The organism is Stenotrophomonas sp. FR012, assembly GCF_047520565.2.
Classification (GTDB): Bacteria; Pseudomonadota; Gammaproteobacteria; order Xanthomonadales; family Xanthomonadaceae; genus Stenotrophomonas; species Stenotrophomonas sepilia.
Genome location: NZ_JAXBQL020000019.1, coordinates 1 through 41,817 on the forward strand (window position 1 = coordinate 1; position 41,817 = coordinate 41,817).

Below are 41,817 nucleotides of genomic sequence, written 5' to 3' on the forward strand. Positions count from 1 at the left end.
GGGGGGGGGGGGGGCGGCCCCCCCCCCCCCCCCCCCCCCCCCCCCCCCCCCCCCCCCCCCCCGCCATTCCACGGAATGCCCGCTTTTGACGTTGCCGTTGCTTGCAGCCTCGGCAGGTGCAGGGCGCAGCCCTGCCGATACCCTTAACCGGCCGGTGGGCAGTACGCCTTGATGGCGGCCTGCGCCAGCCCCTTCTGCGCGGTGTGCTGCTCCGGGGTCAACGGGGTATCGGCCTTGCCATCACCATCGGTGTCCTGCATCACCTGGCCACCGCCGTCCAGCAGGGCCAGGTTGGCCCGGGCCGTGCTGCACTGCTCGGGAACCGGCGCGGCCGGGGTCTCGGTGCTGGCCGCGGCCTGCGGGGTGCGGGCCTGCTCGCGGGTCTCGTACTTCTTGCCCGCCGGTGGGGTCTCCGAGTACTGGGTCACGCCATGGGCGTCCTTCCATTTGTAGACGGGACCGGCCACGGCGTTGGCACTGGCCAACAGCAGCAGGCATCCAAGGCAGGACAGGGCACGCATGGCAAACTCCACGGAATGGGCGTAGAACGCCGATTGCAGCATTGGCGCCGAGCACTGGCAAGTCGATTAAACTGGATTCCATGGACCCGATCACACCGCCGCCGCGCTCGCGCACGATTTACCTGCTGCCCAACCTGTTCACCACCGCCGGCCTGTTCGCCGGTTTCTACGCGATCATCGCCGCGGCCAACGGGGATTTCGTCAATGCCAGCATCGCCGTGTTCGTGGCGGCGGTGATGGATGGCCTGGACGGGCGCGTGGCGCGCCTGACCGGTACCAGCAGCGAATTCGGCGTGCAGTACGACTCGCTGGCCGACCTGGTCAGCTTCGGCATGGCCCCGGCGCTGGTGATGTACCACTGGTCGCTGTCGTGGCTGAAGTTCGATGATCCGCTGCTCGGCCGCGTCGGCTGGGCCGTGGCCTTCCTGTATGCGGCCTGCGCGGCACTGCGCCTGGCCCGCTTCAACACGCAGGTGGCGGTGGTCGACAAGCGCTGGTTCGTTGGCCTGGCCAGCCCGGCCGCAGCGGGCCTGATGATGTCCTTCGTCTGGGCGTTCGCCGACGGCAACCTGGGCTGGGATGGCAACCAGCTGCGCTACGTGGCGCTGGCAGTGACGATCATCGCTGCGCTGCTGATGGTCAGCCGTATCCGTTTCTGGAGCTTCAAGGGCGGCGCGGCCAAGGGCACCCGTTCGGATCGCGTGCCGTTCCTGGTGCTGGCGCTGGTGCCGGTCGCCATTGCCATCGCGGTGATCGACCTGCCGCGCGTGCTGTTCGCGGTCGGGATCCTGTACGCCCTGTCCGGCCCGGTGATGTGGGCCGTGCAGCGCCTGCGCAAGAAGCCCGAGGCCGCGTGAGCCAGGACCTGCCCGTGCTGTGGTCGCCGGCCCAGCAGGCCTGGCTGCAGGCCATGGGCTATACCGTCTATCACGACGGCCAGCTGGCCGCCGAGCTGGATGCCGCATTGCAGTTGAGCGTGGCCGAAGCCGAGGCCAGTGTTGCCCCGCCGGAACCGGAGCCGGTGCGGGCCGCTGTGCCGCCGCGCGACGCCCGCGCCGCGACGGCGACCGCAGTACGCGCGGAACGCCCGGCTCCGCCGCGCCGCGAAACGCCGGTCAGTGCCCCGGATACCGTGCCGGCGGCTGAGCGCCCGCTGCCCAGCGGCAACGCACGACAGCCGGTGGTACGCCTGCCCGATCGCCTGCAGATCGCGCTGCTGCGCGCGTCCGGCTGCAACCCGAACGACCCGGCGACGCAGGTGCTGATGGACAGCTGGCCGCTGGACCAGCTGCGCCGTGACCCGGCCGCCAAGCGTGCGCTGTGGCCGCAGCTGCGTGCCCTGCGCAAGCGGGGTGCGCGGTGAGCGCGGTGACCCGGCCCGGCCCGGTCAGCCTGCGTGCGCTGCGCGAGAGCGACCTCAATGCCGTGATGGCGATCGAGCTGCGGGGCTATCCTTTTCCCTGGACCCGCGGCATTTTCATCGACTGCCTGCGCGCCGGCTATCCCGGCCTGGCGATGGAGCGCGATGGCCTGCTGGTCGGCTATGGCGTGCTCAGCATCGCCGCGGATGAAGCGCACGTGCTCAACATCTGCATCGACCCGCTGGCACAGTCGCGCGGGCTGGGCCGCCAGCTGCTGCGCGCGATGGTGCAACTGGCCGCCGACCGTGGTGCCCAGCGCGTCTTCCTGGAGGTGCGTCCGTCCAACACGCCGGCGCTGGCGCTGTACCACAGCGAAGGCTTCAACGAGATCGGTCGCCGCCCGCGTTACTATCCGGCCGCACAGGGCCGCGAGGACGCGGTGGTGATGGCGATCGAGCTGGTCGACGGCGACCTGCAGGTGATGCCGCCGCTTTAACGCAGACGGGTTGCCGGCCAGCGGCCGGCACTACCGGTTGCCGCCAACCTTGGTTGGCAGCAATGCGCCGACCAAGGTCGGCTACTACCAAGGCGTGCAATGGCATATCCGGTAGGTGCCAACCTTGGTTGGCACGCTCTGCTCACGCCAGGCGCAACGCCAGCACGCCACCGACGATGAGCGACGCTGCCAGCCAGCGCGCGCGTGGTATCCGTTCGCGCAGCAGGAACACCGAGATCAGCAGCGCGAACAGGATCGAGGATTCGCGCAGCGCCGAGATCATCGCCACCGGCGCCTGGGTCATGGCCCACAACGCCATCGCATAGGAGGCGGTGGTGCCGACGCCACCGGCCAGTCCCAGCGGCCAATGCTGCCGCGCATAGTCCAGTACCGCGCCGCCGCGCGTGTACAACGCCCACAGCGGCAGCGGAATGCCCGACAGCAGGAACAACCACAGCGTGTAGCTGAGCGCGCTGCCGGACTGCCGTGCACCCTGCGCATCGACCAGCGTGTAGGTGGCGATCATCGCTGCGGTCAGCAGCGGCAGGCGCAGTTGGCCGCCACGCGCACCCACTGCCATGCACAGGATGCCGGTGCTCACCAGCACCACACCCAGCCACGCTGCAGCGGGCAATGGTTCACCGAGCAGGGTGCCCGCCAGTGCGACCAGGATCGGCGCGCTGCCACGCATCAGCGGGTAGGCCAGGCTCATGTCGACCTGCTGGTAACAGCGTGCGACCAGCCCGTAATAGGTCACCTGCAACAGCACCGATGCGCCCAGCCAGGGCCAGCTGTGCGCGGCGGGAAAAGGCAGGAAGGGCAGGGCGGCGGCCGACAGCAGCGCGGCGCTGCCGGTGACCAGCACGGTGCCGAGGAACTTGTCCGGCCCGCGCTTGACGATCGCATTCCAGCTGGCATGCAGTGCCGCAGCGGCGAGAACCAGCAGGAAGATCGAAAGAGGCATCCGGCGATGATGCCATGCGGCGGAAATGGAAACGCCGGGCATCGCCCGGCGTTTCCGATTCCGCTTGGGTGGGTGCCAACCTCTCCCGGCGTGGTAGGCGCCAACCTTGGTTGGCACGCACCAGAGCGCGGCGTTACAGCTTCGCGCGCTGTTCGCGCAGGCCGGCCAGCTGGGTGTTCCAGTCGGCCAGGCGCACGCGTTCCTGCTCGACCACGGCCGGCGGCACCTTGTCGGTGAACTTGGCCAGCTTGGTCTCGCTCTTCTCCTTTTCGGCTTCGACGCGAGCGATTTCCTTGTCCAGGCGCACGCGCTCGGCATCGAGATCGACCAGGCCTTCCAGCGGCACCAGCAGCTTCAGCTCGCCCACGATCGCGGCGGCCGCCGGCGGTGCGCTTTCGCCTTCGGCCAGCCACTGGATGCTGTCCAGCTTCAGCAGGAACGACAGCGAGGTGCTGAAGCGTTCGATGCGCACGCGGTCCTGCGCCAGGCCGGCCTGCAGGCGCAGCGGCACCTGCTTGGACGGTGCGACGTTCAGTTCGCTGCGCACGCGACGCACCGCGCTGATCACCGCCTTCAGCCATTCCACGTCGGCCTCGGCCTGGGCGAAATCACCGGCGAATTCGGCGGCGGTCGGGTACGGGCGCAGCGACAGCGTGGTTTCGGCCAGGCCCAGGCGCGGGGCCAGCTGCTGCCACAGCTGTTCGGTGATGAACGGCGTGAGCGGGTGCAGCAGGCGCAGCAGCGCTTCCAGCACGTACAGCAGGGTGTGGCGGGTGCTTTCGGCATCAGCCGCGTCGGCACCGTTCAAGGCCGGCTTGCTCAGCTCCAGGAACCAGTCGCAGAACGCGTTCCAGGCGAACTCGTACAGGCACTGCGCCAGCAGGTCGAAGCGATACGCGGCGAAATGGCCCTGAGCTTCGGCGGTGGTGGCGGCCAGGCGCGCGAGGATCCAGCGCTCGGCATCGGTGCGCGGCTTGGGCACGCCGGTGAACGCAGCGCCTTCGGTGTTCATCAGGGCGAAGCGGCTGGCGTTCCACAGCTTGTTGCAGAAGTTCTTGTAGCCCTCGGCGCGGTTCATGTCGAACTTGATGTCGCGGCCATGGGTGGCCAGCGCGGCGATGGTGAAGCGCAACGCATCGGCACCGTGGGCGGCGATGCCGTCCGGGAATTCCTTGCGGGTGGCCTTCTCGATCTTCTCGACCATCTTCGGCTGCATCAGGCCGCCGGTGCGCTTGGCGACCAGGTCGTCGATGGTGATGCCGTCAATGATGTCCAGCGGGTCGAGCACGTTGCCCTTGCTCTTGGACATCTTCTGGCCCTGGCCGTCGCGGATCAGGCCGGTGAAGTAGACGTCCTTGAACGGGATCTTCCCGACCAGGTTGTCGGTGGCCATGATCATGCGCGCCACCCAGAAGAAGATGATGTCGAAGCCGGTGATCAGCACCGACGATGGCAGGTAGCGGTCGAAGCCGCGCTCGGCCATGGCCTGCTCATTCGGCCAGCCCAGGGTGGAGAACGGCCACAGCTGCGAGGAGAACCAGGTCTCCAGCACGTCGCTTTCCTGGTTCAGCACCACGTCGCTGCCCAGGTTGTGCTTCGCGCGCACGTCCTCTTCGCTGCGACCGACGTAGCAGTTGCCGGTGGCGGCATCGAACCACGCCGGGATACGGTGGCCCCACCACAGCTGGCGGCTGATGCACCAGTCCTGGATGTTGTTCATCCAGTGGCGGTAGGTGTTGATCCAGTTCGGCGGCACGAAGGAAATGCTTCCGTCCTCGACCAGTTCCAGGCCACGCTTGGCCAGGTCGTCCATCTTCACGAACCACTGGTCGGTCAGGTACGGCTCGATCACCTGGCCGGTACGGTCGCCGCGCGGCACCTGCAGCTTGTGCGCCTTGGTCTCGACCAGGATGCCCAGGTCTTCCAGTTCGGCCAGCACGGCCTTGCGCGCTTCATAGCGGTCCAGGCCCTGGAAGCGTTCCGGCGCGTTTTCGTTCAGCGCCGCCACCGGGGTGAACAGGTTGATCATCGGCAGGCTGTGGCGCACGCCCACTTCGTAGTCGTTGAAATCATGCGCCGGGGTGACCTTGACCACGCCGGTGCCGAACGCGCGGTCCACGTAGTCGTCGGCGATCACCGGCACGCGGCGGCCAGTCAGCGGCAGCACCACGCTCTTGCCGATCAGGTGCGCATAGCGCTCGTCCTCCGGATGCACCATCACCGCGGTATCGCCCAGCAGCGTTTCCGGGCGGGTGGTGGCGACGACCAGGTAGTCGCGGGTTTCGCGCAGCGTTTCCACGCCGTCGGCATCGCGCTCGACGTGCTCGTAGCTCAGGCCTTCGTCCAGCGTGTAGGCGATCGACCACAGGAAGCCGTCTTCCTCGGCGCTCTCCACTTCCAGGTCGGAAATGGCGGTCTTCAGCACCGGGTCCCAGTTCACCAGGCGCTGGCCGCGGTAGATCAGGCCCTGCTCGTACCAGCGCACGAAGGCTTCATTGACTGCCGCCGACGGCTGCGGGTCCATGGTGAAGGTGCTGCGCGACCAGTCGGCGGAGGTGCCAAGGCGACGCATCTGGCGTTCGATGGTGTCGCCGGACTGCTGCTTCCACTCCCAGACCTTGCCGATGAAGCCCTCGCGGCCCAGCGAATCGCGGGTCTCGCCCTTGCCTTCCAGCGCCAGGTTGCGGCTGACCACCATTTCGGTGGCGATGCCGGCGTGGTCGGTACCGACCTGCCACAGCGTGTCGTAGCCGCGCATGCGGTGGTAGCGCACCAGCGCGTCCATCAGGGTCTGCTGGAAGGCGTGGCCCATGTGCAGGGTGCCGGTCACGTTCGGCGGCGGCAGCAGGATGGTGTACGGCTCGCCCGTGCCGGACGGCTTGAAGTGGCCGGCCTTCTCCCAGGCCTCGTAGAGGTCGGTCTCGAAGGACTTCGGGTCGTAGCTGGAGGCGAGTTGGGTCATGCGGGGGAACCAGGAGGTAATCGTTGAAGGATCAGGGCGCGGCGGCGGCCCATCAAGGGGGCCGGGGCGCGCTCACATGTCATGCTTGTTCAGGTCGTAACCGGCGGCCTTGTACTGGCGCCAGCGCTCGCGCAGCGGTTCGCGCGCTTCCGGATCGGCCGGCACCACTTCCAGCACGCGCTCGCACTGGCCCAGCCAGGGCTCGTCGCGCAGGTTGATCACCAGCGGACGCGCCGGTGCCTCGGTGCCGGGTACCGCGATCAGTACCAGGGCCTCTTCCTCGTCCATGTCTTCGCCGGCGATCTGGTGCGGGATGTAGGCGTCGTTGTCGAAGGCCCACAGCAGCTCGTCCAGCTCCTCGGCCTGGGCCTGGTCACGGGCCAGCACCAGGGTGAACAACCCGGCGTCGTTGGCCTTGCGCGCCAGCTCACAGACCAGGCGCAGCGGCTCGGTCAGGAAGCGGGGCTTGGCGATCAGGTAGAAGTCGGCGCGGGGCATGGCAGGGTCCGGGTCAGGCAGGGGCCCGGCAGTGCCGGGCGAGGCCCCGGCCGGCGTCTGCCGGCCAGGGGCGGGTACGGCATCAGGCGCGGGCGGCCTGGTCCAGCAGCCACTGGCTCAGCAGGCCGACCGGGCGGCCGGTGGCCATGCCACGCTTGCCTTCATCGCTGGCCACGCCGGCGATGTCCAGATGGGCCCAGCGCTGGCCTTCGGTGAAGCGCGACAGGAAGCAGCCCGCGGTGATCGCGCCGGCCCAGCGGCCGCCGATGTTGTAGACGTCGGCGAAGGTCGAATCCAGCATCGGCTGGTACTCGTCCCACAGCGGCAGGCGCCAGGCGCGGTCGAACACATGCTCGCCGGCGGCCAGCAGTTCATTGGCCAGGTCGTCGTGCTTGCTCATCAGGCCGGCGGTCTGGTGGCCGAGGGCGACCATGCAGGCACCGGTCAGGGTGGCGACGTCGACCAGCGCGGCCGGCTCGAAGCGCTGTGCGTAGGTCAGCGCGTCGCACAGGATCAGGCGGCCTTCGGCGTCGGTGTTGCCGACTTCGATGGTCTTGCCCGACATCGAGGTGATCACGTCGGACGGACGGTAGGCATTGCCATCGATGGCGTTCTCCACCGCCGGGACCACCACGACGAGGTTCAGCGGCAGCTTGGCCTTGACCGCAGCGACGAAGGTGCCGATGACGTTGGCGCCACCGCACATGTCGTACTTCATTTCCTCGATGCCGCCCTGGGTCTTCAGGTTGACGCCACCGGTATCGAAGGTGATGCCCTTGCCGACCAGCACATAGGGCTTGGCGTCGCCTGCACCGGTCCACTTCAGCACGACCAGGCGCGGGCGGTTGGCCGAGCCACGGGCCACGGCCAGCAGTGAGCCCATGCCCAGCGCTTCCATCTGGTGCTCGTCGAGGATCTCGGCTTCGGCACCCTCGTGCTCGCCGGCGAACTTCACGCCCACGTCGGCCAGATAGGCCGGGGTGCAGTAGTTCGGCGGCAGGTTGCCCAGCTCACGGGCGAACTCGACGCCGGCGGCAATGGCCTGGCCCTGAGCCAGCGCCTGCGCGTCGTCACCGGCGATGGCCAGCTGGGTCAGACCGGCGTCGTCGGCCTTCTTCTTGCCCAGGGTGGCGGTATAGCGGTAGGCGGCGTGATCGGCGGCGATCACCGCCTGACGGATCGCCCAGGCCGCGTCGCGGTCCTTCACCGCCACTTCGGACAGGGTGAACAGTGCGCTGCGGGCAGCACCGGCCTTCAGCGCGCGCACGGCGTCGCCCACGGCCTTCAGGTACTGCGGCACGCCGAAACGGGCGGCTTCACCGAGGCCGACCACCAGCACGCGCGGGGCGGTCACGCCCGGCAGGTCGTGCAGCAGGGTGGTTGCGCCGGTCTTGCCGGACAGGTCGCCACGCTCGGCCAGCGCCGCCAGGCGGCCACCGCTGGCGGCATCCAGGGCCTGCGCGGCCGGGGTCAGGGTATGGTCGGCATACGCGCCGACCACCAGGCAATCAACGGTGGCAGCGGCCGGAGCAACGTGGTTCAGGGTGAATTCGAGGGCCATTGAGCAGATTCCATTGGCGAGTCCGTACAATCGCAGGCCGTTTACGCCCAGACAGTAGACTGGGCGGCACCGCGAACGAACCCCAGAGTTTAAACCACCGCCCCATGCTGAAGCTCGACCGATACCTGCTGGGCGATTTCGTCCAGAGTTTCCTGGCTACCCTGATCGTCCTGCTGGTGGTCAGCGTGGGCGGCGTGCTGGTGGACATCCTCGGCAACATCGCCGACGGACGCCTGCCGGCCAAGCTGCTGTTCTCCCAGCTGGGCCTGCAGTTCATCGCCTACCTGCCGCTGATCCTGCCGCTGGCATTGATGCTGGGCCTGCTGCTGGCCGTGGCGCGGCTGTACCGCGACTCGGAAATGGCGGTCATCACCGCCATTGGTGTTGGCCCCAAGCGACTGCTGCGACCGCTGCTGATGCTGGTGGTGCCGGTGGTGCTGCTGGTCGGCGCCTGCTCGCTGTGGCTGGGCCCGTGGGCAGGCCGGGTGGCCGAGCAGATGATCATCGAGGCCAACCGCAGCGTGCTGATGGCCGGCCTGGAGCCGGGCCGGTTCACGCCGCTGCCCAATGGCGGCGTGGTCTACCTGTCCTCGATCTCGCCTGACGGCACCGAGCTGGGCAAGGTGTTCCTGCAGCGGCAGAAGGACGATCGCCTGGAAGTGGTGTCGGCCAACAGTGGCCGCATGTACTTCGAGGGCACCCGCCAGCGTTTCCTGGAGCTGGATGATGGCCACCAGGTGGAAGGCCCGGTGGCCGCTGGGCTGGATTACCGGCTGGCGACCTTCGCCCGCAACGACGTGGCCCTGCCCGATGGCGCACAGACCCGCACCGAGGACGACCCGGAACTGATGCCGACCCTGCAGTTGGTCGGTGATGCACGGCCGCAGGCGCAGGCGCAGCTGCATCGCCGGCTGGCACCGCCGCTGATCGCGCTGGCGTTCGCCCTGCTGACCGTGCCGCTGGGCCGCAGCTCGCCGCGCCAGCAGCGCTATGGACGCATGATGCTGGCCCTGCTGGCCTACATGGTGGGCACCAACCTGATGTTCATCGGCAGCGGCTGGATTGCCAACGGCAAGATTCCGCCCGCGCTCGGCCTGTGGTGGTTGACCCTGCCGCTGCTGGCGCTGGCGATCTGGATGTATGTACGTGATGGCCGCCTGGCCCGCCCGAAGGGAGCCCGCGCATGAGGCTGCGCCCGATGCGTTTCGACCTGTACCTGGGCCGGTCGGTGTTCACCACCGTGCTGCTGACCTGGGCGGTGCTGGTGGGCCTGGACGTGGTGATGGCCTTCTCCGGCGAGTTCAAGGACATCGGCAAGAACGGCTACACCCTGGGCCATGCCGCCGCGTGGGTGCTGTACACCGTGCCGCGCCGCGCCTACACGATGTTCCCGACGGCCGCGGTGATCGGCGCACTGATGGGCCTGGGCCAGCTGGCCGCGACCTCGGAGCTGACCGCACTGCGTGCACTGGGCCTGTCGCGCAAGCGCCTGAGCGTGTCGGTGGCGATTGCGCTGTCGCTGCTGACCGCGGTGATGGTGCTCAGCGCCGAGACGCTGGGCCCCTGGGGCCAGGACCGTGCCGATGCGCTGAAATCCAGCGCCAAATGGGGGCGGGATATTGCCACTACCCGTTACTCGGGGCTGTGGGCACGCGAAGGCGACACCTTCCTCAATGCGCAGAGCGGCGAGGAGCAGCTGGTGGGCGACAAGGGCACGCGGCTGATCCTGCGTGATGTGCGCCTGTACCGGGTCGCCGAAGACGGCAAGATCGCCTCGTTGACCCATGCCGCCACCGCCGAGCACGACAAGGACGGCTGGGTGTTGACCGGCGTGCGCCGCGACACCTTTGGCGAGCGCTCGGCAACCCGTCAGGAAGTGGCACGTGAGCCCTGGAACTCGAAGTTGGACCCGGCCGCGCTGGCGACCGGTATCGCCAAGCCGCGCAACCTCAGCGTGTCCGAGCTGAGCACCAGCATTGCCTACCGCGAACGCAACGGGCTGGACGCGCGCGATTTCGAGGATGTGTACTGGAGCCGCTGGTTCTATCCGGTGAACGTGCTGGCCCTGTGCCTGGCGGCGGTGCCGTTCGCGTTCGGATCGCTGCGCAGCGGCGGCATGGGCAAGCGCTTGTTCCTGGGCATCCTGTTCGCATTGGGCTTCTGGCTGCTGCAGCTGTTCTTCGGCCGCATGGCCGGCGCGCTGAAGTTCGATTACCGCATTGCCTACGCGTTGCCGCCGATCGTGATGCTGGCGGTATCCGGACTTCTGTTCCGGCGCAAGTCGGGCTGATTCTGATTGTTGTAGAGCCGAGCCTGTGCTCGGCTGTCACGTACAGTGCGGAAAGCAGCCGAGCACGGGCTCGGCGCTACAGACAGCGCCTTACCGTTTCGGCATCCGCACCAGGCGGGTACCGCTGGCGCGGTCGTGCCAGGTCAGGCGTTGGCGGTCGACCCACGCCCACCAGAATCCCAGTCCGCCCAGCAGCAGGGACAGCGTGCCCACCGCAAAGCGCAGCCACAACTGGCCGCGCCGCAACGGCGTGCCATCGATTGATCGCACTGTCAGCCGCCACGGGCGCATGCCCAGGGTCTGTCCACCGCGGCGCCAGCTGGCCGTCGCGTACCAGCCCGTGATCGCCCAGCACACCGCCCAAAGCAGCCACTGCCAGGCACTGAACGGCGCGATGTTCTCGCGTTGCGCGTGGCCGCTGAAGGTGTAGGCGAGGGTGAACAGCGTGCCGGCCAGCATCCACAGCGCCAGCACCGGCAGTGCGTCGTAGACCATCGCCAGCACGCGCCAGGCCAACAAGGCACGTGGGCGGGGCATTTCGGTAGCGGCCGCAGGGGCCGTGTCGGTGGCAGGGCGGGACATGCGCCGAGCATACGCAAAGCTGGCCGTGCCCGCAGTGGCCCTCGTATCCTGCACGCATGGCCCTTGTCTCCACCCCCGCAGAACGCCGCCAGCTGGTCCAGCAACTGCCCGAGCTTCGCGCCGACGACGGCGTGCGCATCCAGCGCTTCCTCGATGCGATCTGGGCCGAGAACGGCCTGGCCCGTGCCACCCTCGACAGTTACCGGCGTGACCTGGAAGGGCTGGCGCGCTGGATGGATGGGCGCGACGGTGGCCTGGCCGGCATCGAGCGTCCTGGGCTGTTCGATTATCTGGCCTGGCGCACCCGGCATGGCTGGTCACCGCGCAGCAACGCGCGCCTGCTGTCGGCGTTGCGGGCGTTCTTCGCCGATGGCGTGCGCCGCGGCGAACGCAGCGAGGATCCCAGCGCGCTGCTGGACCCGCCGAAGTTGCCACGGCTGCTGCCCAAGGCGCTGGCCGAGAGCCAGATCGATGCGCTGCTGGCGGCCCCGGACGTCGACAGCCCATTGGGCCTGCGCGATCGCGCCATGCTGGAACTGATGTATGCCGCGGGCCTGCGCGTGAGTGAACTGGTGCTGCTGCCCGCGACGGCGGTCAACCTGCGCCAGGGCGTGCTGCGGGTCACCGGCAAGGGCAGCAAGGAACGGCTGGTGCCGCTGGGAGAGGAATCCCAGCACTGGCTGGAGCGCTACCTGCAGCAGTCGCGCCCGCAGCTGGTCGGCAAGGGCAAGGTGCATGCCCTGGCGGATGGGCAGGCCCCGTTGTTCATTGAACCGACGCTGCATGCGCTGACCCGGCAGGCGTTCTGGCATCTGGTCAAGCGCCACGCACAGGTGGCCGGCATCGACCCGGCGCGGATCAGCCCGCATGGGCTGCGGCACAGCTTCGCCACCCATCTGCTCAACCGCGGTGCCGACCTGCGCGCGCTGCAGATGCTGCTCGGCCACAGTTCATTGTCGACCACCCAGATCTACACCCTGGTAGCGCGCGAGCACCTGCAGAAGCTGCACGCCCGCCACCATCCGCGTGGCTGAGTGCCGGGCTGAATCGCTGCCCGGGGCGCTGCCGGGCGTCGCTGCCCGGTACCGGCGGCTGTGTCAGAATCCGGGGTCTTCTTCTGTCGCGGACCGCTCCATGCTCCGATTTGCCATCGCCGCCGTGTTCGGTGCGCTCAGCCTGACCGCCTGCGCCCAGCCGGCTCCGCCGGCCGCCAAGGCACCCGCCGCCGCTGCGGCCAAGGCCAATCCGGCCGCGAATGCGCCGGCCGACCAGGCGGTACGCGCCGCATTGACCGCGTTGAACCCCGGTTTCCAGGTGGACTACATTGGCGCCGCGCCGTTCCCCGGCTTCCGCGAGGTCGTCGTTTCAGGCCAGCTTCTGTATGTGTCCGATGACGGCCGCTACCTGTTCCAGTCTCAGCCCTACGACACCCGCGCCAAGGGCCCGGCCAACAGCGAAGGCCTGCTCGGCTATCGCCGCGGCCTGCTGGCCAAGGCCAATCACGGCGATCGCATCGTGTTCGCCGCGCCGAACGCCAAGTACACCATCAGCGTGTTCACCGACATCGAGTGTGGTTACTGCCGCAAGCTGCACCAGGACATCGCCGAGCTCAACCGCAACGGCATCACCGTCGAGTACCTGGCGTTCCCGCGCATGGGCCTGGGCAGCAAGGACTACACCGACATGATTTCGGTCTGGTGTGCAGCGGATCGTCGCCAGGCGCTGACCAACGCCAAGCGCGGCGGCAACGTTCCCGCCAGGAACTGCACCAATCCGGTGGCGATGCAGTACGCGCTGGGCCAGCAGCTGGGCGTGAATGGTACGCCGGCGATCTTCGCGCCGGACGGCACCCAGCTGGGGGGCTACCTGCCGCCGGCACAGCTGCGTGCGGCGTTGGAGAAGCTGTCGGCCAAGCGCTGACGCAGAATTGTGGAGTCGAGCCATGCTCGACTGCGGAAACATCAGCCGAGCATGGGCTCGGCTCCACAGATCAGAGGCCGGGGGCGCAAAATGCGCCCCCGGCTTTTCCCTTATTTCAGGCCATCACTGACTGCCTTGGTCAGCGTGCCCTGCGCATCGTCACCGCTGAACTCCCAGACGAACGCGCCGCCCAGGCCCTGGGTCTTCACGTAACCCATCTTGCGGGTGATGTTGGCCGGGGTGTCGAAGCTCCACAGCGTGCTGCCGTTGTAGATCCAGGTGGCACCGGCGGTGTTGTCGGTGTAGCCCGGCCACGCCAGGTTCTTCAGCACCTTCCAGTCCTCGATGCCGGCTTCATACGTGCCCGGGGCGGCACCGCTGGCGGTCTGGTACAGGCCGTTGTTGGCATTGGCCACGCCGGTCCAGCCACGCCCGTAGTAGCCGATGCCCAGGTTGAGCTTGGCGGCGGGCACGCCACGGCTGATGAAGGCCTCGATGGCGTCGTTGCTGTTGTACAGCTTCTGGTCGCCGGTGGACGGATCATTCGGCGAATCGAACAGCGCCGACTGGTGATTGGTCTTCGCATCCCACGCGCCGTGGAAGTCGTAGGTCATCACGTTGATGTAGTCCAGGTACGGGTGGTACGCCGCCGGATCTGTGACGCGGATCTTGTCGATGCCGGCACCCACCGCCACCGTCAGCAACAGGCCCGGACGCACCGCATCGAGCTGGCGGCGGAACTCGGCCATCAGCGCGGTGAAGTTGGCGTTGTCTTCCGGCTTGCCGCATTCGATGCCGCAGGCCACCGGGTATTCCCAGTCGATGTCGATGCCGTCGAACACGCCCAGCGCCGCACCGGCGCCGCCGGCACCGTCGGTCACCGGCAGGTTGCCCTTGATGTAGGCGTCGATGCACGAGGCAACGAAGGCCTGGCGGTTTTCCGGGCGCGCCGCGCTGGAGAAGCCGCGCGACCAGGTCCAGCCACCCAGCGAGATCAGTACCTTCAGGTTCGGGTACTTGGCCTTGAGCTGCTTGAGCTGGTTCCAGTTGCCGCGCAGCGGCTGGTCCCAGGTATCGGCGCTGCCGCTGACACTCTCGGCGGCACTGAAGGCCTTGGTGTAGTCGGCGAAGGCATCGCCACCGGCACCGCTGTTCGGATCCGACGGCTGGGTGATGCCGACTTCGCAGCGGTTGTTGCGCACGTTGCCGAACGCGTAGTTGATGTGGGTCAGGCGCGCCGCCGAACCGCTGCTGTCGATGTTCTTGACCCGGTAGTTGCGGCCGTAGATGCCCCACTGCGTGAAGTAACCGATGACCCGCTTGCCGGTGGTGCCACCGTCACCGGCCAGCGTGGTGGCGCTGATCTCGGTGCCCTGCGCCGACGCGTTGCCGGCGTTGTCGCGCGCCCGCACGCGGTAACGGTAGGTGGTCGATGCGGTCAGCCCCCCATCCACATAGCTGGCACTGGACGGCGAACCGACCAGGCTTCCGTTACGGTACACGTCATAGCCGGCCAGGCCACTGCCACCGGTGTTGTCGGTGGATGGGCTCCAGCTGAGCGCGATGCTGTTGGCAGTGCGCGTTCCGGCCGCCAGCCCGCCGGGCACGCTCGGCGCGGTGGTGTCGCCGCTGGCGGCGTTGACGGTGATGGTGACCGTCGCCGTGCTGGCGGTGGCATTGTTGTTGTCAGTGGCCACCGCGCGCAGGGTATGGCTGCCGGCGCTGGCATTGGTCCAGCTGGCTGCATACGGCGCACTGGTGGCCACGCCGAGCGTGCTGCCGTCGCGGAAGAATTCGACCTTGGCGACGCTGCCGTCCGGATCGCTGGCGGTGGCGGTCACGTTGACCGTGCTGCCGGCGCTGAAGGTGGCGCCGTTGGCCGGCGAGGTCAGGCTGACCACCGGCGGCTGGTTGGTGCCGCTGCCATCGCAGGCACCGAGGTTGGTGTAGTAGGGCGCACCGGCCGGATGGTCCGGTGGCGCGTTCCAGATGTCCTGGTTCGCCCGATAGAGGACGCCTCCTTTCTGCAGGGTATCGCCGGCCCGGTAGATCTTGGCCTGGTCCCACTGGGCCACGCCGGCACAGCTGGCAGCCTGCGCCAGGCCGGGCAGGGCGGCGCTGCCGGCGGCCAGGGCAAGCAGCCAGGCCAGATGGCGGGGACGACAGCTTCGGGTCGAACGTTCGGCACTGCGCACAATCGGGTCGTACATGGGTGAGTCTCCGATCAAAGGGCGCGCGGGCCCCGATGGCGCCGCGCGTGACGCAGGTCCGGGCATCGCCCGGGAAGGCGACGGAGGGGCCGGACGGAGGCACCTGGGAGGCCGGGGAGAGAGTCCGGCACCAGGTGGGGACAACGTTGTCATCAATCGCGTGGTCAATCCGTGAGCAAGCGCATGGTTCGGCGATTTGGGCGGAAAGCGGCGCTGGCGCGCAGTCGGCGGCCATCGGCGGAGCCCCTCGTGGCTGGGGCTTGCCGCGAACAGCGGATTTCTGGGGGTTGGCCGGGCGGGTGGGCTGCGTAGGGGGCGCTGCAAGTACGTCCATGTAAGCTCGGTCGCCGCATCCATGCGGCTCACGCCCCTGCGCAGCCCACCCGCCCGGCCACGGACAGGTTCCTGCGCGGCCAGCCACGAAAGACAGAAGAAAAAAACAAAGGCAAAAGCCGGTCGCTGCGCTCTTCAATGCCTGATTTCTGACATTTCCTGGTTGCCGGCCAGCGGCCGGCACTACCGGGAAGCGTCCACGCATGGCCGCAGATCGCGGGAAACTGTCGGGGCGGGGTGGTGGGAGCCAGCAGGACCGTTGGCGCCATGGAGGGCGCCATCGAGCCCCCATGGATGGGTTTACGGCGTGTCCTGCTGGCTCCCACCGCCCCGCCAGCTCACAGAAGCCAGCTCTTGCTGTTGCTTTGGCCGTTGCTGTTGCTTTGGCCGTTGCTGTTGCTTTGGCCGTTGCCGTTGCTTCGGCCGTGGCCTCGGCGGGTGCCGGGCGCCGCCCGGCCAAAGCCCACCCCCCGCTTCCGGTACAATGTCGGGCCCGTTTCCCAACTACGGTTCCCCGGACATGATGGTCCTCGAGGGCGCGCCCGCCCTGTCGCCGTTCCGCCGCGAACGTCTTGAATCCCGCCTGCAGTCCATCGCTCCCTCCCTGCGCATCAGCGGCGCCTGGCACGTCTACTTCGTGCAGCCCGAAGGCAGCGCCGCCCCCGACCTGACCACGCTGTGCCGCATCCTCGAAGCGGCGCCGCAGGCCGAAGCCGTGGCCGAAGGCGCAGTCAGCCGCATCGTGGTGCCGCGCCTGGGCACGCTGTCGCCGTGGTCGAGCAAGGCCACCGAACTGGTCCGCGGTGCCGGCCAGCCGGTCAGCCGGGTCGAACGTGGCCTGCGCATCGACGTGCAGGGCTGGCCGGCCGATGCCGACGCTCAGCAGGCGCTGGTCAAGGCGCTGCACGACCCGATGACGCAGTCGGTGCTGGAGACCGTGGAGCAGGGCCAGGCGCTGTTCTCGGCGCCAGCGCGTGGCGAGCTGGAACGCGTGCCGGTGGACCAGCTGGAGGCCGCCAACCAGCGCCTCGGCCTGGCCATGGCCCAGGACGAGATCGACTACCTGCGTGAACGCTTCACCGCGCTGGGCCGCTCGCCGTCGGACGTGGAACTGATGATGTTCGCGCAGGCCAATTCCGAGCACTGCCGCCACAAGATCTTCAACGCCAGCTGGACCATCGACGGCCAGGAGCAGGACCGCTCGCTGTTCCGGATGATCAAGAACACCCACCAGCAGACCCCGCAGCACACGCTCAGCGCGTACAGCGACAACGCCGCGGTGATCGAAGGCCATCCGGCCTCGCGCTATCGCCCCGATCCGGCCAGTGGCGAATACCGCCGCGAAGCGCAGGTGCCCAGTGCCTTCCAGATCAAGGTGGAAACCCACAACCACCCAACCGCGATCGCACCGTTCCCGGGCGCCTCGACCGGCGCGGGTGGCGAGATCCGCGACGAAGGCGCGACCGGCCGCGGTGGCAAGCCGAAGGCGGGCCTGACCGGCTTCTCGGTCTCGCACCTGCGCATTCCGGAATTGCCGCAGCCGTGGGAGGCGCCGCGCGCGCTGAACCCGCGCATGGCACCGGCGCTGGAAATCATGACCGACGGCCCGCTCGGCGGCGCCGCGTTCAACAACGAGTTCGGCCGCCCGAACCTGCTCGGCTACTTCCGCAGCTTCGAGCTGCCGGAAGGCGCCGATCTGGTGCGCGCCTACGACAAGCCGATCATGCTGGCCGGTGGCCTCGGCGCGATCGACCGCGTGCAGGTCGACAAGATCCCGCTGCAGGCCGGTGATGCGGTGATCGTGCTGGGTGGCCCGGCGATGCTGATCGGCCTGGGCGGCGGTGCGGCCAGTTCGGTGGCCTCCGGTGAAAGCGCCGAGGACCTGGACTTCGCCAGCGTGCAGCGCGACAACCCGGAAATGGAGCGCCGCTGCCAGGAGGTCATCGACCGCTGCGTGGCGATGGGCGCCAACAACCCGATCAAGTTCTTCCACGACGTCGGCGCCGGTGGCCTGTCCAACGCCATCCCCGAACTGCTGCACGACTCGAACGTCGGTGGTGTCATCGACCTGGGCAAGGTGCCCACCGATGATCCGTCGCTGTCGCCGATGCAGCTGTGGTGCAACGAGTCGCAGGAACGCTACGTGCTGGGCGTGGCCCAGGAACGCCTGGCCGAGTTCGCCGCGCTGTGCGCCCGCGAGCGCTGCCCGTTCGCTGCGGTCGGTGTGGCCACCGCCGAGGAACATCTGGTGGTGGCCTACGGTGCCGTGCCGGGCCACACCCCGGCCGATGCACCGATCGACCTGCCGATGGACGTGCTGTTCGGCAAGCCGCCGAAGATGCACCGCGATACCGCGCACCCGCCGGCACCGCGCTGGCCGGCGCTGAAGACCGGTGGCCTGGACCTGCAGGAAGCCGGCCTGCGCGTGCTCGCGCACCCGACCGTGGCCTCGAAGAACTTCCTGGTCACCATCGGTGATCGCAGCGTCGGCGGCCTGACCGCGCGCGAGCAGATGGTCGGCCCGTGGCAGCTGCCGGTGGCCGACGTGGCAATCACCCTGGCCGACTTCGACGGCGTAGCCGGTGAGGCGATGTCGATCGGCGAGCGCACCCCGCTGGCCCTGCTCGATGCCGCTGCTTCGGCACGCATGGCGGTGGGCGAAGCGCTGACCAACCTGTGCGCGGCCCCGGTCGATGCGCTGGATGAGATCAAGCTGTCGGCGAACTGGATGGCCGCGGCCGGTCACCCAGGCGAAGACGCGCTGCTGTACGACGCGGTGAAGGCGGTGGGCATGGAACTCTGCCCGCAGCTGGACATCAGCATCCCGGTGGGCAAGGACTCGCTGTCAATGCAGGCGCAGTGGCACGACCAGGGTGAAGCGCACAAGAGTGTGTCGCCGGTGTCGCTGGTGATCTCGGCGTTCGCGCCGGTCGCCGACGTGCGCCAGCAGTTGACCCCGCTGCTCGACCGGGAGGTGGACAGCGAGCTGTGGCTGATCGGCCTCGGTGCCGGCAAGCAGCGCCTGGGGGGGTCGATCCTGGCCCAGGTGCATGCCGACCACGGCGACCTGCCGGCCTTCGCCGGTGCCGCCCCGGACCTGGACGATCCGCAGCGCCTGCGGGGTTTCTTCGAGCTGATCCGCGATGCACGCCAGTCCGGCCTGCTGCTGGCCTATCACGACCGCAGCGACGGCGGTGCTTTCGCCGCGCTGTGCGAAATGGCCTTCACCTCGCGCCTGGGCCTGGACATCGCCCTCGATGCCTGGGGTGACGATCCGTTCCGCAGCCTCTTCAACGAAGAACTGGGCGCGGTGGTGCAGATCGCGCGCGAAGACCGTGCAGCGTTTGCCGACCTGGTTGAACGCCATGCATTGACCGAATGCGCGCAGCGCATCGCCAAGCCAACCACCGCACCGGTGGTGCGCGTGTCGCTGGGCGGCGAGAACCTGGCCGAGTGGCGCTGGGAGGCCTTGTTCGATGCCTGGTGGTCGGTCACCCACGCGATGCAGAAGCGCCGCGACAACCCGGCCAATGCCGATGCCGAGCGCGAGATCGCGCGTGCCTTCAACGCACCGGGCCTGAAGCCGAAGCTCAGCTTCGACCTCAACGAGGATGTGGCGGCACCGTTCATCAGCAGCGGTGCGCGTCCGCGCGTGGCGGTGCTGCGCGAGCAGGGCGTCAACGGCCAGATCGAAATGGCCAACGCCTTCGAGCGTGCCGGCTTCCGTGCCTTCGACGTGCACATGAGCGACCTGATTGAAGGCCGCGTGGCTCTGCAGGATTTCACCGGCCTGGTGGCCTGTGGTGGCTTCAGCTATGGCGACGTGCTCGGTGCCGGCCGTGGCTGGGCCACCTCGATCCTGGAGCGCAGCGCACTGCGTGATGCCTTCGCCGCGTTCTTCGCGCGCGAAGACAGCTTCGCGCTGGGCGTATGCAACGGCTGCCAGATGATGAGCCAGCTGAAGAACATCATTCCGGGTGCCGAGCACTGGCCGCAGTTCCGTCGCAACGCCAGCGAGCAGTTCGAAGCCCGCACCGCGCTGCTGGAAGTGGTGGAATCGCCGTCGATCCTGCTGCGTGGCATGGCCGGCTCGCGCCTGCAGGTGGCGGTGGCGCATGGTGAAGGCCAGGCCGTGTTCGACAATGCCGTCGCCCAGGCTGCTGCACGTGTCTCGCTGCGCTACATCGATGGCAATGGCAAGGTGGCCAGCCAGTACCCGCTGAACCCGAACGGTTCGCCGGACGGCATCACCGGCCTGACCAGCAGCGACGGCCGCGTCACCATCATGATGCCGCACCCGGAACGTACCCCGCGCGCGCTCAACCTGAGCTGGGCACCGGCGGAATGGCAGGGTGATTCGCCGTGGATGCGCATGTTCCGCAACGCGCGGGTGTGGTGCGGCTGATCGCATCGTTCCGCGCAGGCCGCAATGCCACCGCGTATGGAAAAACCCGCCGCTTCGTCGGCGGGTTTTTCTTTGCGCGCGTGAAACCCTTGTCGTGCCCGCTAGTTACATCGGTTTTCATGCGCCAGCGGTCCGTCACGTGTACCTAACAAAATACTTTTATAAACACGTGAAATGGTGAACTGCTTCACGGCAATAGCATTTGTCGTGTCAAAGTCTTGACGATCTGCAAAGTTGCCGTTAACACTTGAACCCCGTTTCAGAACCATTCATTCCGCAGTAACCGCTCGGCGCACGCGCTCGGTTTTCTGTCGCTGCGCGCCGTTCGGCAATACCCCGCAGTAAATCACGCGAATAAACGCCCCCAGGGGACGTTGGGCCACAAGGCCCGGCGGTGGCGTTGCTTTGCCCAAAACCAGTCCAATCAGGAGCCGTACCGATGAATCGGATTTATCGCAAGGTCTGGAACAAAGCATTGGGTCAGTTGGTGGTGGCCTCGGAACTGGCCTCCTCCGACAGCAGCGGTGGTGTTGTCGACCAGCGCCGCGATACGACACAGGCCACGCCCGCGCTGTTGGCGGTGGCACTGGGCCTGGTACTGGGATTGGGCATGAGCGGTTCCGCCATTGCACAGTCAGTGCAGATCGGCGGCAGCGCTACCTGCGTCGCATTCAGCGGCAAGCTGCTGGAAAAGTGCCTGATCGAAGGCTCGGCCACGGCCAAGGGCAGCAACGCGGTGGCGATCGGCAGCAACAGCAATGCCAGCGCCGCCAACAGCGTGGCGCTGGGCGCTGGCTCCAAAGCAGCGCGGGCCAATACCGTGTCCGTCGGCGACGCCGGCAAGGAACGGCAGATCACCAACGTGGCCGCTGGTACCCAGGCCACCGATGCGGTGAACAAGTCACAGCTGGATGCGCAGGCGCGCGCCACGCAGGCCGCGCTGGCGGATGTCGCCGCAGATGGAAACCGCTATTTCAAGGCCGATGGCGCAGGTGATGACAGCGACGCGGCGAAGATCGACGGGCAGGGCGCGGTTGCAGCGGGCGCCGGTGCGCAGTCGTTGGCCAATGCCACCACCGCCATCGGTACCCAGGCGATTGCCGCCGGCCTGGGCGCCAGCGCGTTCGGCCAGGGCGCATTGGCAATCGGTGACGCCAGCGTGGTGGTCGGGCAGAGTGCTGCCGCGTTCGGTCTTGGTGACACCGCCGTCGGCGCCAGTGCCTACGCTGCAAGCGAGAATGGCGCGGCCACCGCCCTGGGTGCGCTGTCCGAAGCCACCGCCGATGGCGCCACTGCCGTGGGTGGCGGTGCCGTGGCGATGGGCCCGGGCAGTACCGCACTGGGCCGCGGCGCCACTGCCGCCAATGAAGCATCAATCGCGGTGGGTGCGTTCAGCACCGCCGTCGGTGAGTACAGCACCGCGCTGGGGTCCAACTCGGCGGCGGTTGCCACCGGCAGCGTGGCGCTGGGCGCCGGCTCGCTGGCCGACCGCGTCGATACCGTCTCTGTCGGCGCCGCCGAATATGGCCTGACCCGGCAGATCACCAGCGTCGCTGCGGGTACTGAAGATACCGACGCGGTCAATGTCGGCCAGTTGAAGAACGTGGCCGCCGTGGCCGATGCCACGGCCAAGCGTTTCCAGGCCACTGGCAGCAGCAACAGCGACGCCGGCGCGCTGGCCGAAGGTGACGAGGCGCTGGCGGCCGGCGAGGCGGCCAACGCCATCGGCAACGGCACCACCGCCGTGGGTGCCGGCGCCACGGCCGTTGCGCAGAACGCCACCGCCGTCGGCAACAACGCGCTGGCGTCGGGCCAGAACAGCGCCGCGTTCGGCAACAACGCACAGGCCAACGGCCCGGGCAGTGTCGCCGTCGGTGGTGCTGCGGTGGATGCCGACGGCAACCCGCTGATCACCAGTGGCGGCGTGCCGGTGGAAACCGGCGCCACCAGCGCAGGTGTCGGTGGCACCGCAGTCGGCGCCAGTGCCGAAGCCAGTGGATTTGCGGCGTCGTCCTACGGCGTTGGCGCGTATGCCGCCGGTGCGCAGTCGTCGGCATTCGGTGCGGTCGCCAATGCCATCGGTGACTACTCCACCGCACTGGGTACGCAGAGTACCGCCACCGGTACCAGCAGCGTCGCCATCGGCGGCCCGGCCGACCTGATTCCGGGCCTGGGCTTCTTCGTGCAGACCCAGGCCAGCGGCGAAGCCGCCACCGCGGTCGGCGCCGGCGCTATCGCCAGCGGTGATCGTGCGGTGGCCAACGGCAGCCTGACCGAAGCATCCGGTGTGGAATCCACCGCCGTGGGCTACTTCGCCTATGCCCCGGGTGAGAATGCCAGCGCGCTCGGTGCGCAGACCTGGGCCAGCGGTGCGCAGAGCACCGCCGTCGGTTATTACGCCACCGCTCGCGGTGCCAACAGCGTTGCACTGGGCGCGAACTCCGAAGCTGTCCGCGCCAACAGCGTAGCGGTCGGCAGCGCAGGCAACGAACGGCAGATCACCAGCGTTGCCGCGGGCAGTGAAGCCACCGATGCGGTCAATCTGGCCCAGTTGAAGGGCGTCGCTGCCGTGGCTGATGCCACCGCCAAGCACTTCCAGGCCACCGGCAGCAGCAACAGCGATGCCGGTGCGCTGGCCGAAGGCGAAGATGCGCTGGCCGCCGGCGAGGCGGCCAACGCGATCGGCAATGGCACCAGTGCACTGGGTGCGGGCGCCGTCGCCATCGCGCAGAGCGCCACTGCCGTCGGCAGCAATGCGCTGGCTTCGGGGCAGGGCAGCGCGGCCTTCGGCGCGGCGGCCACCGCCAGTGGCAGCAACGCCACCGCCCTGGGAACGCAGAGCAGCGCCACCGGCGCCGGCAGCGTCGCCATCGGTGGCCCGGCCGACATCGTGCCGGGCATGGGCCTGTATGTGCAGACGCGGGCCAGCGGTGTGTCCTCCACCGCGGTAGGCGGCGGTGCGGTCGCCAGTGGTGACCGTTCGTTGGCCAACGGCAGCTTCACCGAAGCAGTGGGCGCGGAATCCACCGCGCTGGGTTACTTCGCTTATGCCGCAGGCGACAACGCCAGTGCACTGGGCGCGCAGACCTGGGCCATCGGCAAGGACAGCACGGCCATCGGCTACTACGCCACCGCTGGCGCCGAAAACAGTGTCGCGCTGGGCGCCTATTCGGGCTCCAATCGGGCCAATACGGTGGCCGTGGGCACCAATGGCAATGAACGCCAGATCGTCAGCGTGGCCGCGGGTACGCAGGCGACGGATGCAGTGAACAAGGCGCAGCTGGACGCTGTGGCCAGCACCGCCGACGGCACCGCGCGCTTCTTCCAGGCACAGCCCGAAGCGGGCAGTGATGCCGGTGCGTTCGCCGAGGGCGAAGGTGCGGTTGCGGCCGGCTCCTCGAGCAACGCGGTCGGTGCTGGTGCAGTTGCACATGGCGCTGCCGCGTCAGCGATCGGTGATGACAGCGTGGCGGTGGGTCGCAACAGCAGCGCCACCGGCAACGGCGGTGTTGCCATCGGTGGCCTCGGACAGGCCTACGACGAGTACAACCAGCCGATCATCGGCGCCGACGGAAAGGCGCAACAGGTGGGCACCACGGCGGTTGCCGATGCCACGGCGGTCGGCAGCGGTGCGCAGGCCACCGGTGCCGTGAGCAGCGCGTTCGGCAATGCCGCCAAGGCCAGCGGCGACAACAGCTTCGCGGCCGGCGGCAAGTCGCGTGCGACCGGCAGCTATGCCGTTGCGGTCGGTGACAGCGCCTTCGCCAGCCGCGATGACAGCACCGCTGTCGGTGGCTACAGCTGGGCCACGGCCAGTGGTGCGAGCGCCTTCGGTTCCGGTGCATGGGCCACCGCCACCAACGCCTCGGCGTTCGGCAACGCGGCATGGGCCAGCGGCAGTGGCGCAACCTCCATCGGATACAACAGCTGGGCCAATGGTGCCAGCTCAACCGCAGTCGGCCGTGGTGCCTTCGGCTATGGCGACAACAGCGTGGCGCTGGGCTTCCAGGCGCTGGGTAACAGCCTCAACAGCATTGCCATCGGCACCAACACGGTGGCCGGTGGTGAAAGCGCGATCGCGCTCGGGGCCGGTAGCAACGCCAGCGCCAGCAACGCTGTCGCGCTCGGCGCCGGCTCGGTTGCCAACCGCGCCCGCAGCGTGTCGGTCGGCAGCACCGGCAACGAGCGGCAGATCACCAACGTCGCCGCTGGCACCCAGGCCACCGATGCGGTGAACAAGGCACAGCTGGATGCGGTCGCGAGTACCGCCACCACCACCAGCCGCTTCTTCCAGGCCAGTGGCAGCGGTGACGACGTAGCCGGTGCGCTGGTGGAGGGTGACAACGCGCTGGCCGCCGGTGATGCGGCCAACGCCATCGGCAACGGTGCCACCGCACTCGGCAGTGGTGCCAATGCGCTGGCCAACAACGCGCAGGCGATCGGTCTCAACGCGCTGGCCAGCGCCGCCAACGCCAGCGCCGTCGGTGCCAACGCACAGGCGACCGGTGAGTACGCCACCGCGCAGGGTGCGGAAAGCGAAGCCAGCGGCGAGCAGAGCGCGGCGTTCGGTGCCGCCAGCATCGCCAGTGGTGCCGGCAGTACCGCCAACGGTGTGTTGTCCGAAGCCTCCGGCGAGGAAGCCGTGGCGGTGGGCTACTTCAGCAATGCCAGCGGCAGCGGCGCCACCGCGGTCGGCAGCGAAAGCGTCGCCAGCGGCACGGCGTCGGCAGCGTTCGGCATCGGCGCCGAAGCGACCGGTGGCTACAGCACCGCCATCGGTGGCTATTCCCAGGCATCGGCGTTCAACGCCACCGCTTTCGGCAACTTCGCCAGTGCCACCGGTTCCAACAGCGTGGCGCTGGGCGGCGACTCCGAGGCGTCGGGTGCCTACAGCACCGCCACCGGCCAGGGTAGCCTGGCCACCGGCACCAACAGCGTCGCCGTCGGTGGTTCGCTGTTTGGCGTGCTGGCCACCGAAGCATCGGGCAATTACTCCACCGCCGTCGGTGGCGGCGCCTGGTCCGGCGGCATCAACAGCACCGCACTGGGCAACGCCGCCGAATCGCGCGCTGCCAACAGCGTGGCGCTGGGTGCCGATTCGATCGCGGACCGTGACAACACCGTGTCGGTAGGCGGTGCTGGCAACACCCGCCAGATCACCAACGTGGCCGATGGCACGCAGGGCAATGATGCGGTCAACAAGAACCAGCTTGACGCCGTAGCCGCAGCAGCGGAGAAGACCAGCAGGCAGTTCCAGGCCAGTGGCAACGCCGAGGGTGAAACCGGCGCCCTGGTCGAGGGTGACAACGCGCTGGCGGCCGGTGATGCGGCCAACGCCATCGGCAACGGTGCCACCGCACTCGGCAGCGGCGCCAATGCACTGGCCGCCAACGCCACGGCGGTCGGCATCGATGCGCTGGCCACCGGCAACAACGCCGCAGCACTGGGCAGTACCGCACAGGCCACCGGCGAAGACAGCCTTGCGCTCGGTACCGGCGCCAGCGCCAGCGAGCTCGGCGCCAGCGCGGTAGGGGCGCGTGCGCAGGCCAGTGGTGCGTACAGCACCGCGACCGGCACCGAATCCAACGCCAGTGGCACGCAGGCACTGGCCAGTGGCTTCCGCAGTGCCGCCTCTGCCGATGGCACCACCGCCGTCGGTGGCTATGCCGAAGCGAGCGGACGCCTCGGCACCGCGTTGGGCTACGGCTCGGCCGCCAGCGGGGCCAACACCACCGCGGTCGGCTTCGGTGCCGCCGCAGCCGGTACCGGTGCCGTGGCCGTGGGCCAGTCCAGCGAGGCCAGTGGCGAGGAGAGCGTGGCCATTGGTGGCAGCACCTTCTTCGGCTTGATCCCGTCGCGTGCCAGCGGCACCGGCGCGGCGGCCTTCGGTGCCGGCGCCTGGGCGACCGAAGATTACGCCACCGCGATCGGCTGGAATTCGTGGGCGGATGCCGCAGATGGCACGGCACTGGGCGCCAGTGCCACCGCCAGTGGGTTGAACAGCGTGGCGCTGGGCGCCGGCTCCAAGGCCGAGCGCGACAATACCGTGGCCGTGGGCACCGCGGGCGGTGAGCGCCAGGTGACGCATGTGGCAGCCGGCACCGAGGCCACCGACGCGGTGAACAAGGGCCAGCTGGACGCGGTTGCCAGCGTTGCCGACAGGACTGCCCGGCAGTTCCAGGCCAGCGGCAACGCCGACGGCGAAGCCGGTGCCCTGGTCGACGGCGACAACGCACTGGCCGCCGGTAACGCGGCCAACGCCGTCGGCAACGGCGCCACCGCGCTGGGCAGCGGAGCCAATGCCATGGCCGTCAACGCCACCGCCGTCGGCGTCGATGCCCTGGCCACCGGCAACAACGCCGCGGCTCTGGGCAACAACGCACAGGCCAGTGGTGTCGACAGCGTGGCGGTGGGCAGCGGCGCCAGCGCCAGCGAACTCGGTGCCAGCGCCAGCGGCACCGGTGCCCAGGCCAAGGGTGCCTACAGCACCGCCAGTGGTGCGCAGGCCACGGCCAGCGGCACGCAGTCGCAGGCCAGCGGCTTCCGCGCCAACGCCTCGGCTGACGGTGCCTCCGCGCTGGGCAGCTATGCCGAAGCCAGTGGCCGGCTTGGTACGGCGGTCGGCTACGGCAGCAAGGCCACCGGCGCGAATGCCACCGCAGTGGGTGTCAGCGCCAATGCGTCGGCAGCCGGCAGCATCGCACTGGGTGCCGGCTCGGTGGCTGATCGTGCCAACACCGTGTCAGTGGGCAGCAGCACCAGTGATCGTCAGATCACCCGTGTCGCCGCCGGTACCGAGCGCACCGATGCAGTCAATCGTGGCCAGCTCGATGCGGTCGCGGCGACCGCCGATGGCACCGCACGCTACGTCAAGGCCACTGGTGCGGGTACCGCCAGTGCCAGCGGCAGCGATGCCGCTGCGGTCGGTTCGGCCGCCACTGCCAGTGGTGCACGCAGCAATGCGCTGGGTGCCAACGCGATGGCCATTGGCAATGGTGCGCTTGCACTGGGCAACAGCGCCGGCGCGTCCGGTGCGAACTCGGTGGCTCTGGGGGCGGGTTCGCGTGCGCTCGATGCCAACGTGGTCTCGGTCGGCGGCGGCAATGGCACCGATGGCCCGGCCACGCGGCGCATCGTCAATGTGGCCGACGGCCGCATCGCTGCCGGCAGCACCGATGCGGTCACCGGTTCGCAGCTCAACGTCACCAACCAGCGCGTGGGCGCAGTGGAAACCCGCGTCGGTGATTTCGATTCGCGCATCGCGACGGTCGAGACCACGGCGGCCAGTGCAGTCGGCTATGACGACGCCAGCCGTGATCGCCTGACCCTCTCCGGCTTCCAGGGCACCACCATCGACAACGTCGGTGCCGGCAGCATCGCCGCCGGCAGCCGCCAGGCGATCAATGGCGGGCAGTTGTTCCAGTCGCTCAGTGATGCCGCCAGCTTCCTCGGCGGTGGCGCCAGCGTCGGCATGCAGGGCGTGTTCGTGGCGCCGAACTACGTGATCCAGGGCGCCACCTACAGCAACGTCGGCGATGCGCTCGGTGCGCTGGACCGCAAGGTCAGCGAGATCGATCGCCGCACCGCCGGAGGCACGCGTTCGGGAACGGCAAGCCTGCGTTCGATGAGTGCCTCGCTGGATGAAAGCGCACTGGCCAGCGTCGCCGACGCACCGGCCACCGCCGACGCGGCACCGGCCAGCACCGCACGCGTGCAGGGCACGCCGACGGCCGCCGCCGCCGGTGCCGGGATTCCGGTTGGCACCCCGGCCACGGGCTTCAATGCCGTCGCCATGGGGGAGGGCGCAGTGGCCAGTGGCGCCTCGTCCACCGCCATCGGCCAGGGTGCCAGTGCCACGGCTGCCAACGCGGTGGCTTTGGGCCAGGGCTCGGTTGCCGATCGTGCCAACACCGTGTCGGTCGGTAGCGAAGGCAACGAACGCCAGGTCACCAACGTCGCCGCCGGCACCACTGCCACCGACGCCGTCAACAAGGGCCAGCTGGACCGTGGCATGGCCACTGCCAACAGCTACACCGACAGCCGCGTGCAGGCCGTCGCCGACAGCTTCGATGTGTTCAAGGGCGAGATCGACGGGCGCCTGCGCCACATGGATCGCCGCATCGACCGCCAGGGCGCCATGAGCGCGGCGATGCTCAACATGGCCACCAGTGCCGCCGGTATCCGCACCCAGAACCGGGTCGGCGTCGGCATCGGTTTCCAGGGCGGCGAGTCGGCGTTGTCGCTGGGCTACCAGCGTGCGATCAGCGATCGCGCCACGGTCACCTTCGGCGGTGCCTTCAGCAGTGACGACAGCTCGGTCGGCGTTGGTGCCGGCTTCGGCTGGTAAGCCAAACCACTGCGCCGGCGGCCACCCACGCCGGCGCCAAACCTGCAATCAGGGCCTGGGGGGAGGTCACGGCAATCCCGGCTGGGCCGGCCGGGAGTCGTCAAGGAATGATGGCCGCAGTGTTGGTTCGATCCATGACCCAGAAGAGGAATTTCGACGTGATCAAGAAGCAGAACCTTCGCATCAATGTGCTTGCCGCCGCCGTGCTGTCGATGACCGCGGTGGGTGCCGTCCACGCCGCCGGGTTGCCGACCCGTGAACCGGTGCGCCAGGCCAGCACCGCCGAGCCGGGCGCCGAGCGCATCATCGTCAAGTATCGTGCTGGCACCGCTGCGGCGGACAACCGTTCGGCCAAGCTGTCCGCCGTGCAGTCCGCGCTGACCCGCGCCAGCCTGTCCGGTGGCACCGCCCGCGCCAGCACGCTTGGCCCGCAGGTCGTGCGCAAGCTCGGCGTCGGTGCCGACCTGATCCGCCTGCAGGGCCGCCTGGCGCCTGCGGAACTGCAGCGCGTGCTGAAGGAGCTGAAGGCCGACCCGGCCGTGCAGTACGCCGAAGCCGACGTGAAGCTGCGCCGCACCGAGCTGCGCGCCGGTGACGTGCAGCCGGCGCTGGCGCCGAACGATCCGTACTACCAGCAGTACCAGTGGCACCTGCACAACGCCACCGGTGGCATCAACGCACCGTCGGCGTGGGATGTATCGCAGGGCGAGGGCGTGGTGGTGGCCGTGCTCGACACCGGCATCCTGCCGCAGCACCCGGACCTGGTCGGCAACCTGCTGGAAGGCTACGACTTCATCAGCGACGCCGAGACGTCGCGCCGTGCCACCAACGATCGCGTGCCGGGCGCGCAGGACTATGGCGACTGGGTCGAGAACGACAATGAGTGCTACACCGGCTCCGTCGCGGAGGACAGCTCCTGGCACGGTACCCATGTGGCCGGCACCGTGGCCGAGCAGACCAACAACGGCGTCGGCATGGCCGGTGTCGCGCACAAGGCCAAGGTGCTGCCGGTCCGCGTGCTCGGCAAGTGCGGTGGCTACCTTTCCGATATCGCCGACGCCATCACCTGGGCCTCCGGCGGCACCGTGGCGGGCGTGCCCGCCAATGCCAACCCGGCCGAGATCATCAACATGAGCCTGGGTGGAAGTGGCAGCTGTGACGGAACCTACCAGGATGCGATCAATGGCGCGATCTCGCGTGGCACCACCGTGGTCGTGGCGGCCGGCAACGAGACCGACAACGCATCCAAGTACCGTCCGGCCAGTTGCGACGGCGTAGTGACCGTCGGCGCCACCCGCATCACCGGCGGCATCACCTACTACTCCAACTACGGCACCCGCGTGGACCTGTCCGGTCCGGGTGGTGGCGGCAGCGTCGATGGCAATCCGGGCGGCTACGTCTGGCAGTCCGGTTCCGATGCGGCCACCACGCCGGAGTCAGGCAGCTACAGCTACATGGGCATGGGTGGCACGTCGATGGCCTCGCCGCACGTGGCTGCCGTCGCTGCACTGGTGCAGAGCGCGCTGATCGCCAAGGGCAAGGATCCGCTGGCCCCCGCCGCGATGCGCGCGCTGCTGAAGGAAACCGCGCGCCCGTTCCCGGTCAGTATCCCGGCCGCCACTCCGATCGGCACCGGCATCGTCGATGCCAAGGCGGCGCTGGCCAAGGCACTGGAAGAGCCGTGCACCGAGAACTGCGGGCCGGTGGCGACGCCGCTGACCAACAAGGCCGCCGTGGGGGGCCTGAACGGTACGGCCGGCAGCAGCCGCCTGTACAGCTTCGAGGCAGCCGCCGGAAAGCAGCTCAGCGTGATCACCTACGGTGGCACCGGCAACGTGTCGGTCTACATCGCCCAGGGACGCGAGCCGAGCGCCAGCGACAACGATGGCAAGTCGACCCGTCCCGGCACGTCCGAAACGGTACGGGTGAACAAGCCGGTGGCAGGCACCTACTACATCAAGGTGGTGGGCGAAGCGGCCTACAACGGCGTGAGCATCCTCGCCACGCAGTAAGCCTGACGTGTCGTAGTTGAACGGCCGAGGCCCGTCATCCTGTGTGACGGGCTTCGTCTTTTTACGAAAGCTGGCCGCAGGGCGGCGGAAATCATGGCTTAACTGCTAAAGTCGGTCCGATTGACAGGAGAGTCACGTGAACGCGCTCGCTGCAACCGTTACCGACGATGCCGAAGGCCGCATCCTGGATGCGCTGCTGGCACGCGGCCGGCTCAAGGAAGGAGACCTGGCGCGCGCGCGGCCGCTGCACGCCGAGGCCGGCGGCAGCCTGCTGGGCCTGCTGGTGCGCCTGGGCCTGGTGTCTGAACGCGACCAGGCACAGGCCAGCGCCGAGGTGCTGGGCCTGCCGCTGCTGGAGGGCAAACAGGTGCCGGAGGCCCCGCCGCAGGCGCTGGCCGAGGGACTGCCGCTGTCGCTGCGTTTCCTGAAGCAGTTCCATGTGTGCCCGCTGGAGTTGAATGAACACGGGGTGCGTCTGTGGCTGGCCGATGCCCACGATGCCTATCCGCAGCAGGCCGTGCAGTTGGCGCTGGGGGTTCCGGTGACACCGGTGCTGGGCATGCGCGCGGAGATCGATGACCTGGTCGAGCGCTGGTTCGGCCAGGGCCGCAGCGCGATGGGCGCGATCGTGGAAACCGCCGATGGCGAGGGCGGCGCGGTCGACGATATCGAGCACCTGCGCGACCTCGCTTCGGAAGCGCCGGTGATCCGTCTGGTCAACCTGGTTATCCAGCGTGCGGTGGAACTGCGCGCTTCGGATATCCATGTCGAACCGTTCGAGAGCCGGTTGAAGGTCCGCTACCGGGTCGATGGCGTGCTGATGGAGGGCGAGAGCCCGCCGGCCAATCTCACCGCCGCGGTGATCAGCCGCATCAAGATCATGGCCCGGCTCAACATCGCCGAGCGCCGCCTGCCGCAGGACGGCCGCATCATGCTGCGCGTGCAGGGCAAGGAGCTGGACCTGCGCGTGAGTACCGTGCCTACCGCGCATGGCGAAAGCGTGGTGATGCGCCTGCTGGACCGCGAAACGGTGGTCTTCGATTTCCACCGGCTCGGCTTCACCGACGCCTTCCTGCCGCAGTTCCGCAAGGTGCTGGAACAGCCGCACGGCATCCTGCTGGTGACCGGCCCGACCGGCTCGGGCAAGACCACCACGCTGTACACCGCGCTGAGCCAGCTCAACACCGCCGACGTCAAGATCATCACGGTGGAAGATCCGGTCGAATACCAGATCGAGGGCATCAACCAGATCCAGGCCAAGCCGCAGATCGGCCTGGATTTCGCCAACGCGCTGCGCAGCATCGTCCGCCAGGATCCGGACATCATCATGATCGGTGAAATGCGCGACCTGGAAACCGCGCGCATCGCCATCCAGTCGGCACTGACCGGCCACCTGGTGCTGTCCACCCTGCACACCAACAATGCGGCCGGTGGCATCACCCGCCTGCTCGACATGGGCGTGGAGGATTACCTGCTCACCTCGACCATCAACGGCATCCTGGCCCAGCGCCTGGTGCGCCGGCTGGAGCCCACCCATGCCGAACGCTACGCAGCCTCGCCAGAGGAGATCGAACGCTTCGAGCTGCGCCGCCTGCAGCCGGAGGGACCGATCCACCTTTACCGTCCGAAGCCCTCGGCGCTGGCGCCGACCGGCTACCTGGGGCGTACCACCATCATGGAATTCCTGGTGATGAACGATGCGCTGCGGCGTGCGGTGATGCGTCGCGATGGCATGGGCGAGATCGAGCGCATCGCCCGCGAAGCCGGCATGCGCACCATGTACGAGGATGGCCTGTCCAAGGCGCTGAGCGGACAGACCACCATCGAGGAAGTGCTGCGCGTGACCGAGGAAAGCTGATGCGCGCAGGACGCCGGGGCTGACATGCCGAACTACCGCTACAAGGCGCTCAATCCGCACGGTGAGGTCTTCGACGGGCAGATGGAAGCGGCCAGCGAGGCCGAGCTGATCGCGCGCCTGCAGGACCAGGGCCACCTGCCGATGGAGACGCAGCTGGCCGACGCCGGCGCGATCGGCGGCCGCAGCTGGCGCAACCTGCTGCAGCAGCGCCCCCTGCAGGGCGCCGCCCTGCTGCAGTTCACCCAGCAGCTGGCGACCCTGCTCGGTGCCGGCCAGCCGCTGGACCGCGCGCTGTCGATCCTGCTGGGGTTGCCCGAGGACGAACGATCGCGCCGCGCGATCACCGACATCCGCGACGTGGTGCGCGGCGGTGCACCGCTGTCCACCGCGCTGGAACGCCAGCATGGGCTGTTCTCGCGCCTTTACGTGAACATGGTGCGCGCCGGCGAAGCCGGCGGCAGCCTGCATGAAACCCTGCAACGCCTGGCCGACTACCTGGAGCGCAGCCGCGCGCTGCAGGGCAAGGTCATCAACGCGCTGGTCTACCCGGCGATCCTGCTGGTGGTGGTGGGCGGTGCGCTGCTGTTCCTGCTTGGCTACGTGGTGCCGCAGTTCGCGCAGATGTACGAGAGCCTGGACGTGGCGCTGCCGTGGTTCACCAATGCGGTGCTGCAGCTGGGCCTGTTCGTGCGCGACTGGTGGGTGCTGCTGCTGGTGGTGCCGGCGCTGCTGGCGCTGTTCTTCGAGCGCAAGGCGCGGCAACCGGCGTTCCGGCTGGCGCTGGATGGCTGGCTGCTGCAGCGCCGTGGCATCGGCCGTCTCGTCGGTGAACTGGAGACCGCGCGCCTGGCGCGCACGCTGGGCACCCTGCTGCGCAACGGCGTACCCCTGCTGGGCGCACTGGGCATCGCGCGCAACGTACTGGGCAACCGCGCGCTGGCCGCCGATGTGGAAGCGGCCGCCGATGAAGTGAAAAATGGTGCCGGCCTGTCGCTGGCACTGTCGCGCGGCAAGCGCTTCCCGCGCCTGGCCCTGCAGATGATCCAGGTCGGCGAGGAATCCGGCGCCCTCGATACCATGCTGCTGAAGGCCGCCGACACCTTCGAACAGGATAGTGCCCGGCGCATCGACCGCCTGCTGGCGGCGATGGTGCCGGCGATCACCCTGGTGCTGGCCTCGGTGGTGGGCGCGGTGATCGTGGCCGTGCTGGTGCCGCTGTACGACCTGACCAATGCCATCGGTTGACGATGGCACTCCCTGCAACCCCGACACTCCGCAACTGAAAGGACCGTCCATGATTGCCCGTCGCCGACCGATCCGCCTTTCCTTCACCGCCGCGCGCAACCAGTCGGGCATGAGCCTGCTGGAAATCATCATCGTCATCGTGCTGATCGGCGCGGTGCTGACCCTGGTCGCCAGCCGCGTACTGGGCGGTGCCGACCGTGGCAAGGCCAACATCGCCAAGGCGCAGGTGCAGACCGTGGCGTCCAAGATCGACAACTACCAGATCGACACCGGCAAGCTGCCCGGCTCGCTCAATGACCTGGTGACCGCACCGGCCGGTGTTGGCGGCTGGCTCGGTCCGTACGCCAAGCCGGCCGACCTGAACGACCCGTGGGGCCACGCCCTGGAATACCGCGCACCGGGCGAAGGCCAGCCGTATGAGCTGGTCAGCCTGGGCAAGGATGGCAAGGCCGGCGGTAGCAGCGTCGACGCTGACATCCGCTACCAGCCGTAACCGCGCATGACGTATTTCCTGCCGCGCCGGTTGCCCCACCCGCGCCTGCACGGCAGGCGCGCGGCGGGACTGTCGCTGCTGGAAATGCTGCTGGTGATCGCACTGATCGCGGCGATCGGCCTGATCACCGCCGCTGGCCTGTCGCGTGGTTTCGCCGGCATGCAGCTGCGCAGCGCCGGCAAGGACATCGCCAGCCAGCTGCGCATGGTGCGCGCGCAGGCAATCGCCCGCGGCGAACCGCAGCGCTTCGTCATCGAGCCGGCGCGGCGGCGCTGGGAGGGCGCCAACCAGCGCCACGGTGAGGTGCCCGCACAGCTGCAGGTGCAGTTCGAAGGCGCCGCGCAGCTGGCCACCGCGCCAGGGCAGGGCGTGATCGAATTCCATCCCGATGGTGGCTCCAGCGGTGGCCGCATCCGGTTGCAGCGCGACGGCGCCGAATGGCGCGTCGACGTCGGCTGGCTCACCGGCGAGGTCCGCTCCGGCCCCTGGCGGGCGCAATGAAGCGGCGCGCGCGTGGCTTCACCCTGCTGGAAGTGATCATCGCCTTCGCCCTGCTGGGCCTGGCGTTGACCCTGCTGCTGGGCAGCCTGTCCGGCGGCGCAAAACAGGTGCGCGATGCCGAGCTGCGCACGCGCGCGGTGCTGCATGCACAGTCGTTGCTGGCCGAGGCCGGCGTTGACGCACCGCTGCAGGTGGGCAGCCAGCAGGGTGACTGGGAACAGGGGCGCTATCACTGGGAACTGCAGGTTCAGCCGTGGGTGGAACCACGCGCTGGCAATGTCGTGCAGGCCACGTCACCGGGGACCCCATGGCTGGCAGAGCTGCAATTGCAGGTGCGTTGGGGTGACAGCGAGCGCGAGCAGCTGCGCTGGCGCAGCCTGCGCCTGTTGCCGCCCGACCTGGAGAATGCGCGGTGAGGCGCCGCGCCGCAGGTTTCACCCTGGTCGAAGTGATGCTGGCCACCGTGCTGCTGGCCGGCGGCCTGGCGTTGGCCTTTGCCAGCGTGCGCTCGGCGATGGCGGTCAGCCAGCGTGGCGAGCAGATCGCCGCCGAGAGCGAACGCATGCGCGCGGTCGAGTCCTTGCTTCGCAGGCAGCTGGCGGGCGCGTTGCGCACCCCGCTTGAGGTTCCGGACCCCACCCGCGAACCGATCTTCTTCCAGGGGGAGGAGCAACGCATGTTGTTCGCCGCCGACCTGCCCGGATACCTCGGCCGTGGCGGCCCCTACCTGCACGCGCTGCAGGTCGACGGACGCGATGGCCAACAGCGCCTGCTGCTGGACCTGGTGCTGCTGCAGGAAGGCGAGCGCATCGCCGAGAATCCACCGCGCCCGCCCGAGGTGCTGGTGGAGAACCTGAAGTCGGTGCAGCTGCGCTATCGGGGTATCGATGCCAGCACTGGGCAGGTGACCGACTGGATGCCGCGCTGGGACGACACCCGCCGCCTGCCGATGCTGGTGGAGATCCAGATCGTGCCGGCCCGGGGAGCGCCGTGGCCACCGCTGGTGGTGGCGCTGCGCGCCGGTGGCAGCGGAGGCGCGCGATGAGGCGTCAGGCTGGGGCGGCATTGGTGCTGGTGCTGTGGCTGATCGCGTTGATGACCGCGCTGGTCGGCGCATTCGCGCTGAGCGCACGGGTCGAACACCTGCAGCAGCGCGTGCTGGATGACGATGCACGCGGGCAGGAACGTGCGCGTGCCGGCCTCGAATATGCCCTGCTGCGCCTGTCGGCCGATCCGCAGCGCGCGCCCTGGCGTGCCGATGGCCGGACCTATCGCTGGCAGTTCGACGACGCCAGCATCGAGATCAAGGTGCTGGACGAGAACGGCAAGATCAACCTGAACCTGGCCGATGCCGCGCTGCTGACCGCCTTCCTCAAGGCGCTGGGTGAAGACGATGCCCAGGCCCGGCAGCTGGCCGCGGCCATCATCGACTGGCGTGACGAGGACAGCCTGCTGCAGCCGGGCGGTGGTGCTGAAGCGCAGGACTACGCCGCAGCCGGGTTGCCCTATGGCCCACGCAACAAGCGCTTCGAGACCCTGGGCGAGCTGCAGCGCGTGCTGGGCATGCGCGGCACGCTGTACCGGGCGATGTTGCCGCACCTGACCCTGTACAGCCGCCAGGCCCGGCCGGATCCGCAGTTCGCCAGTGCGCCGGTGCTGAGCGCGCTGGGGCTGGATGCGGACAGGGTGATGGCGCAGCGCGCACAGCAGGAGCGTGATGCAGATTCCGCTGGTGGTACGACAACGCTTGCCAGCAGCAGCGGCACCTATAGTATCGAGTCCGCTGCCATCGACAGCAGTGGACGCAGGTCGGTGTTGCAGGCAGTGGTACGCAGTGGCTCGGGCGGGGTTCCCGGGCGGACCTACACAGTGCTTCGCTGGGAGCAGGGAATGACAGCAAGATGACGGCGTGGCAGGACAGTCTGCGGCAAGTGCAGGGCCGGATCGGCCCGGGTGCTGGCCGCTTCCTGCGCTGGTGGCGGCAGTCGCTGCTGGCCTGGGTACCGGTGCGCTGGCAATGGGCGTTGGGCTGGGGCCAGGCCCGCCTGTTGCTGCAGCCTGAGAGCGACCAGCTGCAGGTCTGGCGTGAGGCCGGTGAACGCCGCGAAGTGGTGGCGCGCCTGCCGTGGCCGCTGTCGCCGGTGGAACTGGACCGGGTACTCGAGCCGCGCCTGCGCAGCCTGCCCCGGGTGTGGCTGCTGCCCGCGGCGGATGTGCTGCGGCGCACGCTGCGCCTGCCCGCCGCGGCGGCTGACCGCCTGCGTGCCGTGGTCGGTTTCGAAATCGACCGGCAGACCCCGTTCGAAGCGTCCCAGGTCAGCTATGACGTGCGTGAACTCGGCGCGGGCGGCGAAGGGCAGTTGCAGGTCGAACTGGTGGCGTGGCCACTGCGGCAGCTGGAAGCATGGCGCACGCGGGTGGGCCAATGGGCCGATGCGCTGGCCGGCGTCGATGCCATCGATGCGCAGGGCAACGTGTTGCAGGTGAACCTGCTGCCGCCCGCGCAGCGCCAATTGCGGCCAGACCCGATGCGGCGCTGGAACCTGCTGCTGGCAGCGGCATCCGTCGTGATGCTGGTACTGGCCGCGGTGCAGTTGCTGGACAACCGCCAGGCCGCCGCCGACGAACTGCGTGCGCAGGTCGAGCGCAGCGCGCGCAGCGCGCGTGGCGTGGCCAGCGAACGCGCGCAGCTGCAGGCGCTGATCGATGGTGCTGCGTTCCTTGAGAAGCAGCGCAACCAGCGCGCCGGTACGGTGGAGATCTGGAACGAACTGACCCGGCGCCTGCCGGAAGGCACCTACCTGGAAAAGCTGGCGATCGAGAACAACAACCTGCAGCTGATCGGCCTGAGCCGCGAAGCATCGCAGCTGGTGCAGCTGCTGCAGGATGCACCGCAGTGGCGCAAGGTCAACCTGACCGGGGTGCTGCAGGCCGATGGCGCGGCCAGTGGCCGCGACCGCTTCACCATGACCGCCGAACTGCAGCCGTTGCCGGCCGCAGCACCGACCCCGGAGGCGGCCGATGCCGATGCCAAGCGCACGCCGTGATCGCTGGTTGGCGCTGGCACTGCTGCTGGCAGTGCTGGGCCTGGCTTATCTGCTGCTGGTGCACCCCTGGTTCACCCAGCCGCTGCGTGCGATCGATGCCGATGTCGCCGCCCTGCGCGAACGCGAGTCGCGCGTGCAGGCGCAGCTGCAGCAGCAGCCGCAGATCGAACAGCGCCTTCGCGCTACCCGCGAGGCACTGCAGCAGCGGCCAGGCTTCCTGCGCGAAGCCACTGCCGAAGCTGCCGCCGCTGCATTGGGCGCCCGGCTGCAGGATGCGGTGGCGATGGCCAGCCCGGGCAACCGCAGCTGCACCATCAGCAACCGCACGCCGCTGACCGACAACCGGCGCGATGCCGAGTTCGTGCGCGTCGCCATGCAGGTGCGCCTGCGCTGCGGCGTGGCCGAACTGGCCACCGTGCTGCACAGCCTCGAAACCGGCAGCCCCCGCCTGTTCGTCGACAACCTCAACCTGATCGCGCAGCGCTTCCAGCAATCGCCGAACGAATCGGGGCTGGGCCTGGATGTGTCCTTCGAGCTGGCCGGCTATCTGCTGCCAGGCGCCGCCGCCGACGGCACGGTACCGGCACCCGCTGCGGCACCGTCCACGTCGCCGGCCGAGGCCACGCCTGCGCCCCAGCCGGCGCCCCCGTCCGAAGGGCCGGAGGTGGCCGATGAAGCTTGAGCAGATCAGCCTGCGTACCGGCTTCCTGCTGGCACTGGCCGGCTGGGCGGCGGCGGTCTGGCTGTCAACCGTGTTCGGGCTGGGCAGCCAGCTGCCGGGCGCCGACGGTGATGCCGACGCCGCGCCATCGCTGCCATCGCTGCCGCCGCTGGCGGCCGAGCGCATGGCCAGCGCCGACAGCTACAGCGCGATCGGTGAGCGCCCGCTATTCGCCGAAGACCGCAGGCCGCGGCCCTATCTGCTGGGGGGCAGCGAACCGGCGGCCAGTGCCGCGTTGCGCCTGACCGGCGTGCTGCTGACCGGCGATTTCGGCATGGCCACCTTCACCACCGAACAGAACCGCTCGCTGCGCCTGCGTCTCAACGGCGAAGCCGTGGATGGCTGGCAGCTGGTGGCGCTGCAGCCGCGCCAGGCCACGGTGATCGGCCCCGGTGGCAACCAGGTCCTGGAACTGGCCGTGTTCAACGGCCAGGGCGGTGAGCCGCCGACGGTGCTGCGCGGTGCCAACGGTGTACCGCCTGCAGGTGCGATCGTTGTGCCGCCTTCGGCGGGTGCTCCGCCGGCGCCGTCCCCGGTCGCGGCCACCCCACCGACGCCGCCCGCCGGCAATGCCCCCACACCTGCGGCGTCAGCTGCAAAAACACCACCGGCCAACAACAACGGTCCCAGCGAAGCGCAGATGCAGGCCATCCGCGAACGCATCCAGGCCCGTCGCCGCCAGCTGCAACAACAGCAGCAACAACCGTCGCCGCCCCCGGGCGATGGCACCAACCGATAGAGTGAATGCATGAACCTGCGTTTTCTTCCCTGGTCCTTTGCCCTCGCGCTGCTGGTCGGCTGCAGTACGGTGTCCGCGCCGCACGTGCAGCGCAACGGCAACCTGTCGCCCAGTGCCGATGCCGGCCAGGCAGCCGACGTCGCCGCCGATGCCGCCCGCGAGAGCCAGGGCGCACCGCAGGCGGTGATCCGCCGCGGCACCGGCACCATGATCAACCGTGAGGCCGCGCGCGCACCGGCACCGGCGCTGCATGGCGCCAGCACCGGCGAGGCCACCTTCAACTTCGAAGGCGAATCGCTGCATGCGGTGGTCAAGGCCATCCTTGGTGACATGCTTGGCCAGAACTACGTGATCGCACCGGGCGTGCAGGGCACGGTCACCCTGGCCACGCCCAAGCCGGTCTCGCCGGCGCAGGCGCTGAACCTGCTGGAGATGGTGCTGGGCTGGAACAACGCACGCATGGTCTACAGCGGTGGGCGCTACAACATCGTCGCCGCCGACCAGGCGCTGGCCGGCACGGTCGCGCCGAGCACCGCGCCGGCGGCCAGCGCACGCGGCTTCGAGGTCCGCGTGGTCCCCCTGCAGTTCATCTCGGCCACCGAGATGAAGAAGGTGCTGGAGCCGTATGCGCGCCCCAACGCCATCGTCAACGTGGACAGCGGCCGCAACGTGATCACCCTCGGTGGTACGCGCGCAGAACTGGAAAACTACCTGCGCACCGTCGAGATCTTCGACGTCGACTGGTTGTCGGGCATGTCGGTGGGCGTGTTCCCGATCCAGTCGGGCAAGGCTGAGCAGGTCGCGGCCGACCTGGAAAAGGTGTTCGGCGAAGAGAGCAAGACGCCCAGTGCTGGCATGTTCCGTTTCCTGCCGCTGGAGAACGCCAACGCCGTGCTGGTGATCACGCCGCAGGTACGCTACCTGGACCAGATCCAGCAGTGGCTGGATCGCATCGACACCGCAGGTGGCAGCGCCCGCCTGTTCTCCTACGAGCTGCGCTACATCAAGGCACGCGACCTGGCCGAGCGCCTCAGCGAGGCCTTCGCCAGCAGTGGCAACCGCGGCGGCTCCGGCCCGGCCTCGCTGGCACCGGGCGCCATCCCGTCGCAGCTGGGCGGTGACGGCGATCGTGGCATGGACAACAACAGCAGCACCCTCGGCTCGACGCTGGGCGGGAGCAGTGGCAGTAGCAGCAGCAACGGCAGCCTGAACCTGCCGCAGCGCCAGCCCGGCAACGTCAGTGTCAGCCTGGAAGTGGAGGGCGACCGCGTCGGCGTGTCGGCGGTGGAGGAGACCAACACCCTGCTGGTTCGCTCGACGCCGCAGGCCTGGCGCTCGATCCGCGAGGTGATCGAGAAGCTGGACGTGATGCCGCTGCAGGTGCACATCGAGGCACAGGTGGCCGAAGTCGCGCTGACCGGTGACCTGAAGTATGGCGTGAACTGGTTCTTCGACAACGCCGTGGCTGGTCGCGCGCTGACCGGCGCACTGGCAGGCCTGACCCTGCCGCCGGCAGCGGGCGGTTCGTGGAATACCTTCGCCGGCGGTGTCACCGGCAACGACGGCGTGGGCTGGGCGTTCACCGGCCACAACGCGGCCGCCGTGGTCAGCGCGCTGGACAAGGTCACCGACCTGCGCCTGCTGCAGACACCGTCGGTGTTCGTGCGCAACAACGCCGAGGCCACGCTCAACGTTGGCGACAAGGTGCCGATCAACACCACCACGGTGAACACCGGCGTGGGCACCAGCACCTACAGCTCGGTGCAGTACATCGACACGGGCGTGATCCTCAAGGTACGCCCGCGCGTGACCCGCGATGGCACTGTGTTCCTGGATATCGTGCAGGAGGTCAGCAGCGCCTCCGACGTGCCGGACGCCTGCAACCCGAACGAGCGCAACTGCAACCCGCGCATCTCGACCAAGAAGCTGTCCACCGAAGCGGCGGTACAGAGCGGCGACACCATCATGCTGGCGGGCCTGATCACCGACTCGGCCACCGATGGCAGCAGCGGCATTCCGGGCCTGAGCAGGATTCCGGTGGTCGGTGCGTTGTTCGGGCAGAAGACCCGCACCAGCCGTCGTTCGGAAGTGATCGTGCTGCTGACCCCGACCATCGTCCGCAACAGCCAGGAATCGCGCAACCTGACCGATGAGTACAGCAAGCGCTTCCGCGCGATGGAGCCGCTGAACCAGCCGCGCGCGAAGAAGTAAGGGGTTTACGGCCGGGCGGCGCCCGGCACCCGCGGTAGTGCCGGCCGCTGGCCGGCAACAGCAGCGGCAACAGCCAAAGCCACAGCAACAGCGGGCATTCCGTGGGATGGCGGGGCGGTGTGGGTGGGCAGGACACGCCGTAAACCCCCAGACCGGCCCAGCCGCTGGCGGCTGGGCGTTCGGGCGCTTGCGAAGCAGTGCTTCGCAAGCAAAGCGCCCTCACCCCTGGGGGCTCGATGGCGCCATCCATGGCGCCAACGGTCCTGCCCACCCACCCCGCCCCACCTCTGACAGATTCCCGCGGCTGTTGGCAGGTGTCGACCTTGGTCGACACGGTAGATCCACGCCATGCGTGGATGACTGTCTGTCAGATTTCGAAATCAGGAAATGGGGTCAGATCCGTTTTCCGCTGGAAAACGGATCTGACCCCCATCAGCACGTCCAACAGATCGCAGAAATCTGTCGAAGGCGGGGTGGGTCCGGTTGCGGGGGACGCCGTAAACCCATCCTTGGTGGCTTGGCCGCGGCATCCATGCCGCG

28 protein-coding genes are annotated in these 41,817 nt (G+C 68.8%); 21 read left to right on the top strand and 7 right to left on the bottom strand.

The features are described from left to right. Positions 1–143: 143 nt before the first annotated feature. On the bottom strand, positions 144–521 hold the full coding sequence (locus tag ACM0O9_RS18940) for a DUF4124 domain-containing protein (protein WP_065196267.1): 378 nt from the start codon (positions 519–521) through the stop codon (positions 144–146). An 80-nt stretch (positions 522–601) separates the two neighbouring features. On the opposite strand from ACM0O9_RS18940, the gene pssA reads away from it, so the two are divergent. From pssA to rimI, 3 genes are read left to right on the top strand one after another with little or no spacing between them, the layout of a single operon-like run. After that, entirely contained in the window at positions 602–1,378 is a 777-nt protein-coding gene (gene pssA / locus ACM0O9_RS18945; protein ID WP_005415206.1) for a CDP-diacylglycerol--serine O-phosphatidyltransferase, read from the top strand. Continuing rightward, entirely contained in the window at positions 1,375–1,884 is a 510-nt protein-coding gene (locus tag ACM0O9_RS18950; protein WP_005415207.1) for a hypothetical protein, read from the top strand. Before pssA ends, ACM0O9_RS18950 begins: the two co-directional genes overlap by 4 nt. Next, positions 1,881–2,378, top strand: coding sequence for a ribosomal protein S18-alanine N-acetyltransferase (gene rimI / locus ACM0O9_RS18955; protein ID WP_005415208.1), 498 nt, complete (start codon positions 1,881–1,883; stop codon positions 2,376–2,378). The genes ACM0O9_RS18950 and rimI overlap by 4 nt, the downstream gene beginning before the upstream one ends. A 142-nt stretch (positions 2,379–2,520) precedes the next feature. Here the strand turns inward: rimI and ACM0O9_RS18960 are convergent, their stop codons facing one another. The 4 genes from ACM0O9_RS18960 to ACM0O9_RS18975 form a co-directional block, all read right to left on the bottom strand. After that, on the bottom strand, positions 2,521–3,342 hold the full coding sequence (locus ACM0O9_RS18960) for an EamA family transporter (protein ID WP_005415209.1): 822 nt from the start codon (positions 3,340–3,342) through the stop codon (positions 2,521–2,523). Between the two features lie 133 nt (positions 3,343–3,475). Next, positions 3,476–6,304: a valine--tRNA ligase gene (locus ACM0O9_RS18965; protein WP_164230470.1), complete on the bottom strand. Its 2,829-nt coding sequence runs from the start codon at positions 6,302–6,304 to the stop codon at positions 3,476–3,478. A 72-nt stretch (positions 6,305–6,376) separates the two neighbouring features. Further along, positions 6,377–6,802, bottom strand: coding sequence for a DNA polymerase III subunit chi (locus ACM0O9_RS18970; protein ID WP_005415211.1), 426 nt, complete (start codon positions 6,800–6,802; stop codon positions 6,377–6,379). Positions 6,803–6,884: 82 nt separating this feature from the next. Continuing rightward, positions 6,885–8,363: a leucyl aminopeptidase gene (locus ACM0O9_RS18975; RefSeq protein WP_065179143.1), complete on the bottom strand. Its 1,479-nt coding sequence runs from the start codon at positions 8,361–8,363 to the stop codon at positions 6,885–6,887. A gap of 104 nt (positions 8,364–8,467) precedes the next feature. Between ACM0O9_RS18975 and lptF the strand changes: the two genes are divergently transcribed. Together lptF and lptG are read left to right on the top strand one after the other, a co-directional pair. Next, a complete protein-coding gene (gene lptF / locus ACM0O9_RS18980; protein WP_065179144.1) occupies positions 8,468–9,550 on the top strand; it encodes an LPS export ABC transporter permease LptF in 1,083 nt (360 codons plus the stop codon). Then, a complete protein-coding gene (lptG, locus tag ACM0O9_RS18985) occupies positions 9,547–10,653 on the top strand; it encodes an LPS export ABC transporter permease LptG (RefSeq protein WP_049414332.1) in 1,107 nt (368 codons plus the stop codon). Before lptF ends, lptG begins: the two co-directional genes overlap by 4 nt. 90 nt (positions 10,654–10,743) lie before the next feature. Here the strand turns inward: lptG and ACM0O9_RS18990 are convergent, their stop codons facing one another. Then, positions 10,744–11,235, bottom strand: coding sequence for an RDD family protein (locus ACM0O9_RS18990; RefSeq protein ID WP_065179146.1), 492 nt, complete (start codon positions 11,233–11,235; stop codon positions 10,744–10,746). A 56-nt stretch (positions 11,236–11,291) separates the two neighbouring features. On the opposite strand from ACM0O9_RS18990, the gene xerD reads away from it, so the two are divergent. Then, positions 11,292–12,269, top strand: coding sequence for a site-specific tyrosine recombinase XerD (gene xerD, locus ACM0O9_RS18995; RefSeq protein ID WP_005415216.1), 978 nt, complete (start codon positions 11,292–11,294; stop codon positions 12,267–12,269). A gap of 100 nt (positions 12,270–12,369) precedes the next feature. After that, positions 12,370–13,155, top strand: a complete 786-nt coding sequence (locus ACM0O9_RS19000) for a thioredoxin fold domain-containing protein (protein WP_053500398.1) — start codon at positions 12,370–12,372, stop codon at positions 13,153–13,155. 110 nt (positions 13,156–13,265) lie between these two features. Here the strand turns inward: ACM0O9_RS19000 and ACM0O9_RS19005 are convergent, their stop codons facing one another. Then, a complete protein-coding gene (locus ACM0O9_RS19005; RefSeq protein ID WP_164230468.1) occupies positions 13,266–15,365 on the bottom strand; it encodes a glycosyl hydrolase family 18 protein in 2,100 nt (699 codons plus the stop codon). Positions 15,366–16,218: 853 nt separating this feature from the next. Here ACM0O9_RS19005 and purL point away from each other — a divergent pair. The 14 genes from purL (at position 16,219) to gspD (ending at position 41,277) form a co-directional block, all read left to right on the top strand. Then, the gene (gene purL, locus ACM0O9_RS19010) at positions 16,219–20,103 is read left to right on the top strand and encodes a phosphoribosylformylglycinamidine synthase (protein ID WP_414604250.1); all 3,885 of its coding nucleotides are present in this window, start codon (positions 16,219–16,221) and stop codon (positions 20,101–20,103) included. A gap of 439 nt (positions 20,104–20,542) precedes the next feature. Next, a complete protein-coding gene (locus ACM0O9_RS19015; protein ID WP_065186248.1) occupies positions 20,543–28,450 on the top strand; it encodes an ESPR-type extended signal peptide-containing protein in 7,908 nt (2,635 codons plus the stop codon). Between the two features lie 158 nt (positions 28,451–28,608). Next, a complete protein-coding gene (locus ACM0O9_RS19020) occupies positions 28,609–30,462 on the top strand; it encodes a S8 family peptidase (protein WP_235649873.1) in 1,854 nt (617 codons plus the stop codon). Positions 30,463–30,598: 136 nt separating this feature from the next. Next, positions 30,599–32,320, top strand: coding sequence for a type II secretion system ATPase GspE (gspE, locus tag ACM0O9_RS19025; RefSeq protein WP_235649844.1), 1,722 nt, complete (start codon positions 30,599–30,601; stop codon positions 32,318–32,320). A 24-nt stretch (positions 32,321–32,344) separates the two neighbouring features. Then, a complete protein-coding gene (xpsF, locus tag ACM0O9_RS19030; protein ID WP_005415224.1) occupies positions 32,345–33,565 on the top strand; it encodes a type II secretion system protein XpsF in 1,221 nt (406 codons plus the stop codon). A gap of 49 nt (positions 33,566–33,614) precedes the next feature. Then, positions 33,615–34,058, top strand: a complete 444-nt coding sequence (gene gspG, locus ACM0O9_RS19035; protein WP_005415225.1) for a type II secretion system major pseudopilin GspG — start codon at positions 33,615–33,617, stop codon at positions 34,056–34,058. Positions 34,059–34,064: 6 nt separating this feature from the next. Next, entirely contained in the window at positions 34,065–34,559 is a 495-nt protein-coding gene (xpsH, locus tag ACM0O9_RS19040; protein ID WP_049417201.1) for a type II secretion system protein XpsH, read from the top strand. Further along, positions 34,556–34,975 carry a type II secretion system protein XpsI gene (xpsI, locus tag ACM0O9_RS19045; protein ID WP_005415227.1) on the top strand — a complete coding sequence of 140 codons (420 nt, stop codon included), beginning with the start codon at positions 34,556–34,558 and terminating at the stop codon, positions 34,973–34,975. The genes xpsH and xpsI overlap by 4 nt, the downstream gene beginning before the upstream one ends. Further along, positions 34,972–35,604, top strand: a complete 633-nt coding sequence (locus ACM0O9_RS19050; RefSeq protein WP_053499709.1) for a type II secretion system protein J — start codon at positions 34,972–34,974, stop codon at positions 35,602–35,604. The genes xpsI and ACM0O9_RS19050 overlap by 4 nt, the downstream gene beginning before the upstream one ends. Continuing rightward, positions 35,601–36,464 carry a type II secretion system minor pseudopilin gene (locus ACM0O9_RS19055; protein ID WP_065186247.1) on the top strand — a complete coding sequence of 288 codons (864 nt, stop codon included), beginning with the start codon at positions 35,601–35,603 and terminating at the stop codon, positions 36,462–36,464. The genes ACM0O9_RS19050 and ACM0O9_RS19055 overlap by 4 nt, the downstream gene beginning before the upstream one ends. Further along, positions 36,461–37,606: a PilN domain-containing protein gene (locus ACM0O9_RS19060; protein ID WP_065186246.1), complete on the top strand. Its 1,146-nt coding sequence runs from the start codon at positions 36,461–36,463 to the stop codon at positions 37,604–37,606. Before ACM0O9_RS19055 ends, ACM0O9_RS19060 begins: the two co-directional genes overlap by 4 nt. Further along, positions 37,581–38,288 carry a type II secretion system protein GspM gene (gene gspM, locus ACM0O9_RS19065; protein WP_065186245.1) on the top strand — a complete coding sequence of 236 codons (708 nt, stop codon included), beginning with the start codon at positions 37,581–37,583 and terminating at the stop codon, positions 38,286–38,288. The genes ACM0O9_RS19060 and gspM overlap by 26 nt, the downstream gene beginning before the upstream one ends. Further along, on the top strand, positions 38,278–39,066 hold the full coding sequence (locus tag ACM0O9_RS19070; protein ID WP_065186244.1) for a type II secretion system protein, XpsN-like: 789 nt from the start codon (positions 38,278–38,280) through the stop codon (positions 39,064–39,066). Before gspM ends, ACM0O9_RS19070 begins: the two co-directional genes overlap by 11 nt. 9 nt (positions 39,067–39,075) lie before the next feature. Beyond that, positions 39,076–41,277, top strand: coding sequence for a type II secretion system secretin GspD (gene gspD, locus ACM0O9_RS19075; protein ID WP_065186243.1), 2,202 nt, complete (start codon positions 39,076–39,078; stop codon positions 41,275–41,277). The last annotated feature ends 540 nt before the right edge of the window (positions 41,278–41,817 follow it).

Coding starts and splice junctions, on each gene's coding strand:
- ACM0O9_RS18940 (WP_065196267.1), bottom strand. CDS start 521: ATGCGTGCCCTGTCCTGCCTTGGATGCCTGCTGCTGTTGGCCAGTGCC.
- pssA (WP_005415206.1), top strand. CDS start 602: ATGGACCCGATCACACCGCCGCCGCGCTCGCGCACGATTTACCTGCTG.
- ACM0O9_RS18960 (WP_005415209.1), bottom strand. CDS start 3,342: ATGCCTCTTTCGATCTTCCTGCTGGTTCTCGCCGCTGCGGCACTGCAT.
- ACM0O9_RS18965 (WP_164230470.1), bottom strand. CDS start 6,304: ATGACCCAACTCGCCTCCAGCTACGACCCGAAGTCCTTCGAGACCGAC.
- ACM0O9_RS18970 (WP_005415211.1), bottom strand. CDS start 6,802: ATGCCCCGCGCCGACTTCTACCTGATCGCCAAGCCCCGCTTCCTGACC.
- ACM0O9_RS18975 (WP_065179143.1), bottom strand. CDS start 8,363: ATGGCCCTCGAATTCACCCTGAACCACGTTGCTCCGGCCGCTGCCACC.
- lptF (WP_065179144.1), top strand. CDS start 8,468: ATGCTGAAGCTCGACCGATACCTGCTGGGCGATTTCGTCCAGAGTTTC.
- lptG (WP_049414332.1), top strand. CDS start 9,547: ATGAGGCTGCGCCCGATGCGTTTCGACCTGTACCTGGGCCGGTCGGTG.
- ACM0O9_RS18990 (WP_065179146.1), bottom strand. CDS start 11,235: ATGTCCCGCCCTGCCACCGACACGGCCCCTGCGGCCGCTACCGAAATG.
- xerD (WP_005415216.1), top strand. CDS start 11,292: ATGGCCCTTGTCTCCACCCCCGCAGAACGCCGCCAGCTGGTCCAGCAA.
- ACM0O9_RS19000 (WP_053500398.1), top strand. CDS start 12,370: ATGCTCCGATTTGCCATCGCCGCCGTGTTCGGTGCGCTCAGCCTGACC.
- ACM0O9_RS19005 (WP_164230468.1), bottom strand. CDS start 15,365: ATGTACGACCCGATTGTGCGCAGTGCCGAACGTTCGACCCGAAGCTGT.
- purL (WP_414604250.1), top strand. CDS start 16,219: ATGATGGTCCTCGAGGGCGCGCCCGCCCTGTCGCCGTTCCGCCGCGAA.
- ACM0O9_RS19015 (WP_065186248.1), top strand. CDS start 20,543: ATGAATCGGATTTATCGCAAGGTCTGGAACAAAGCATTGGGTCAGTTG.
- xpsF (WP_005415224.1), top strand. CDS start 32,345: ATGCCGAACTACCGCTACAAGGCGCTCAATCCGCACGGTGAGGTCTTC.
- gspG (WP_005415225.1), top strand. CDS start 33,615: ATGATTGCCCGTCGCCGACCGATCCGCCTTTCCTTCACCGCCGCGCGC.
- xpsH (WP_049417201.1), top strand. CDS start 34,065: ATGACGTATTTCCTGCCGCGCCGGTTGCCCCACCCGCGCCTGCACGGC.
- xpsI (WP_005415227.1), top strand. CDS start 34,556: ATGAAGCGGCGCGCGCGTGGCTTCACCCTGCTGGAAGTGATCATCGCC.
- ACM0O9_RS19055 (WP_065186247.1), top strand. CDS start 35,601: ATGAGGCGTCAGGCTGGGGCGGCATTGGTGCTGGTGCTGTGGCTGATC.
- ACM0O9_RS19060 (WP_065186246.1), top strand. CDS start 36,461: ATGACGGCGTGGCAGGACAGTCTGCGGCAAGTGCAGGGCCGGATCGGC.
- gspM (WP_065186245.1), top strand. CDS start 37,581: ATGCCGATGCCAAGCGCACGCCGTGATCGCTGGTTGGCGCTGGCACTG.
- ACM0O9_RS19070 (WP_065186244.1), top strand. CDS start 38,278: ATGAAGCTTGAGCAGATCAGCCTGCGTACCGGCTTCCTGCTGGCACTG.
- gspD (WP_065186243.1), top strand. CDS start 39,076: ATGAACCTGCGTTTTCTTCCCTGGTCCTTTGCCCTCGCGCTGCTGGTC.